Annotated in this window: 51 protein-coding genes and 1 pseudogene (1 of these 52 running past the window's edge); 23 read left to right on the top strand and 29 right to left on the bottom strand. The window is 55.5% G+C overall.

Annotation, left to right across the window (positions count from 1 at the left end; genetic code table 11):
• Nucleotides 1–402 (top strand): hypothetical protein (locus tag DSM3645_RS04800; RefSeq protein ID WP_002650913.1); only part of this gene is annotated, 402 nt, incomplete at its 5' end.
• Between the two features lie 507 nt (nucleotides 403–909).
• Here the strand turns inward: DSM3645_RS04800 and DSM3645_RS04795 are convergent.
• The 5 genes and pseudogenes from DSM3645_RS04795 to DSM3645_RS04775 all read right to left on the bottom strand — a co-directional run.
• Nucleotides 910–1404: pseudogene (locus tag DSM3645_RS04795) on the bottom strand (IS256 family transposase); the annotation flags it as partial.
• A gap of 1005 nt (nucleotides 1405–2409) precedes the next feature.
• Nucleotides 2410–2634 carry a hypothetical protein gene (locus DSM3645_RS04790; RefSeq protein WP_002650911.1) on the bottom strand — a complete coding sequence of 75 codons (225 nt, stop codon included), beginning with the start codon at nucleotides 2632–2634 and terminating at the stop codon, nucleotides 2410–2412.
• Between the two features lie 102 nt (nucleotides 2635–2736).
• Nucleotides 2737–2982 carry a hypothetical protein gene (locus DSM3645_RS04785; RefSeq protein WP_040352126.1) on the bottom strand — a complete coding sequence of 82 codons (246 nt, stop codon included), beginning with the start codon at nucleotides 2980–2982 and terminating at the stop codon, nucleotides 2737–2739.
• 12 nt (nucleotides 2983–2994) lie between these two features.
• Nucleotides 2995–3939 (bottom strand): hypothetical protein, encoded by a 945-nt coding sequence (locus DSM3645_RS04780; protein ID WP_002650909.1) that lies wholly within the window; start codon nucleotides 3937–3939, stop codon nucleotides 2995–2997.
• A 139-nt stretch (nucleotides 3940–4078) separates the two neighbouring features.
• The gene (locus DSM3645_RS04775) at nucleotides 4079–5110 is read right to left on the bottom strand and encodes a hypothetical protein (RefSeq protein ID WP_002650908.1); all 1032 of its coding nucleotides are present in this window, start codon (nucleotides 5108–5110) and stop codon (nucleotides 4079–4081) included.
• 117 nt (nucleotides 5111–5227) lie between these two features.
• Here DSM3645_RS04775 and DSM3645_RS04770 point away from each other — a divergent pair, with 117 nt between their 5' ends.
• Nucleotides 5228–5449, top strand: a complete 222-nt coding sequence (locus tag DSM3645_RS04770) for a helix-turn-helix domain-containing protein (RefSeq protein ID WP_002650907.1) — start codon at nucleotides 5228–5230, stop codon at nucleotides 5447–5449.
• 19 nt (nucleotides 5450–5468) lie between these two features.
• Here DSM3645_RS04770 and DSM3645_RS04765 read toward each other — a convergent pair whose 3' ends face one another.
• The 9 genes from DSM3645_RS04765 to DSM3645_RS04730 all read right to left on the bottom strand — a co-directional run bounded on the left by DSM3645_RS04765 (nucleotide 5469) and on the right by DSM3645_RS04730 (nucleotide 12563).
• Nucleotides 5469–5771: a hypothetical protein gene (locus DSM3645_RS04765; protein ID WP_002650906.1), complete on the bottom strand. Its 303-nt coding sequence runs from the start codon at nucleotides 5769–5771 to the stop codon at nucleotides 5469–5471.
• A gap of 37 nt (nucleotides 5772–5808) precedes the next feature.
• Entirely contained in the window at nucleotides 5809–7308 is a 1500-nt protein-coding gene (locus DSM3645_RS04760; protein ID WP_002650905.1) for an AAA family ATPase, read from the bottom strand.
• A gap of 27 nt (nucleotides 7309–7335) precedes the next feature.
• Complete coding sequence (locus DSM3645_RS04755; protein WP_002650904.1) at nucleotides 7336–7995, bottom strand: hypothetical protein; 660 nt, start codon at nucleotides 7993–7995, stop codon at nucleotides 7336–7338.
• The gene (locus DSM3645_RS04750) at nucleotides 7992–8186 is read right to left on the bottom strand and encodes a DUF2997 domain-containing protein (protein WP_002650903.1); all 195 of its coding nucleotides are present in this window, start codon (nucleotides 8184–8186) and stop codon (nucleotides 7992–7994) included. The genes DSM3645_RS04755 and DSM3645_RS04750 overlap by 4 nt, the downstream gene beginning before the upstream one ends.
• A complete protein-coding gene (locus tag DSM3645_RS04745) occupies nucleotides 8183–8551 on the bottom strand; it encodes a hypothetical protein (RefSeq protein ID WP_040351612.1) in 369 nt (122 codons plus the stop codon). Before DSM3645_RS04745 ends, DSM3645_RS04750 begins: the two co-directional genes overlap by 4 nt.
• Before the next feature lie 29 nt (nucleotides 8552–8580).
• Nucleotides 8581–9081: a hypothetical protein gene (locus tag DSM3645_RS04740; protein WP_002650901.1), complete on the bottom strand. Its 501-nt coding sequence runs from the start codon at nucleotides 9079–9081 to the stop codon at nucleotides 8581–8583.
• Between the two features lie 212 nt (nucleotides 9082–9293).
• Complete coding sequence (locus DSM3645_RS30165; protein WP_131282223.1) at nucleotides 9294–9548, bottom strand: hypothetical protein; 255 nt, start codon at nucleotides 9546–9548, stop codon at nucleotides 9294–9296.
• 13 nt (nucleotides 9549–9561) lie between these two features.
• A complete protein-coding gene (locus tag DSM3645_RS04735; protein ID WP_002650899.1) occupies nucleotides 9562–11613 on the bottom strand; it encodes a recombinase family protein in 2052 nt (683 codons plus the stop codon).
• A gap of 272 nt (nucleotides 11614–11885) precedes the next feature.
• Nucleotides 11886–12563 carry a hypothetical protein gene (locus tag DSM3645_RS04730; protein WP_002650898.1) on the bottom strand — a complete coding sequence of 226 codons (678 nt, stop codon included), beginning with the start codon at nucleotides 12561–12563 and terminating at the stop codon, nucleotides 11886–11888.
• Nucleotides 12564–12792: 229 nt separating this feature from the next.
• On the opposite strand from DSM3645_RS04730, the gene DSM3645_RS29250 reads away from it, so the two are divergent.
• Nucleotides 12793–13104: a hypothetical protein gene (locus DSM3645_RS29250; protein ID WP_002650897.1), complete on the top strand. Its 312-nt coding sequence runs from the start codon at nucleotides 12793–12795 to the stop codon at nucleotides 13102–13104.
• Between the two features lie 316 nt (nucleotides 13105–13420).
• Here DSM3645_RS29250 and DSM3645_RS04725 read toward each other — a convergent pair whose 3' ends face one another.
• Nucleotides 13421–14569, bottom strand: coding sequence for a tyrosine-type recombinase/integrase (locus tag DSM3645_RS04725; protein ID WP_040351611.1), 1149 nt, complete (start codon nucleotides 14567–14569; stop codon nucleotides 13421–13423).
• A 335-nt stretch (nucleotides 14570–14904) separates the two neighbouring features.
• On the opposite strand from DSM3645_RS04725, the gene DSM3645_RS04720 reads away from it, so the two are divergent.
• Nucleotides 14905–16221, top strand: coding sequence for a sulfatase-like hydrolase/transferase (locus DSM3645_RS04720; protein WP_002650895.1), 1317 nt, complete (start codon nucleotides 14905–14907; stop codon nucleotides 16219–16221).
• A 118-nt stretch (nucleotides 16222–16339) separates the two neighbouring features.
• On the top strand, nucleotides 16340–17080 hold the full coding sequence (locus DSM3645_RS04715; RefSeq protein ID WP_002650894.1) for a peroxiredoxin-like family protein: 741 nt from the start codon (nucleotides 16340–16342) through the stop codon (nucleotides 17078–17080).
• A gap of 102 nt (nucleotides 17081–17182) precedes the next feature.
• On the opposite strand, the gene DSM3645_RS04710 is transcribed toward DSM3645_RS04715, so the two are convergent.
• From DSM3645_RS04710 to DSM3645_RS04690, 5 genes are all read right to left on the bottom strand, one after another.
• Nucleotides 17183–18049: a GntR family transcriptional regulator gene (locus DSM3645_RS04710; RefSeq protein WP_002650893.1), complete on the bottom strand. Its 867-nt coding sequence runs from the start codon at nucleotides 18047–18049 to the stop codon at nucleotides 17183–17185.
• Between the two features lie 21 nt (nucleotides 18050–18070).
• Nucleotides 18071–18487 (bottom strand): hypothetical protein, encoded by a 417-nt coding sequence (locus DSM3645_RS27705; protein WP_002650892.1) that lies wholly within the window; start codon nucleotides 18485–18487, stop codon nucleotides 18071–18073.
• Between the two features lie 44 nt (nucleotides 18488–18531).
• Nucleotides 18532–19494, bottom strand: coding sequence for a DUF1559 domain-containing protein (locus tag DSM3645_RS04700; protein ID WP_040351610.1), 963 nt, complete (start codon nucleotides 19492–19494; stop codon nucleotides 18532–18534).
• A 204-nt stretch (nucleotides 19495–19698) separates the two neighbouring features.
• Nucleotides 19699–20142, bottom strand: a complete 444-nt coding sequence (locus DSM3645_RS27700) for a hypothetical protein (protein ID WP_050769303.1) — start codon at nucleotides 20140–20142, stop codon at nucleotides 19699–19701.
• 176 nt (nucleotides 20143–20318) lie between these two features.
• Nucleotides 20319–21308, bottom strand: coding sequence for a DUF1559 domain-containing protein (locus DSM3645_RS04690; RefSeq protein ID WP_002650887.1), 990 nt, complete (start codon nucleotides 21306–21308; stop codon nucleotides 20319–20321).
• 264 nt (nucleotides 21309–21572) lie between these two features.
• On the opposite strand from DSM3645_RS04690, the gene DSM3645_RS04685 reads away from it, so the two are divergent.
• The 5 genes from DSM3645_RS04685 (at nucleotide 21573) to DSM3645_RS04665 (ending at nucleotide 28325) form a co-directional block, all read left to right on the top strand.
• Nucleotides 21573–22835 carry a Gfo/Idh/MocA family protein gene (locus DSM3645_RS04685; RefSeq protein WP_116344450.1) on the top strand — a complete coding sequence of 421 codons (1263 nt, stop codon included), beginning with the start codon at nucleotides 21573–21575 and terminating at the stop codon, nucleotides 22833–22835.
• A gap of 130 nt (nucleotides 22836–22965) precedes the next feature.
• Nucleotides 22966–24690 (top strand): SLC5 family protein, encoded by a 1725-nt coding sequence (locus DSM3645_RS04680; RefSeq protein WP_002650885.1) that lies wholly within the window; start codon nucleotides 22966–22968, stop codon nucleotides 24688–24690.
• A gap of 5 nt (nucleotides 24691–24695) precedes the next feature.
• Entirely contained in the window at nucleotides 24696–25874 is a 1179-nt protein-coding gene (gene dgoD, locus DSM3645_RS04675; RefSeq protein WP_002650884.1) for a galactonate dehydratase, read from the top strand.
• A 36-nt stretch (nucleotides 25875–25910) separates the two neighbouring features.
• A complete protein-coding gene (locus DSM3645_RS04670) occupies nucleotides 25911–27338 on the top strand; it encodes a hypothetical protein (protein ID WP_002650883.1) in 1428 nt (475 codons plus the stop codon).
• 57 nt (nucleotides 27339–27395) lie between these two features.
• Nucleotides 27396–28325 carry a dihydrodipicolinate synthase family protein gene (locus DSM3645_RS04665; protein WP_002650882.1) on the top strand — a complete coding sequence of 310 codons (930 nt, stop codon included), beginning with the start codon at nucleotides 27396–27398 and terminating at the stop codon, nucleotides 28323–28325.
• 81 nt (nucleotides 28326–28406) lie between these two features.
• On the opposite strand, the gene DSM3645_RS04660 is transcribed toward DSM3645_RS04665, so the two are convergent.
• The 6 genes from DSM3645_RS04660 to DSM3645_RS04640 form a co-directional block, all read right to left on the bottom strand.
• Entirely contained in the window at nucleotides 28407–30305 is a 1899-nt protein-coding gene (locus tag DSM3645_RS04660) for a potassium transporter Kup (protein ID WP_002650881.1), read from the bottom strand.
• Between the two features lie 228 nt (nucleotides 30306–30533).
• Nucleotides 30534–32756 carry a serine/threonine protein kinase gene (locus tag DSM3645_RS27695; RefSeq protein WP_131282220.1) on the bottom strand — a complete coding sequence of 741 codons (2223 nt, stop codon included), beginning with the start codon at nucleotides 32754–32756 and terminating at the stop codon, nucleotides 30534–30536.
• 45 nt (nucleotides 32757–32801) lie between these two features.
• Nucleotides 32802–37388 (bottom strand): protein kinase domain-containing protein, encoded by a 4587-nt coding sequence (locus tag DSM3645_RS27690; RefSeq protein WP_131282217.1) that lies wholly within the window; start codon nucleotides 37386–37388, stop codon nucleotides 32802–32804.
• Nucleotides 37328–37933 (bottom strand): hypothetical protein, encoded by a 606-nt coding sequence (locus DSM3645_RS27685; protein ID WP_002650878.1) that lies wholly within the window; start codon nucleotides 37931–37933, stop codon nucleotides 37328–37330. The genes DSM3645_RS27690 and DSM3645_RS27685 overlap by 61 nt, the downstream gene beginning before the upstream one ends.
• A 9-nt stretch (nucleotides 37934–37942) precedes the next feature.
• Nucleotides 37943–38545 (bottom strand): RNA polymerase sigma factor, encoded by a 603-nt coding sequence (locus tag DSM3645_RS04645; protein ID WP_116344449.1) that lies wholly within the window; start codon nucleotides 38543–38545, stop codon nucleotides 37943–37945.
• A 159-nt stretch (nucleotides 38546–38704) separates the two neighbouring features.
• Nucleotides 38705–39406, bottom strand: coding sequence for an RNA polymerase sigma factor (locus DSM3645_RS04640; protein ID WP_040351609.1), 702 nt, complete (start codon nucleotides 39404–39406; stop codon nucleotides 38705–38707).
• A 180-nt stretch (nucleotides 39407–39586) separates the two neighbouring features.
• Between DSM3645_RS04640 and DSM3645_RS27680 the strand changes: the two genes are divergently transcribed.
• The 7 genes from DSM3645_RS27680 to DSM3645_RS04605 all read left to right on the top strand — a co-directional run bounded on the left by DSM3645_RS27680 (nucleotide 39587) and on the right by DSM3645_RS04605 (nucleotide 48484).
• Nucleotides 39587–41299, top strand: a complete 1713-nt coding sequence (locus tag DSM3645_RS27680; RefSeq protein ID WP_002650875.1) for an FHA domain-containing serine/threonine-protein kinase — start codon at nucleotides 39587–39589, stop codon at nucleotides 41297–41299.
• The gene (locus DSM3645_RS04630) at nucleotides 41296–42963 is read left to right on the top strand and encodes an FHA domain-containing protein (protein WP_002650874.1); all 1668 of its coding nucleotides are present in this window, start codon (nucleotides 41296–41298) and stop codon (nucleotides 42961–42963) included. The genes DSM3645_RS27680 and DSM3645_RS04630 overlap by 4 nt, the downstream gene beginning before the upstream one ends.
• The gene (locus tag DSM3645_RS04625; RefSeq protein ID WP_002650873.1) at nucleotides 42960–44048 is read left to right on the top strand and encodes a hypothetical protein; all 1089 of its coding nucleotides are present in this window, start codon (nucleotides 42960–42962) and stop codon (nucleotides 44046–44048) included. Before DSM3645_RS04630 ends, DSM3645_RS04625 begins: the two co-directional genes overlap by 4 nt.
• A 410-nt stretch (nucleotides 44049–44458) precedes the next feature.
• Nucleotides 44459–45502 (top strand): DUF1559 domain-containing protein, encoded by a 1044-nt coding sequence (locus DSM3645_RS04620; RefSeq protein WP_040351608.1) that lies wholly within the window; start codon nucleotides 44459–44461, stop codon nucleotides 45500–45502.
• 231 nt (nucleotides 45503–45733) lie between these two features.
• The gene (locus tag DSM3645_RS27675; RefSeq protein WP_002650871.1) at nucleotides 45734–46168 is read left to right on the top strand and encodes a carboxypeptidase-like regulatory domain-containing protein; all 435 of its coding nucleotides are present in this window, start codon (nucleotides 45734–45736) and stop codon (nucleotides 46166–46168) included.
• A 127-nt stretch (nucleotides 46169–46295) separates the two neighbouring features.
• Complete coding sequence (locus tag DSM3645_RS04610; RefSeq protein ID WP_002650870.1) at nucleotides 46296–46814, top strand: sigma-70 family RNA polymerase sigma factor; 519 nt, start codon at nucleotides 46296–46298, stop codon at nucleotides 46812–46814.
• On the top strand, nucleotides 46811–48484 hold the full coding sequence (locus DSM3645_RS04605; RefSeq protein WP_002650869.1) for a LamG-like jellyroll fold domain-containing protein: 1674 nt from the start codon (nucleotides 46811–46813) through the stop codon (nucleotides 48482–48484). Before DSM3645_RS04610 ends, DSM3645_RS04605 begins: the two co-directional genes overlap by 4 nt.
• 134 nt (nucleotides 48485–48618) lie before the next feature.
• Here DSM3645_RS04605 and DSM3645_RS04600 read toward each other — a convergent pair whose 3' ends face one another.
• Together DSM3645_RS04600 and DSM3645_RS04595 are read right to left on the bottom strand one after the other, a co-directional pair.
• A complete protein-coding gene (locus DSM3645_RS04600) occupies nucleotides 48619–49008 on the bottom strand; it encodes a hypothetical protein (RefSeq protein ID WP_040351607.1) in 390 nt (129 codons plus the stop codon).
• Between the two features lie 136 nt (nucleotides 49009–49144).
• Nucleotides 49145–50107, bottom strand: a complete 963-nt coding sequence (locus tag DSM3645_RS04595) for a DUF1559 family PulG-like putative transporter (RefSeq protein WP_002650867.1) — start codon at nucleotides 50105–50107, stop codon at nucleotides 49145–49147.
• 364 nt (nucleotides 50108–50471) lie between these two features.
• Between DSM3645_RS04595 and DSM3645_RS04590 the strand changes: the two genes are divergently transcribed.
• Entirely contained in the window at nucleotides 50472–51404 is a 933-nt protein-coding gene (locus tag DSM3645_RS04590) for an AraC family transcriptional regulator (protein WP_002650866.1), read from the top strand.
• A 40-nt stretch (nucleotides 51405–51444) separates the two neighbouring features.
• Here DSM3645_RS04590 and DSM3645_RS04585 read toward each other — a convergent pair whose 3' ends face one another.
• On the bottom strand, nucleotides 51445–53055 hold the full coding sequence (locus DSM3645_RS04585; protein WP_002650865.1) for a sigma-54-dependent Fis family transcriptional regulator: 1611 nt from the start codon (nucleotides 53053–53055) through the stop codon (nucleotides 51445–51447).
• A 224-nt stretch (nucleotides 53056–53279) separates the two neighbouring features.
• Between DSM3645_RS04585 and DSM3645_RS04580 the strand changes: the two genes are divergently transcribed.
• From DSM3645_RS04580 to DSM3645_RS04560, 5 genes are all read left to right on the top strand, one after another.
• Nucleotides 53280–53825, top strand: a complete 546-nt coding sequence (locus DSM3645_RS04580; protein WP_002650864.1) for a carboxymuconolactone decarboxylase family protein — start codon at nucleotides 53280–53282, stop codon at nucleotides 53823–53825.
• 93 nt (nucleotides 53826–53918) lie between these two features.
• Entirely contained in the window at nucleotides 53919–54545 is a 627-nt protein-coding gene (locus DSM3645_RS04575; RefSeq protein ID WP_002650863.1) for a DUF417 family protein, read from the top strand.
• A gap of 41 nt (nucleotides 54546–54586) precedes the next feature.
• Complete coding sequence (locus DSM3645_RS04570) at nucleotides 54587–55075, top strand: nuclear transport factor 2 family protein (RefSeq protein WP_002650862.1); 489 nt, start codon at nucleotides 54587–54589, stop codon at nucleotides 55073–55075.
• Nucleotides 55076–55188: 113 nt separating this feature from the next.
• A complete protein-coding gene (locus DSM3645_RS04565; protein ID WP_002650861.1) occupies nucleotides 55189–56154 on the top strand; it encodes an alpha/beta fold hydrolase in 966 nt (321 codons plus the stop codon).
• A gap of 79 nt (nucleotides 56155–56233) precedes the next feature.
• A protein-coding gene (locus DSM3645_RS04560; RefSeq protein WP_050769301.1) for a pyridoxamine 5'-phosphate oxidase family protein crosses the window boundary here: on the top strand, nucleotides 56234–56622 show its 5' portion. The gene runs 262 nt beyond the window's last position; 389 of the gene's 651 nt are visible here — the first part of the coding sequence; it begins with the start codon at nucleotides 56234–56236; its stop codon lies off the right edge, out of view.

The raw sequence follows: 56622 nt of genomic DNA, 5'->3' as shown, positions 1-56622 counted from the left end.
CAAATGAGGTCCACTTCATCGAGCGACTTAGTAATGACAGACATGTTAGATGTTGAATCCCGTAAGCTTCGCCTTCAAGAGCAAGAATTAGAACTTCGGCGTGGCGAACTTGCCATTGAATTTGCGAAATACGGTTTCTACGGCACACTGTCAGCTGGTATTTGCGGCATGTTGATGGTTCTTTCGCTGTCAATTATTGACGCAGTCTCTTCTGATTTTACGTTTGGCTTCTATGGCGTGATTGGGACCACATTATCCATCTCAATACCTTGCGTTGCATTTGGTGCGTTCTCGCTTTTCCATTCTGTTCGCATCCTGGGGCATTTTGGGAAGATCAAGATCGGCGTTGATACTTCCAGCGAGAAACGCTCGGGAGATTTTGATCAAAAATCGAATTCCTGAAGTGATGATCTAATTGTATCAGTTGAGATTTGTTGTTTTCCTTCGACCTGAAAAAGGCATTTTAAACGCCTTTCCTACGGCGGCGGCAGCTTGGGCTAGATACGAACTTTGGCTGCTCTTTCCTGCTTTCCAATCGCACCACTGATTGACGAGATGTCCTAATTGAGAATTGCTTGCGATTGCCAGCGTCACATAGTCCGATAACGTCCCCCCACAAATCCCCCCACTAAATGCTGAAATCCAACTTTCGCCAAAGCAAAGTCGAAGGATGGGAAAAAGGAAGCCCCTGAAAAACAGGGGCTTTCTCGAGCATCAGGAAAGTGAAAGGAAAGGTCTTAAGGTTTCCTAAACCGCATTTCGTTGGTTCGATTCCATCAGAGAGCACTTAGGATGACCATGAAAACGATTTGCATCTCATGCCTCGGTAGTGTCCGTCAAGTTGCACACATTTGATTTTCAGCTTGGCTCTGGAAAATTGTTTTTGCCGCGCGCGACAAAAACAATTTTTTAAACTTTGCCGTCCTCTCTCTCCTCCGGTTCGTGCAGGCGGTCCATGTCGAGGTAGCGCCTAGTGCCCCAGTGCGTGCCGGCGATATGGCGTAGCCGGGCCGCGACCAGCATCAGGGCGCTTTGACCATCCGGGAACGCTCCCACGACGCGGGTGCGCCGTCGGATCTCTTTCATGATCCGCTCCAGCATGTTGTTGCTCCGCAGCCGCGTCCAGTGTTCGCGGGGGAACGCCATGTACGCCAGCGTTTCCTGGTAGCCGTCGCGGAAGCATTTCGCCGCCGCGCCCAGCCGCAGCGAGATCAGCTTCTCGATCACCAGTTCCGCCTTCGCCTGGGCCGCCGCGCGATCCTCTTGAGCGTGAACCGCCTTCAGCATCGCCGCCACGTCGCCTGACTTGCTCCGCGGCACGTCTTTCAGCACGTTGCGATAAAAGTGGACGATGCACCGTTGCCAGGCTGCGTCGGGGAAGAATTCTCCCAGCGCATCGACTAGTGCACGAACTCAGGTTCGCCTGTGCATGAACTTTTGCCCGTAATCGTGGACGCTTTCGAGGCGCCTAGATCAGGGTTTGTGGTATCGGCCGACGCCATAGGCGAAAAGGAGTGCTCCGGTTCGCGGATCGTTTCGACATTCTAGGGAATCTACCCAGCGGCTGATTCCTGGATAATAGGGGACGCCTATCGAACGTCTCTTTTGAGTCGAGACAGCACCTGATCGCTACCATATCGCTCCGGTTTGACGCTGAACGCAACCTCCAATCATTTTTTTTGGGGCGAAGTGAGAATAAAGCTGGTTGCTGGGCCGCAACTGGCTGATGTCCGTATGTTGCGGCAGGCGGAGTGGATTCGCTGGGAAGCTTTTTGGCGATCTGCATGCTGTCTTATTTGCGTCGGGGAAAAGATATGCGCACCTATCTGAAGCTCCTGAAAAAGAGCAGATCAAGCAGTGATGCATTCCAGGGCGATTTAACCGGCTGATAGTTAAAAAAAGGGCTCAGATTGCCGCCCATTACGGCGGCATTTTTAAAAGGAAGAAATCTTTCGTAGTAGTGTCACAATTGGAGGGGCGAGACTTTCCATATTCCGAAAATGGAGGTCATTCGGCAGTTCAGCCAAAGTCGGCGAAGTGGAGCTCTTCGGAATTTGAAGGTGAGCGACGCAACCGCGTTCATTCGAATTCCATCGAGCTCGATGTCGCCCGGCCCCCAACTGGACCGGGCGACTGGACTCCCTTACAACTGTCTTCAGCACCGCCGCTTTTTGCAGCTCCTTCGTCGCCGCCGAGTTTTCACTTGAAGTGGCCTCTTCGGCGATTCTCCCGTTCCAATGTTGAGAGCGATCGCGGTGATCACCCAAACGACAAGCAAGCCCGGGCCTGCGTATGTGCTGCCAATGATGCAAGCGACGCCCAGAAAAGTCAGATATCTTTTGATGGAACTGCGATACGATCCCACGAGAGAATTCCCCCTTGATCTAGGTTTGCCCCGAGGCAGTTGTTTCATCGTGAAAATGCGCCCACAAGTCGAGGCAGATCCGTCGCCACCGGCGTGGCCCACTCACCTTCAACACAATCCCAGTCGAGGACTTGTGGTAAGTATTCGACGGATTCTTCGTTCAGATCATCTTGATCCGGACTGATCAACGTAAATCCGAGACGTTGAATATCGCGCAGGTTTTCGCCTAGCGTTTCCGCCACCAAACGGTCAATTTGATTCTGCGTCATTAGCGTTAGCTCCAAACAGAGAGAGAGAAAACGCCGCCCCATGATCAGGGCGACGTGAGAAACACATCGCCCCAGTAAGGGCTTTTGAAGAATTGATCCGCCCTACGTATCGACCGACAGCCAGTTGGCCTCCAGCCAAATCCGTTCCGCCGTCAGTGCCTCACTGCGCTGCGAAAATGGGCCAAGGTGTGGCCCGTTCACAGGAGCGAGATCGACGACCCAACTACTGTCGGCCTCAGGCTCAACATGGCTGCCCCGGGCAATAGCGAGTCTTCCGAGTGCACGGAGATCGATAACCTCGTCATAGAGGCATCGCACTGTACCGTTCGGTTTAATGATGATTTGCATGTCTCTCTCCATTCACCGTGGGCGTCGCAAGATGTTGCGGCGTGGGCGATCGATCAGCAGCCCATCGAGCGACGCCTGAACTGCACCGAGCTGGGCTGATATCTGCTGCCGAACATTCGTGCTGTCGCGAAGCTGTTGCGGCGAGACGCCGACGACGATCTCTTGAGCTCGCTGGACCAATTCGTCCAACTGCGGACTGGATCGAATGTTCAACAATCGAAATCTCTCGAAGAATTCCGTGAGATTGGTGACTGCCGTATCACGGAAGACTTTGGGCTTGCCGTCGGACTGACCGCTCAAGCGATCGGTCAGGTGATCGACCAAATGCGTCAGTTCGCTGAAGAACGCCTGCTCGGCAAGTTGTACGGCATCATCAAAGCGAGCCTGCATTCGCTGGCACTCGTGTTCGTATAGCTCTGGGCAAAGTTGTCGAAGATAGTGAGGTGGCTCAACGCTCGGATAGTCGTGATCGATCTCGAACATTCCTACCACTGTCGGCGGGTAATCCTCGGCGCTATAGAGTTCACCGAGGCGTTCGCGCGCCGCCTGACGCAACTCATCGTAGCGCCCTTCGAGTTCGACGACGGCGTCACCTAAGTCCTCTTGGAACTGCGCGATCCGCTCGTCGAAATGGGTAATCGCGTCTTGCCGAATGAGTCTCACGCCAGGTTCTGGAAAAGGCAAGCTCATTCCTTTCCAAAAGTGGATCGCTTGGCCGCGGATCGCCGTTACCGCCCTGAAAGCGGGATGCGAGGTATCGAGCAGCTTCTTTCCTGCCGACAGGAATTTGCCTTCGGCTCCAAATGAATCGGCGGCTTGATCACGCTGACGCGTCGACAATGATTTGCGTACGCCGAACCAAGTGAAGCTCAGTCGCGCCGCAGCCATGGTTGCTTGTAGTCGTCGAGCCGGCGTCGAAATAGACTCCGCCTGATCGTTTTCGAGAAGTGTGCTCATCGATTTGGGTTCTCCCTTGAAATGTTAGAACAAGAACGAAAAAAGCCGTAGCTCATTCCGTGATGGAGCGAGGCTACGGCGTAAGAATTTGGACTGCAGACGAATTACAATCAGGGTGTTGACGCGGGATCCGCGAGCACTATTTATCAGTGATTTCGAGGTTCACCTCTGGCAAAATAAATCCTTTCGTTTGATAGCGTTCTCGGAGTGTCGCCTGCATCAGTTCAATTTCTCTGAACTGGTCCTGCTTTCCATTCATAAATTCAACGGCTTCGTTTCGCATATTTCGAAACTCCGCCGGAAGCTGTTCGCGTTGTTCATCGGTCAGATCCTCGAACACCTCCCAACTTGCTAATTGTGCTTCCACGGACAGAACTTCTTGAGGAAGATTCATTTCGCTCGCGAAATTCTGAAATTGATGCACGAGTTGTAACTCTCGCTCATCTATTTCAAGCAGACGCCGCGACAAATCCACCAGATCGGCATCAACGTCCGCAAAATTTTGTGAAGCAATCTTCGCACGGTCGACCGACCCCCGCATTTCCGAGTGCAATTGCGCAAGGGTTTGCTGGTGCATCGGATCGTGCGGCATGAGGGCAAACCGATCCAGATGCCGCGCGGCGATTGTGGCTTGCCAGAGTTTCTCAGCACGTTTGTACTGCGTGGAAGAAGTTTTTGGTTCCGCTAACTGGCGAGGCACATAGTGGTTTGCTGGACGCCGAACACCGGGTATGGGCGGAAATTGGTTTTCACGTGGTCTCGAAACTAGGATTGCTGCCGCGACAATCAAGGCAATAGGAATCCCCAACCATTGCTCCCAGTCGAACTTCCTGTCAACGGATGGCGTCGAGCTGGAGACGTCGGCGACACTGTCCGACGCTTTGGGAAAACGAAATCCATATCGCCAAATGCCCCTTATCGACACAATCAGACTATCGACGAACAAAAAGCCGAATAGTGGAATTAATCCGGCCAGCAGAATGACACTCCAAGCCATGGCATGACTGAGTAAATTGACCAGCAGTCCGGCCATCGCCAGCAGAATCATGACGCCGAGGTTGTAGAAAAAATATTTGCGGATAAGCGATCGCTTGGCGGTGAATTGGCGATCTTTCTGTTCCGCTTGGACGGCCTCATCGGTTGGTGACGAGGCGATCTCTGGCTCCGACATGTTCGCTCCTTTGTTGGGAAAACGCCAAGATGCCGCCCCTCATGGTGGGGCGGGGCCTTCTGTAATGATACTCATAGTCCGTGGAACGATGGTAGTCATTGTCGCCAAATTGGCGAGATGGTGAAAAAAGCAGATATCCTGGTTCGGTTCGGTGCTCGCGTCCGTGAGCTCCGTTTGCAGCAAGACTATTCGCAGGAAGCATTTGCGCATGCCTGCGAACTCGACCGGACCTACATTGGCGGGATCGAACGGGGCGAAAGAAATCTCGCTCTGCGGAATATCGAGCGGATCGCGGAAGCTTTGGGCGTGACGCTAGCCGAACTGATGAAGGGGTTGTAAGCCCTCTAAGCGAATTCGCTTAAGCACCTCGAGGGAATAGAATGACCGCGATTTTGGCCGTTCGCTCGAAGCTCGAAATTTGCACCTGCTGCCTGTAGATGCAGTCACTGAGTACCTTCTGATTTATACCGTCGACTGCTACGTAGCCGATTTTCAACGTTTTCAGTTCATCGATTAGCGCAGTGATTTCTGTTGCATTGAGGGGGCTTTCCTCATCCGACTCAAAATATGGAGATGCTGCTTGGCCGTCGTGAGGCGTCATCTCCTCGCTCCAGTATCGAAGCGCCGCCCGGATCATTGCCAGGTGTTGTTGCTCCAACATTCTTACTGGTTCCTTGGATGGATAGTTGGGGCTCCATTTAGTTCACAGAAGGATCTCGAGGGATTTTGCGACGTGACCCTTTGTCGCCAGACCTCAGTTGGTGATGATATATACCCGGCTGACTGGCCGACAAGCATCGCCCGCTCGCCCATTGCCGTAGCCGGTCGACGGATTCGGAAGCCGTTACCGCAACGGGGACGACGTTCTGACCCGCTTGCGATATGGGAATATCGAGCAAGGCGGCGAGACGGCAACATGCTCGGATTTCCGCACCGGTCCATTTTTCGTCTTCGGGACGTTTTTGCGCGGCGTCGAGTTGAAACAAACCGATGTATTGATTCCAGATGCGGTCTTTCTGCTCGCGCTGCGGGAGATCCAGAAAGACAATTCCATCGAATCGCTCGGCGCGCGATAGTTCCGGCGGCATTCGTGTGATGTCATTGCAGGTTGCAATCAAGTAGACGTTTGAGGTGTGGTCGTTCATCCAGCTGAGCAGTGTGCCCAGCATTCGCGACGACACGCCCGAATCATTCTGGCCCGAACCGGCGGAGCCGCTGAGTGCTTTCTCGATTTCGTCGATGAACAGAATGCAGGGTTCCATCGCATCGGCGATTTGCAGGGCACGCCGAACATTTTGTTCGGTTTGCCCGACTAGGCTTCCCATCAATGCGCCGACATCTAGGATCAAAGTCGGTCGCCCGGTTTCCTTGCCGAGAGCTTTCGCGAACGCCGATTTTCCAGTGCCGGGAACCCCCAACAGCAAAACGCCCCGCGGACGTTTGAGCGGATTGTCACGTCCATGCTGCAGTAGCGAACGCTTACAAAATGCCTTCAGGCTTTCGAGGCCGCCCAAGGAGGTAAAGTCGTCGTTGCTCTTGTAGAGTTGCAACAAGCCAGACTTCTTGAGCATGCTGGCTTTCAACTCCCAAACCGATTCGTGATGAATCACAGAGCTACGCACTAGGCTCAGTCCAAAGGCATTTTCCGCCTCCAGGCGGGTAAGGCCCATCGCGGCGTCGAGCACCGCATCGAGCTGGTCTGCATCTGGCAGTTCGCCTTCCTCGGTCGCAACCCCTTCGGCAATTTCTAGGAGCTGCTCGCGTGAGGGCAACGGATGGTCGACCACGATGAACAGTTTTTCGAGCTCCGTGGGGATTTGCACGACCGGGGCCAAAATGACAAAAATCGTTCGGTTCGCTTTGCCGTCCACAATCTGGCGCGATAGCGATTGCACTACCTCTGCCGAACCGAGGAAGCGGTGGAAGTTGGTCAAAACGATGATGGATGCGGTCTCGTCGGCTCCAAGCGACTTCATCGCCCGAATGGCGGACAGCGGGTCGCTCGCTGCATCATTGTCGAACGTAGAGACGCCCCGCACATGCAGACCTTGGTCGATGTCCCAGGTCGCGAGTCGCCACTGTCGCTCATGGCAAAGCGACGAAATCTCACGCAAGGCATCGTCATGCTCGTGGCTTTCAATCCAAATGCCGGTGAAACAGGCTCGCACCAGTTCCTCGAAGCGATCGGATAGTTTCATATTGGTTTCTTTCGTGGTGAGTTGAGATTAGGTGCTCAGCAATTCCTTCATTGCCGATAGCCAAGAAATAACTTCTCCGTCCGGGTCTCGCTCTTGGAGCATGGCGACGGTCATTTGCTCGACCGCCTTGGTGTTGAGCCAGCGCTTCGCACGATTCGCCATACGGCTTTGCGAGCGGCGGGGCTGCAACTGCCAAGCGATTTCGCCAGGGCGTTGTTGATAGAGTTGGCGAGCCGTAAGCTCGGCGACGCAATCGAAGTCGTCGAAGTGGGGCCGAATACCGCCAGCGGCAAACAGGGCGTCCGGATGCAAGTAGTTTTCCAAGGACCGCTTGCTGGTGAGAACGGCCTGGCAACGAGGACGCTGATTGAGGATCAGAGCGGCTTGCTGTCGAAGTTCCGTTTCTGGCGGCAGCTCGTGGTCGTAGAGGTGAAATTCAGGCCGGGCCAGCGGAGCAAGTCGTTCCGCCCAGGCCCGAACATGTCCCCCGCCAAACGGAATAAAGATTAATTCGCCCCGTTGTTCCATTTCGGCAAGATTGGGGAGGCTGCTGTCATTGGTGTGCAGCATCCTAGAAATACGGGTCAAGAACTCGATGTCATTCAGGCCTTCGACGACCAGCAGCAGGCGAACGTTATCCTTCGTGTGACAGGAAAGTAAATTTCCTTGGTTGGATGTGTCGATCATTCCTCCTGTTGGGTTTGGCTTTGCATCTGCGTTTGGTTAGCGTAAAACTCGCCGGTGAGTTTTTCGGAACGTCTCGTGCCGAGTGCGGACTCCAGGAAACGACTTGCCGCTTGGCATTCCCTTCCTGAAAAGCCTTTGGTCTGGACTCTCGTTTCGCCGTTGGTGGCGACGATAATTTCAATCGTTTTCAATGGACGCCTCCCACCTGAACAGTGAGCTTGATCGAGCCATCGGCCAACGATTGCTCCGTGACAGAGTGCCCCAGCTTTCGAGCTTCCGAAGTAGATTTTTCGACCGCATATCGTTGAACTAGTCGGTCAAGGTGAACCTGTTCGCCCCAACGGCCTTCATAGTTGTCGTACTGAACCGTTCCCGCGTCGGTGTTACAGACGACCGGGTAACGCCAGCGAGGCAGATGCACGCAGTAGCCAGTGGCTTCGGCGCTGAACAACTGGACGGTTTGCATCACCGGTTCCTCGAGCCCGAGACGACGGCATGACATCCGCAGTGCTGCGGGATCACGAATCTCCGTGGTGATTGTGACTATGTGTGACAATTCTTGCTCCTTTGCATTTCAGTTGTTAACTAGGTTGACTTTTCTGAGCAATTTTCATTCTCAGTCAACCGTCGTGGTGAAGGCTTATTGTTGGAGTTCGCCAACGATGGCCTTGTCGCGGTAAGATCATTCAGGAGGATCTCCGCAATCGCTGGCTCATCGCCAGACTCCGGTGAACGAAGCAGCAGTAAGCAAGCCAAGACAAGCGGCGCCAGGCAGGCGAGCAGTAGGCCGACATTCGCGATCGCAGTGGAGGTGAGAGAATCCCACCGACGCTCGGACGCAACGATCCGCCGTTCGCTTTCCAGGGCGTCGCGTTGACGTCCGATTTCGGCGATGTTCGTTTGAACTTGGCGCTGGAGGCCGATGACCTCCAAGTGTAATTCCGCCGCTTGGCGACTCTGTTCCGCTTGCCGCTGTTCATGCCGTTCAGACATCGCGGCAAGCCGTTGATTCTCATTCTCCTGGCAGCCGCTCATCGCCAGGATCACGATCAGCGCAAGCGGAGTGAACAGGGTGTCTATTCGCATCAGACCTCCAACGATCAATAAGACGTTTTAAAATGGTTTGCAGCGCAAGTCGCAATTGCCGCTCTCGGACCAGTACGACCACCATCAGCAGCAGGGCGACTGATAGAAAAGCCAGCGTGATGTGCACCAAATGCGTGCCTCCGATAGATTTGGGATTTGTGGGAGAAGGCTAAGACGCTCCCCAAGTTTTATGACACGTTTTAGCCCCGAATTTAGCTGTTGGAATCAGCAGCCACTTTTGTCGACTTGGCGACTTTACTCCGGTCGCGCCGATGAGCTTGAACAACCAGAAACGCCAGATTTGCGGCTACTTGCTCGAGCTGCGCTTCGAGCCCGACATTTCGACTGGCGTTCGTTTCAGCAGTTGGTTGCATTTGTCCTCCGTGTTTGGGGATTTTTCTTTGGGAAAGGCGTGCGTATAAAAAAACGCCTCGTCGAATCGACGAGGCGTAGATCAAGTATTTCAAACGTGCGATCCTGTTAGGCGGAACGCCGCTTCTTGCCGTTGTTATAGGGAACTTTGGGAGGCTCCATGCCCTGCATCTCATACCAGCGACGATAGCTGTACCAAACGTTGCCGGAGTTGACGTTGTGCCCTTCGCGTTGCAGTTGCTTGGCCGTCTCGCGGTGGCTCATGCTTTGGATGTCAATCAACTCATGAGCCCGTTCGGCGATCGCATCCACTCGCGGCGGCGATCGCAACCAAACTGTTGCTAGGTTGGTATCGGGCATATCTGTCCTCAAGATCGGTTCACCAAATCCTCGTAGCAACTGTGGACGGAAAGTTCCCCGCACATTCGTCCGTTTACGCCCAACACGTTGCTCAACCTGCACCCAAATCTGGCCGCCGGTCAGCGCACGAAAGACAGCCAGCGTCTTATAGATCGCATCCTCGCCGAGATCCCCTTCAGCAGCGCTAGAGAGCAGATCGGACATCTCAGACAGCCGCTCACGAATTTGCTTCACGGTCATTGTGCTGGTCGTTCCGTCCACAGCACGCTGCAAGCGGTTGGCCTCGCTCTGGACGGCATTGCGCTCCGACTGGGCCGCCCGCAGACGACCTTTCGTCTCCTTGCGATCGGCCTCCGTTCCCTCGCCCGACATCTCGAACAGGTCATTGATCCGGTTGCTGAGCAGTGACAACTGCTTGCGAGCCCGTGCGAGTTGCTCGTCCAACCCATGGTCGGCTTGCGCGTCCAGCGATTGGCTCTCCAATACGATCATTTCGATCAATTCGGCGTCGCGCAAAATCAGCTGGCTAAGATTGACACAGATCGCTCGGACCGCATCCCGGCGGTTAACAGCCGACTTACATGTGCACTGATCCCCGTTTTTGCACTGCATCGCTTGACCTTGCGCGCCAGCCTGGTAGAACCGAACCGGCGTCTCAGGCGTGCTGCAACTTTCACAGAAGAAGAACTCGGTCGTCAGATCCCACAACTGCAGCTTCTTGATCTTGCGCGGTCCGCGCGGCCCGGTCTTCTTGGCGGCGAACATCACCTGCAAGGCATCGAACGTCGCGTCATCCAAAATTCTCAATTCTTCGCACAGGATCGTGGTGACCTCGTCATCGGGCCGTTCGACTTGTTTGACATTGTCGAGCTTGCTGGAAAACTCATTGCGGCGGCGACCAAACTCCCAGGTTCCCTTCAAACGAGGGTTGGAAAACAGCTTGCGGTAGCATTCGTACCTGAGCTTGTTGCCGGATGCGCGGGGATCTACAGGCCCGTTGTCTGCATTCCAGCGCCGCACGCCTTCACTAACAGGCATGCCATTGAGCAACAGTTGAGCATGTTCGCGGATCAGTTCAGCCGCTTCAGGATCGACCGCCGGCATCGTGCGGGGCCGTCCGCGATTAGTCAACGGCGCTCCGGGAATCTCCTTGCGGCGATATCCGATCCCGATCGCGCCTGTCGTCCATTTGTTCAGAAATTTTCCGGTCAATGCGGAGCGAACATGATCAGCAATCGCATCGAGCAACATATCATCCATGATTCCGTGGATCTGCAATTGCAGCTTCCATGTTTTGCGGTCATTGGTGTCAATGCCCTGAGAGACAATGACAGCCCGCAGTCCTTCTTCGACCACTTCTTCGTTGATGAACTGGTAGCCCTTGCCTGCTTGCCGAAACAGGCGGCTTGCTTTGTAGACCAGCAGGACTTTGGCCAAACGCTGGCGGAGGATCGCTTTCGTCCGATCGAGGCCATCACGCTGGACTTTCTTCCCCTTGACTCCTTCGTCGATCGAGATGAATTCCGGCGGAACGTAGATGCGGTATTTCGCCGCCCATTGAATGCACTCGCGAACCTGGTCATCGGTCGAATGCTGCAGCTTCGTGCTGAATCGAGAATAAATCGTGCCGATCTCGTAGCCCTTAGAAATCGCCAAGTCGACACGCGTCTCCATTGGCGTTTCTGGATCGAACCACGTCAGGTCAAAATCGAAAATAGCCGCCTGCTCGGACCAGCACTTCACCGCATAGCGGCTAAGCTGGACGCTGGCAGCGCCCTCGCTAGGAATATCTTGGTTCATCTTGAACCTCCTCTGAGAATGATCCCGCGGTAGCGACAGGGCGACGTGCCCAAATCACCGCGAGATCATGGAAAAGGTTTAAGCTAGAAAAAGACGTTCCGCTGATATTCCGGCCAGCGGAATTCCGTTGAAGTGGCTGGAGACGGAGGGAGCGCAAAAGAAAACGCTCCTTGAAAACGGAGCGTTAATTCCATCGAATCGCAACTTAGAGCTGCGTCCGATGGATAGGATATCCCTCAAGTAATATGACGCGTTTTCGGCCTAGATTTAGATCAAGGCGTCCATTCGCGAATTTCACCACCGACGTGGTGCTCAAAAAGCCGAATCTGCGCGGCCGGGATTGCGAGTTTCTGAGTCCCCATTCCGGAAGGTTTAATCAAGGCCGCTAGATCCTTCGGAAAACCATTCTGACACTTGAGTTCTGACTTTGTTTTGGACACATAATCGGAAGCCTTGTTATTCCCGAAGGTCATCCTGTCGATCGGTTGATTCGCCTTAGCGTGTCGAGCAAGCTCCCAAATAAACGCCCATTTAGCTTCATGCGACCAGTCGAGTTCAATCGGTTTGCTCTTCCAGTAGATCTCGCGCGAAACGGAATTGAGCACGAGATCATTGTGGATGATTGCATCCTCAAATGCGGCCTCGGCATCCAGTAGTTCCCCTGTTTCCTTAAGCAACCATTGATGGTGAGTCGAGGATAAGAAGTTAACCGCGAAGGCAATGTCGATCACAGCCCGGTCGTCAGTACAACCATGCAATTGTTGCCACATTTTTACCGCACCACCCTTCGCGCAAGCGGCGTAAAAGTCTCCCCCGAGACGCGCACGCTCTTTGGATGAAAAGACTTTCTCCCAAAGTTCAAATGCCGTAGTGGGTGCGCGAACCCACCGTTTGATGTCTTGGAGCTTCTCATCAGCTCGAGTTACGGTTGGGCGCGCTTCAGTATTCATCTTTCAAGTTCCCGAGATACCATCATTGCCGAATTCCTGCAACGAATAGGTTTCGGCCATACCAATCAAATTATCACGGCACAAATTCGAAGGAAAAGTTGTTGAAGGTCCTTTTTGAATGAGGAAATGGGCCAAACGGCGAGAATTCTGCTCAGCGGAACGCCAGCGGAATGAAATTCTGGAAACTGGTGGTCATGTTTCTGATCGTACCACTTGACTGCTGAATTTCATGTCATGCTCGACCACATTTCTGTCTTCCACCGATGCCGCCGAGCGACTGGGGATTGCGGTGTTGACGCTCTATGAATGGCTGAGTCAGTCGGATGCGGGTGAATTCCAGATCCGCGGTCGACAAGTTTCGATCGACTATTACCAGGGTGGTCGTCGTGGTCAGGGACGAATCAGACTTGCGGAAAAGGAAGTAGAGCGACTTCAGGGGCTGATGCGCGTCTCCCCGGGCTGCAAGCAATACCAACGATCCCCGACTCGTAAGCCAAAGATGCAACACATTACTGCGTCGCTCGGTCGTCCTGACACTTGAATTTGAGATCCCCAACGAACCTCCTTGGCGGCATGGCCCCCGGACGGCAATCCCGAGGTCAACAAAAATCCCGGCTCAGAATTTCTGAGCCGGGATTTTGACTTTGTGATCTTAAAACTTTCAACTGCAAGCCGGTACAAGTATGTAAAATGGTCGCGACAACACTTCGCAGCCCGTACAGCACATTTTTAATTCACAATTTTCTGGATGAACGGACAGTTGGGGAGCTAACTGGGATGCTTCATATTATATGACGCAAAAATGATCTGAATTTAGGTGGTACAGGACGCGTTAGGGCATCAGTCCGTGATCTTGACTAGCCAGCCGCTCGCTTCGCTTTTGTCTTGCCGAGCGCTGCCCAGAGCGGATCGTTATAGTCGTCCGCCCACTGGGCATAATGATCCCAGCAGACTTTCGGCGTATTCCCCATCAAACCGGCGAGGACTTCGATCGTCACCGGCTTTCCGGTGTAATAGCCCGACAGCGTTCGCTTGGCGAACGTGTGCCGACAGGTATAGGTCACGCGATCATCCGGAAGTTCGAGCTTCGCTTTAACGTTACAAAACAGCTGGACGCCGTTGCAGCGTTTCCACGGCTTGCAGTGCTTCGTTCGCAACAACGGAATGCCCGATCCTATCGGCGCAGTCAACATTAACCGGCGGGTAATCTCCTCCATCTCCTCGCAGAGCATGATCCGCCGATCCTTGCCCGTCTTCTTCGCCGCTTTGTGCCCATGCCCGCCGTTGGCCGTGCGCGCCTTCAACAAGTAGAACAGGCCATGCGGCGTTTCCACAACATGGTCCGCCGTCACGATCGCCATTTCGGAGTACGGTCGCGCCCCGGTTAAGATGCAGCATTTCAGAAACAAGGCATGCGCCTCATTCGTCGCTGCGTAAATCTTCGTTTCCTCTTCGGGACTGAAAGAAGTCACCCGCGCGGTTGCCGCCGGTTTCTGATAGCTAGCGACTGGGTTCATGTCGAGGTCATCGAACTTGCAGCAGAAATTGAAAGCGGCCTTGATGCAGGCGATCACATTTCGCTGGGTGTTGTTGTTCCAGACCTTGTGCTTCTGAAGCCACGTGCGGAGGTGCTTCTTTTTCAATTCCTGGACCGTCAGCGCCCCGCAGTACCCACAGAAATCGTTCAGCCAATATTTGCACATCTTCACCCATTCCTGGGTCGCCGAGTTCGTCAAGTCGGCCAGATAGATCTCACAAACTTGAGCAACGGTCCAATCTTTCGACGGAGCCGACGCCACCGGAGTTAGTTCGTCCGTCAGTTTGATCCGGGCAAGCGCCAACTGAGCGGTCTCCTTGTTGTCCTTGCCGCGAATCCGCTCCCCGTTCTCGTCGAAGAGAGCTTCCCGTTTTTTCGTCCCTGGCTCCGTGAAGTACCAGCAGTCGGTTTGCTTCCAGTGCCAAGCAGAACCATGCTGCTGGCGACGCGATTTACGATTCCTTGCCATTTTCAAATTGTCCTTTTTGTTGCCCTGGTTGCCGCCAGGAATTGACTGGGGAAAGCGGAGAGAAGAAACTATATGTGGGAACCGAGTTCGGTTCCTTGCCGCCAAGGGATCGACATACGGTTTGCCGACCGTGGTCCCTTGGTTTTTTTATGCGCGAACAGAACCACAGACGTGGCCAGTCGCGGGGTCGAAACGAGTGCAGCGCACCCGTCATCCGAAGAAGGGGATTCAACATGATTCAATTCCTTGCCAATTCGACGCGTACTTCTGGAACATCCGGTTGCCGCCGAATATTCCCGCGTCATTTACTACACAGAATAACTACACTCACGATTTTGACGAGTGCAGCACTCTTCGCACAACTTCTTTATACAACGCAACTTAAAGCCGAGTCAAGCGATCGCCCCAACGTCATTTTGATACTTACCGATGATATCGGCTATGAATGCTTTGGCTGTTACGGTTCGCAGCAGTATCAGACGCCCAATATTGACCGGATGGCCGCTCGAGGGATGCGGTTTACCCATTGCTATTCGCAGCCCCTCTGCACGCCGAGTCGGGTCAAAATGATGACCGGGCTCTCGAATGCGCGAAACTATTCGGCGTTTTCGATCCTCAATCGCGATCAGCGCACGTTCGGGCATCTGCTGCAGGAGACCGGCTACCGCACGATGATCGCCGGCAAGTGGCAACTCTATGGCGCCAACAATTATCCGCAGCGTTTTCGCGCCAAAGGGATGGCCCCAAGCGATGCAGGTTTCGACCAATGGTGCTTGTGGCAAGTCGATCAGTTGGGAGAGCGATACGACGCGCCGCTGTTAAACATCAACGGCGAGACCCGGCAGTTTTCAGCCAAGCAATATGGTCCCGATATCGCCGTCGAACAGATCTTGAAATTCATCGATCAAAAATCGGACCAACCCTACTTTGTTTACTATCCCATGATCTTGGTTCATAACCCGTTCGTGCCGACGCCTGACAGCAAGCTGCGCGACACCAAACGGAAGCAAAAGAACTTTGAGGAGATGGTCGCCTACATGGACATACAGGTAGGTAAGATCGTTGACCATGTCCAACAAACGGGTCAGGCCGAAAACACGCTGATCCTGTTTACTGGAGACAATGGAACCAACACGAAGATCCGCTCGCAGCTCAACGACCAGGTGATCCAAGGCGGCAAAGGAAAGATGACTGACGCAGGGACGCGCGTTCCGCTGGTCGGCTACTGGCCAGGCGTGATTCCACCCGATACAACTTGCGCGGATCTGATCGACTTTTCCGATTTTCTGCCGACCCTCGCCGATTTCGCTGGCGCGACGACGCCAGCAAAGATCGATGGTCGCAGTTTTCAACCGCAGCTATTAGGAAAGCCCGGCACGCCGCGCGACTGGATCTACTGCTACTACAACCCCAGGCCAGAAAAGACCAAGCCGGTTCGTTTCGCTCGGGACCAGCGCTGGAAACTGCATGGCGATGGGCGTTTCATCGATGTCGAAAATGACGTGCTCGAAAAACACCCGCTGACTGACCTGTCGGCCACCCCCGACGCCGCCGCAGCGCACGCCAAACTGACTGCCGCATTAAACTCGCAGCCGGCCGAAGGCGTAGCGTTGCTAAAGTTCCCGCTTGGCCCTAACAATCAAGCCAAGTAATGAATTCGCGATAAACTTTGCTAGAGTTGTAGCGCAGCGTACCGTTGACGATTCACGCAACGCCTACAGTTTCTTCCAGTTGGCCCCCATTCAATCATTTGGACGAAAGTTATGAGTCATGCGCAAACTCGCACTATTTGGATGCTTGATGATCGCGGCGACATTTGTACCTACGGCGATGGGCGAAGAGAGCCAACCGCAAACGTTAAAAGAACAATTGAAACAGAAGTCCGACGAAGCTAGCAAACGTTACCCCCCTGAGATGCTGCAAGTGATGCGCGATGCGGTCGAAACGGTTCGCGCTTCCGGAGTTGAAAAATCGGCGAAACACGTGGGCGACGCCGCGATCGACGCCAAACTGACCGGCTGGAACGGCAAGACGGTTCGCCTGAGCGAAATGTGGAGCGAAGGCCCTGTCGTGCTGATGTGGTATCGCGGCGGCTGGTGCCCTTATTGCAATTTGCAATTGCGCGCGATGCAGAAAGAACTGAAAGCGATCGAAGGCGCCGGCGCCAAGCTGATTGTGCTAACTCCCGAACTGCCGGAAAAGGCGAAGGAAACGGCGGAAGCGAACGACCTCGACTTTGTCGCGCTGCATGACAAGGATAGTGCGACCGCACGAAAGTATGGTCTGGTCTTTGAATTGCCCGAGTCGATCCTTCCCCTGTACCGTGATCGTTTGAAGCTGGGTGAGGTCAATGGCAACGACGAGATGGAATTGCCGCTTTCGGCGACCTACGTGATCGATACCCAGGGGAAGATTCGCTACGCTTTTTTGAACGCCGACTACACCGTCCGCGCCGAACCAGCCGAAGTGGTCGCGGCGGTCAAGAAAATCGCCGCCGACAAAGCGAAGTAGTCGCTTGGCGGTATTGCGTACCGTATGAATTCGAATCAAACGAGGGAAGCCGCGCCAGTCGCCGCTTCCTTTTTTTGTCGCCGTAGCGCGGATCGGTGCGATCTACGCATCGGCAGGAGGACGAATCTTGCTGAGCACCGGGTGATTGTTCTGGATATGGAACGAGAGCGCCTTGCGTGCGACGGACCAATTCTTCTCGAGCAGCGCGTGAAGTATCGCTTGATGCTGCTCGACTGTTTCGATCGCGGCCTGACGGTCCATTTCTTCCCAATCGAACAGGATGCCGTAGTATTTTCCTTGCCGCTGGAAGAAGTCTTGGATATAGATGTTGTCCGCTTTTTCGATGATGTAGGCGTGCAGTGAATTATCGATTTGCGGATGTTCTTTTTTGGAAGCAGGCAAAATGTTTCCGGCCAGGATCGCTTGCAAGTCTGCGTCGACGAGATGCGACTTGGCCAAGTCAAGCGCCTTCAGCTCTAACAGTTCGCGAACTTCCAAAAACGCTTGCATATCTTTCTGCAAAAAAGGGCGCAAGCGCCAACCGCGACGCGGAATATGCTCGATCAGTCCGGCGCCGGCGAGTCGATTGAAGATGATCCGCAGCGCCGACCGACTGATCCCGTATTGCTTGGCGGTCGCTTCTTCGCGCAAGTCGATCGCGTTTCCCTCCAAACTGAGCCGGACGAAATCGTTGGCGATCAATTCGTACATGTCTTGCGGAGGCGCAGGCAACGCTTGATCGTGCTCCTTCGTTTGCGAACGTTTGCGAGTCGCTTTGGGGGTCAGACGTCTGTCATCCCCCTTCTCAATCAAACCTTGTTTAATCAGCCGATTCACGGCCGAACGAACCGGCGAAAAGCTGACCTCATAAAAATCGGCGAGCGATTCGAGCGTCAGCTGAACCGGCAATTCCTGACTGGAAGAGAGTCTGGCTTTGAGATCTTCGTAAATGTAAGTCGTGATCGACATCGGAATAGAGCGGATTTATCGCTACTTGGGGATTTCCACATCATGCGTCGCATCGCCACGCGGCAAATCGTCGCTAGTCGAAAAAGGAGCGAAGAGCGGCTTCGGTTGGGAAGCTGTTCCCGCCATCACGGCGGCATTGTCCGGCACGCCGGTATAGCCGGTGACGGTGATCACATGCGGACCACCGATCAACCCTTTCTCTCCTGTCACATGGTACGCACCTTCGAGAATGGTGGCCACCGCCCCGGGGCCAGAATTCCCTTTTGCGGTATCCGGTGCAAACGAGATTTCCCCATACGGAATCGGCTTGCCGTCATAGGTGACGGCGCCTGACAGTTCGTACCGCTCCAGACTGTCATTGCCAAAATTGCAACCGTTCGCCGCGAACAGCAGCATGCAGCCGAGGATTCCAAATACGTTTCGATGTCGTTGGCGCATGTTGAATTTGCCCCCAAATAGAGCAGAAAGGGAAAGGAAAAGACTTAGAAGCTAAAACCACTGACCGGCAGGCCATCAGCCCGTTTGGCGAGCGTGCGATAAATCGTCAAATCGACCGTCTCGGGAATGAAATGAACCGAAGCGTCGGCCATGGCAAATTGACAACCGCCGGGATGAAAACTGCCGAATGTACGCGACTGAACGTCCCAGGTAGGTCCTCCGCCGGCCTTGGGCGGATTCGCCGAATTGATCGGCAATACCGCCGAAGCAACTTGCATCGGCATCCCCACGCTACGCGGCCAGTCACTCGAAGCCCATGCTGCATACTGCGCGATGCTATTTGATTCAAGAGTCGACTGATAGTCGGTCTCGCCAACCAAAAACACGTTGGTCGTCCCGTCGACGGCGTCGCGGAATTTAACATGCGAATTGTGATAAATCATGCCATCTTTATTCCAAACGCGGACACCGGCGCTGTTGGAGCAGAAAGCGACTTCTCCTCCTTGTACGCCCATATAGTTATTGGTGTGCGTCTCCTCGTTGCTGTTTGGATCAGACGAACATTGATACTTCGCATTATTTCGCAGCCACTCGGTCCGATTGGCGGCATCGGCATTGCCAAATGCAGCGTCATCTTGGATCGAAATAAACCCGGCGCCAAAGTTGAAATTGTCGTACCGCGCCCCTTCTTCCATGAACGGCAAGATCAACACGGTCCAAGGAGCCTGGGAATAAGAGATGCCGCCGGAACCTGGGGCCATCGAGCAAAAGCTGGCGCTGTCGGTCGAGATGTTAGAAATTCCGCCGGCCGGAAACGAGCCGAACGTATCATGGTAGTTGTGCAGCGCCAGACCGATCTGCTTCATGTTATTGCTGCAAGACATGCGCCGCGCCGCTTCGCGCGCCTGTTGGACAGCCGGCAACAACAATGCGATCAGAACGCCGATGATCGCGATCACGACCAAGAGCTCGACGAGGGTAAATCCGGAACGATTGCGAGAGTTCATCATCAGCACTCCGATTGAGATAAATAAGAATCAATGAATAGATCAATATCGTCGAGAAAACATTCCTTCGCGCGAGCCTGATGCTCGCCGACTTGCTGGCGACGCTTTCCCATTGCTGATCGCAATGAGGTCGCAACTAAGATTCCCAAAATAAATTGCCCCATTCCGCCGTGACAGGGAGTCACGCTCCCAAGAAACGACGACTCATTTGCGCTGAGGCGAGGGCGCCAACTGAACGTCGAACGTGTTTTCGCCTTCCTTCACGTCGATCGTTAGTCCGCTTGTGCCGACATCACGATACTTCGAGGGAATCTTCACGACATTTACTTTCGTCTCGGATGACTTTGGCGCGAATGGATCCGGCGGAGGGGGGGGAGCAATCGCGATGTGATAGGAGCCCGGCGAACAACGTAGCGAATAACCGCCGTCTGGTTCTAAGGCGGACGTCGCCAACTTCCCCGCCTGATCAATCAATACGATCGATCCCTGGGGGACCGGCTGATCGTCGAGCGTCACCTTGCCGACGACCGACGATTTAAACGCCTGCCCTTGTGAGCATCCCGCGAGCGCATACATCCCGAGCAAACATATTGCGACGAAAAAGCTGCGGCATTTCAGCAGCTCGAAACTAATAGCACTAAATTGCATCGAATTTCATCCTGTATCTGATTCGAGTAGGGGATGCTAAGCCGTCGTCGTCACTTTACGGCGACAGACTCCAGCGCGTAGCGCAGGAAATCCGCTCAACGGCAGAGTTCCTTCGCGATCCATTTTGATTCTCTACCCTTCGATCATCGCGAAATATGGTCTGTTCGAGCATCTGTTTACAGCGGCGTGGAAATCACGTTTCCATCGTCACGAATGCAAAGGTTTCGCAAGGCCGCTATATCCATCGTTTCAGCGGCGAAGGCGACGCTGCCATCTCCACGTAAGACAAGCGCGCCGCCAGGATGCTCCGAATGCAGGGCGCTATTGGATCCGTCGGTATGGTTTCCGCTTCCCTCGGTAAGCGTACCGATCGGGAAACGAATCGTGGTGGTATTGCGAGACCACGGCGTTGTAGCCCAGGTATAAGAGTCGCCGCTCGCTCCGGCTTGCGGCGGCGGAACCGTCGCGCCTACTCCGCCCCAACATCCCCACTCGTAGCTCGAACGAATGTCGGCCAATCCCCCGGTGCTGTTCTTACCCATCGCGGACTGCTCCGCCACGATGACTGTATTCGTCAGGCCGTCGGTCGTGTCGCGCATTCTGGTCACCATGTTGGCGACCATCATCCCGTTCGCGCAAGCATAGCCTTGCGTGCCGGAACCGCAGCGTCCTGCTCCCGTTGGGTCTGTCGAATCCGTCGCACTGGCCGTCGCTCCCGAAATGCCGACATAGGAAGTTGTCGAAAACCGATTTCCATAGTCGTCCCGCTTATTCAGCCGGTTGGCGGGACTCGACGGACACCAATTAAAGTCAGGCGTCCAGTTATGAAGCAGCGCACCGTTCACGCCGTTGGGATAGCCGGAGAAATCTCCATATTCCAACTGATCGAACACCGACGACTGTTCGACTTGCGGCAAAATTGAGAGCATCCATGAACTCTCGAAGAGATGCCGCGAGCCAAACGGGAACGCCAGATGCGTGTCATGATAGTTGTGCAGCGCCAGACCAAGCTGTTTCATATTGTTGCTGCAAGACATTCGTCGCGCCGCTTCGCGCGCCTGTTGCACGGCCGGCAGCAACAATGCGATCAGCACGCCGATGATCGCAATCACGACCAAAAGCTCGACCAGCGTAAATCCATGGTGAGAACGACGATAGACATTCATATGCGATACTCCGTAAGAAAAGAAGAAATGCATGAATTTAGAAACGCAACATGATGAGGAGTGAAAGACGTTTCAATCGTTCAGTCGAAAAGAATCGTCAAAGAAGCTGGCTTGCGACGACCTTCAAGTGAACTTACTTGACATTGGCACCAACCGCAACTAATATTTTGACATTGGCGCCAAAAACCGTCTATTGACACTCGCCGGCGACTTTGGGCTCGGCGATCCCAGCTCACCCACAATCACTGCCAAGGAGTCATGCTGATGATTACCGCCGATTCTGTTGCTAGCTCATCCGCTAGTGATCCACCCCCGGTCACGCGTCGCTCATTTCTGCAATCTACCGGCGGATTAGCCGCCAGCGCCAGTTTGGTGTTGCCGGCAACTCTGCACGCCGCCGAATCAGCCCCTAAACAAGTTCGCGTCGGCATCGTCGGCGGTCGATTTGGCCTCGGCTTTCAGTTTCATGAGCATCCCCTGTGCGAAGTGACCGGTGTCGCCGAATTGAGGCCAGAGCGCCTTGAGGCGTTAAGCAAGACCTACAAGTGCAAAACGAAGTACGACTCGCTCGAAGCGATGCTCGCCCAAGCGAAAGACATGGACGCGGTGGCGATCTTTACCGAAGCCCCCAATCACGTGCGGCATAGCGTCGCCGCGCTCAACGCCGGCAAGCATGTCCTCTGCGCCGTCCCCGCCGCGATGAATCTGGAAGAATGCGAAGAGCTGATCGAGACGGTCAAGCGGACCGGGCTAAGCTTTATGATGGCCGAAACCAGCTATTGGCAGCAAAGCACGATCTCGGCTCGCCAGATGTATCAGGAAGGGAAGTTCGGCAACTTGATCTACTGCGAATCAGAGTATCAACACGACGGTCTCGATTCGTTGTTCCATGAGAACGGCAAACGTACCTGGCGTTATGGCTTTCCGCCGATGAATTATCCCACGCACTGCACCGCTCACTACGTGGGCGTGACCGGTGAACGCCTGACCGAAGTGATGTGCCAAGGCTGGGGAGACGACTCCCCTTCGCTCAAAGACAACGCCTACAACAACCCGTTTTGGAACGAATCGGCGATGTTCAAGACCGAATCGGGACTGGCTTTCAACGTCCGGGTTTGGTGGAAAGGCGCCCATCGCGGCGGCGAACGAGCCGAATGGATCGGCGACAAAATGAGCTTCTACGGGCACACTCCGAACGGGCAAGGTCCAGTGGTCATCCGCCGCGGACAGCAAACCGAAAAAGATGACGCCGGTTTCGTTCGCAACTTGCCTGCCTTTGAACAATACCAGGTTCCTGAGTTCTGGAAGACGGATATGCTGCCGGCCCCACTACGACATGGAAGCGGCCACGACGGCTCGCATTCGTTTATCACGAACGAGTTTATTGACGCCGTAGCCAATAATCGTCGTCCGGCGGTTGACGTCTACGAAGCGGTCGCCTTCACGGCGCCGGGGATCGTCGCCCATCAATCGGCGCTCAAGGGCGGCGAGCAACTGAAGGTGCCCAACTTCGGTCGCGCCAGCTAACGCTTCGATACGCGGTTGTCCTTCAGATCGTAATAATAACTCGCTCAGGCGGCGAAGTCGCCGCCTGAGCAGTCCGCCCAGCGATTGCTCGATCGTTCGCTCTTTCCGTTATCTTCGAGACCCCTGGTTCATGCCTTCGTTTTCGCTCGACTTCTGGGATTACGTTGTCTTCGCCGGCTTCTTTCTGGCGCTGGGAATGATCGGCTTCTGGGCAGGAAGAGGAGAACAAGCGAGTAGCCAAGACTATTTTTTGGCAGGCAGAAAACTCCCTTGGTATGTCGTCGGCGGATCGTTTATCGCGTCCAATATCAGCAGCGAACACTTCATCGGGATGATCGGTTCGGCAGTCGTGTTCGGCGTCTGCGTCTCGCTGATGGAGTGGGCGAATGTCGTCACCTTCTCGCTATTGATCTGGTTCTTTATTCCCTTTTTGTTGGCGACCAAGGTATTTACGATACCCGAGTTTCTTGAGAAGCGATTTAGTCTTTCGATCCGGCAAATGTTCGCCTTTGTCACGGTGCTGAGCAACGTGGTCGCCTTTCTAGCGACGGTCTTGTATGGCGGCGGACTGGCGCTGCAAAGCTTGTTTGGTTGGAGTCTTTGGTTTTCGATTATTACGCTGGGGATCGTCGCCGGCGTCTGGGCGATTTACGGCGGACTGTCGAGCGTCGCGTGGACCGATCTCTTTACGGTCGTCATCATGATCCTGGGCGGAGTGCTTGTCAGCGTCCTGGGTCTGCAAGCGCTGTCCGGCGACGAAGGATCGCTCTGGGATGGTTTCACCTTGATGCTGGAGCGAAATCAAGAGAAAGAAGGCCAATGGGCGGAAGCCGTGAATCGACATCTGGCGCATCTCACCAACGACGACTCGTACAATCGGCTTTCCCTCTACCAAGGCGTCACCCATCCGATCACGCCGACGATCAGCTTGATTCCGCTGCTCCTCTCGGTCGGCGTTTGGTACAACGTGCTGAATCAGTTCATGATCCAGCGCGTGCTGGGCGCCAAGGATGAATACCATGCGCGGATGGGAATCGTGTTGGCCGGCTGGGTGAAAGTCTTCTTCCCGCTGATTTCGGTCTTGCCTGGCATGGTGCTCTTTGCGCTCCACCCCGAAATCATGCTTCGCCCCTGGGACGAAGTGAAGCCTGCGGCCGATCAAGGCTATGTCAACCTGATCCAAACGTTGATTCCCGCCGGACTGCGGGGGCTGCTTTTGGCGGCGCTGTTTGGCGCGATACAATCGACAATCAACTCGGTGCTCAACTCGACGTCGACCATCCTGACGCTCGATATCTACAAACGGCTGTTGGCGCCGGAGGCCAGCGACAAGCAACTGGTCCGCGTCGGCGTAATTAGTTCGGTCGTCGTGCTGGCGATCGCGATTATTTTGGGCGGATTTGTCGGAGAGATCGGGGGAAGTCTATTTGAGTATGCGCAGTCGCTCTACGCTTTTTTCGCTCCCCCATTCGCCGCCGTATTCTTACTCGGCATTCTCTGGCGACGCATCAATTCGGCCGGAGCGTTGGCGGCGATCTGCGTCGGCTTCGCCTCGGGGATCTTGATGAAGCTGTACTTGCACTTCGATCCTAGTGCGCCGGCCTGGCTCAGCCCTTACTGGAATCAAGCAGCGATCAATTGGTTGCTGTGCGTCGCCGTTTGCATCGGCGTCAGCCTGACGACATCGCCGCCGCGCGCAGACCAAATCACCGACCAGCTGACCTTCAATTGGTCTCGCTTAAATCTGTTCAACAACCTCGGAGATCACTGGTACACGAGCGTCGTCACCTGGTGGGGACTGTTTGTCGTTGTCATGGCCGCGTTGTTTATTACATTCTCAGGAGTGGTGTTCTAAATCGCATGAAAATTACCCGCGTCGAAACTCTGGTTTGCCACGCTCGGATGCGCAATTGGGTCTTCGTCAAAATCACGACCGACCAGCCGGGTTTGATCGGTTGGGGTGAAGCGACCCTCGAGTGGCATACCCGCAGCGTCGTCGGCGCCATTGAAGACTTGGCGCAACTGCTGATCGGCGAAGACCCGACGCGCATCGAATATCTGTGGCAAATGATGTGGCGACAACACTTCTGGCACGGCACAGGCATCGTCCGCGCGACGGCGCTGGCCGGCGTCGATCTTGCGTTGTGGGATATTCTCGGCAAAGTGCACAACGTCCCTTGTCACCGATTATGGGGAGGTCCGGTCCGCGACTCGATTCGACTTTATTCGCATCTGGGGGGCGGTCGCATGGAGGATTTTTACGAAACGCCGGTCGACAACGCCAAGCAGTTCGCTGATCTCGCGATCGAAGCGGTCGAACATGGCTACTCGGCGTTCAAGTCGATGGCCGTTCCTCCGACGATGCCGATTGAAGGAAACAAACCGGTACGCGCCGCGGTCGCCTGCGTCGAAGCGATGCGTGACGCCGTTGGTCCCGATATCGACATCATGGTCGACTGTCACGCGCGACCTTCACCGGCGATGGGGATGAGGTTCGCCAAAGCGCTTGAGCCGTATGAGCTCTATTTCTTTGAAGAGCCTTGCTGGCCCGAATCGATCGAGGGGCTAGCGAAAATCAACGCCGCCGTCGCAACGCCGATTGCGACCGGCGAACGGCTGAATCATCTCGCTGCATTTCGCGATCTGTTCGCCGCCCAAGCCTGCGAAATCTGCCAACTGGACATCACGCATTGCGGCGGACTGAGCGAAGCGCGACGAATCGCGGCGCTGGCCGAAGCGTATCGAATCGCGCTCGCGCCCCACAATCCGCAAGGGCCGGTCAGCACCGCCGCGTCGCTGGAGTTCGGCTTTTCGCAACCGAGTTATATCATCTGTGAGTCGGTGCAAAACGACGTTCCTTGGCGCTATGAAGTGGTCGACGAAGGATTTCAAATCGATCCGAAGACGCGAACCGTTAAGCCTAATCAGCGGCCCGGACTGGGAATCAACATTAATGAAGAAGAAATCAAGCGGCATCCTTTTCAGCAAGAGTTGCTGCAGCGCGTCTTCTACGCAGACGGCAGCGTCGGAGATTGGTAACGAGCGGCTGCGACCGTTTTTCAGAAAGCAAGCGACATGAGCAACTCCGCGACAGAACATCCCTCGTTCTCCCACGCCGCCTGGGCTGGCTACGCAGGAATCGCGTCGGCCGATATTACTCCGCCGATCGGCGTCTACTCACGCTGCTGGGGCGCCGCCGAACATGACGTCGCCGAGTCAATCCATCGCCCGCTCACCATCACTGCGCTGACGCTGCGAGCGGACCACGATTCTTCGCCGCTGGTCTATATCGACGCGGATCTCGGTTGGTGGCAAACGCTGGAAACGTTCCAGGAGTTTCAAGCCAATGTCTTAAATGAGTTTTCGCTGGCGCCCGAAGATTTCCTGTTTGGTCTCACCCACACCCATGCGTCGCCGCCGCTGGCGAAATTGGATCCCGGCTTGCCTGGGCAAGCGGTTCAACAGCGATGGTTAGAACGAATCCTGTTCGAGACGATCGAAGTGATTCGCGCGGCGCTCGACCTTTCGTTCGCCGCGACCCTCGACTGGCGAATCGGTCAATGCAATTTGGCGACCAATCGCGATCTGACCGATCCGAGCGCCAATACCGATCGAATTTTGTGCGGATTCAATCCGCAGGGAAATGCCGATAACACGCTGCTCGTCGGCCGGCTGACCGATATCGCCGGAACCATCCGCGGCGTGATCGTTAACTATGCTTGTCACCCGACCACCTTAGCGTGGGAGAATCGGGCGATTTCTCCCGACTATATCGGCGCGATGCGCGAAACCATCACGCAGCAGACCGGCGCAGCAGCCCTCTTTATGCAAGGCGCGTCGGGCGATCTTGCGCCGCGCTATCAGTATGTCGCCGATACCGAAACGGTGGATCGACACGGTCGCCAATTGGCTTACGCCGCTTTAGCGACGTTAGAAAACATGGAGCCAGCCGGCGTGAGCTTGGACTATCAAAGAGTAGTTGAATCGGGCGCCCCCTTGGCCGTCTGGCGTCACGCACCGAAATCTCCGAACACGCAGTTGCGTGCATTGCAGGCGAGCGTCGAAGTACCGCTGAAAGACTGGCCGTCCGCCGCCGAGTTAGAACGTCAGCGGATCGCATGTCCCGATCGTGCGATCGCAGAGCGATTGCGCCGCAAACGCGATATCCGGCTTGCTTTGGGAGATGACGAAACTTACACGTTGCCGATTTGGGCCTGGAAGCTGGGGGATGCGATTTTGATCGGCAGCATGGCCGAGTCGTATTCGGACATGCAAGTCGAGCTCCGCCGACGCTTTCCGGCTGAGACGATCATCTGCATGAATCTGGTGAACGGATCGATTGGCTATTTGACGCCGGCCCCCCTCTACCACCACGACATCTATCCGGTGATGCAATCGCCGTTTGATCTCGGCGCGCTCGAACTGACCATCGAAGCGATGTCGCAACTGGTGCAACGCTTGGCTTCACCCACCGAATCGAGCCCTCTGCTGCAAAACGTCTAGCTCCCGCTCTTCCGCTCGCCGACCGCTTCCTAAAACTCTCACGACATAGAAAGTTTGATGACCAGTTCCATCCAAGGAGTGCTCCCGGTCCTGCACACGCCGCTATGTGACGATGAGTCGATCGACGTCGACATCTTGCAACAAGAGATCGACTGGATCTACGCGGTTGGCGCCGATGGCGTTTGCTCGGCGATGGTCTCCGAAGTCTTACGGCTCTCGCCGACCGAGCGTTGCGAGTTGGCCGAGATGATGGTCTCGATGACCGCAGGTCGCGGCACGGTCATCGCCAGCGTCGGCGCCGAAACAACTCGCCAAGCGATCCAATATGGCGAACATGCCAAACGCTGCGGGTGCAGCGCCATCATGGCGATACCGCCGATCAGCGTCGCTCTGCCGGAAGCAGCGATGTGGGACTATTTTTCGCAACTAGCGCGGCGCGTCGACTTGCCGCTGATCGTGCAAGACGCGTCGTCTTATGTAGGACGCGCAATCTCGACTTCGTTCTTTGCACGGCTCGTGGCCGAGTTTGGAGCCGCGAAAATCTTATTCAAACCGGAAGCGTCTCCGATCGGGCCGAATCTCTCAGACTTACGCGATCAAACCGGCGGCAAAGCGCAGATCTTTGACGGCTCTGGCGGCATCTTGCTGATTGACTGCTATCGGCGCGGAATACAAGGGACCATGCCTGGCGTCGATCTGCTCGACGGAATTGTCGCGTTGTGGAGAGCACTGCAACAAGGAGATGACGCGCTCGCGTATCGGATCTATTTCCCCATTTGCGCCATTGTCGCCCTACAACTGCAAGCGGGTCTCGATGGATTTTTGGCGATCGAAAAATATATCCTACAAAAACGAGGCGTCTTCCCGTCGGTTCGCCGCCGCACGCCTTACGCGTGGGAACTAGATCGCGAGACGGCCCAGGAGATCGATCGCTTGCTGGTTCATTTGGAGGACGCGCTGAAAGGGCAGCCTGCGTTGAAGCTCTAGTAGAGAAGCAGGGAACACGGTCGAGTGACGAACGAACACATCAACGTGGCGCAACGGCCAGTTGGAAATTCTATCCCGCGTTCAGAGCTCTACCTGCGAGCCGATCTCTACAACTTGCTCAGGCGGAAGATAAAAATAGGCGGTCGCGGGTTGAGCGTTGCGTGACATCCACGCGAACAGCTTTTCGCGCCACAAGGCCATGCCGGGACGATGGGTCGCTAACAGACGTTCGGTCCCTAGAAAATAGGTAACGTCTTCCCCTTGCAGATTGAGCGGAGCGTTGGTCAATGTCGCCAGCGTCAGAGGAATATGCGGCGTATCCATAAATCCATAGTTGATCAGAATGCGAAAGAACCCTTCGCCAATTTCTTCAAACTCGACTCGTTTCGCCAGACGCACATGCGGCACGTTGGCGGTTACCACCGTCAGCAAGACGATTTGCTCATGCAGCACTTTATTGTGTCGCACGTTGTGCCGCAGCGCCGGCGGAGTTCCGACCGGATTGCCGGTCAAATAAACCGAAACGCCAGAGACGCGCACCGGAGGCTCGTTCATCAAATCGGCGATGTAAAGCTCGATAGAGAGCGCCCGCTCCCGTAGCCGCTTCGCCAACAGTCGCTGGCCCGCCATCCAAGTCGACATCAACGTGTAGGCGCCGCCGGCTACTAGCAAAGGGAACCAACCTCCATTCGATATTTTGAACAGGTTCGCTCCCAAGAATGCCAAATCGACCGCTAGAAATATTCCGCAAAGGCCTAGCGCCGCCGGCAGCGACCATTTCCAGCGCATCCGCGTCAGCAGAAAAAAGAGGACCGTCGTGATCACCATCGTAATCGTCACCGCAACGCCGTACGCCGCCGCGAGATTGTCAGAAGAACGGAAGCCGAGCACCAACCCGATGCAGGCGAACATCAGCGCCCAATTGACCAATGGGATGTAGATCTGTCCCATTTGTTCGGCCGACGTATGCCGAATGGTCATGCGCGGACTGTAGCCCAACTGCACCGCTTGCAACGTTAACGAAAAGGCGCCGGTGATGACAGCCTGCGACGCGATGACCGTAGCCATCGTCGATAAAATCACCAGCGGATAGAGAGCCCAGTCGGGCGCCATCAGATAGAACGGATTTCTCGCGCCTTCGGGATGCTCTAACAGAAAAGCACCCTGGCCAAAATAGTTGAGCAACAGCGCCGGCAGCACGACGTAATACCAACTAATCCGGATCGGCTGTTTGCCAAAATGCCCCATGTCAGCGTACAGCGCTTCGCCGCCGGTGACGACCAAAAACACTGAGCCCAAAACCAGATAGCCGCTCAGTCCATTTTCCAACAGCAGACGAATCGCATAGAGCGGATTGATCGCGAGGAAAACTTGCGGCGATTGCACGATATGTTGAATTCCCATGCATGCCAACGTCGCAAACCAAACCAACATGATCGGACCAAACACCGTACCGACTCGCGCGGTTCCGCGCGATTGAAACAAGAACAAACCGACGAGGATCGCGATGGTGATCGGCTCGATATAGGGATCGAGCGCAGGAGCGGCCACTTCGAGCCCTTCGACCGCGCTAAGCACCGAAATTGCCGGCGTGATCATGCCATCGGCATAGAGCAATGATCCCCCGAGCAATCCGAGCGTGAAAATCGCCCAGCGGCGATAACTCGCGTTCGATTCGTCCGAAGAGACAAGCGCCGCGAGCGCCAGGATCCCCCCTTCTCCCTCGTTGTCCGCTTGCAGAATGAAAATCAGGTATTTTGTCGAGATAACAATCGCCAGCGCCCAGAAGATCAGGGAAAGGACTCCCAACACATGATCGTGCGAAGCCGCGACTGCGTGTTCGGCGCGAAAGCATTCACGCACCGCGTAGAGTGGACTCGTGCCGATATCGCCGTAGACGACTCCCAGCGCAACCAAGGACAACTTGGCCCAAGAGCCAAGGCGCTGGTCTCCTTCCGGCGTCGCCTGATCAACCGACATTCACGTACTTTCCGCTACATCCGTTAGATCCGTCCTAGAACGGCGTCATCAACTCTAGCACGCAATTGGCCGACAGGGCAGTCAGTCAGGATACGATCGGAAGCAAGCAATGCGGCGCCGAGGGATTTGCCGAAGTCTCTTGCCCCTGATCCAGTCAGTCCTGTTTCTGTTCAAAGCCGCCGGAAGGTCCGTGACCAGGACAAACGAATGTCCCTAAACTTCCTCCTGTTATTCTCCCACACCGCTTTCTAATGGCGACCACTGCAGAGAATGAATTTCGTAGGTCGATTCAAAAACTAGGAGGCCGAGCGCCTGCTCGGAGGGGAATGGCCATAGTGACGAGCACGATAAACTTTTCGACGACCCTTGCCAATCAAGAATCGTGCGATCCCCCAACTTTGCGGTTATCTTCACTTGATGCGAAGCGCCAACGTTGATTCGCACATCTAAGACGTTTCGCACGCCGACGTCCAAGGTGATGTCTTTAGCGATTGCGGGATGGGATGGGGGATACTCGATGATGTTCGCCGCATCGATCATCCGTAATCCACTACCGAGAGGATCTCCACCCCAGCCTGAAAGAATCAACTCGCATGACGATTCGTCGACCGGCAAATGCAATCCGATGAGGTCATTCCCGTTCAAGCGGGTGAATTCCATTTGGATTCGATAGCTCCCTTGCGGCGAATAGGGAAGCATTAGACGGGAACGTCGCGCGTCGGCTCCCACGATTCCAGTCCCCCTTTTTTCCCATTTTCCTGCAACCGCGTGATCGGGCAATTTCAGGCGTGAAAGCAAGTCGATCTGAGAATGATTCGAGAGGTCGCGCATGACGGCGGCATCCGACGGTTCTGAGAGCGGCGTTTGCGGCGGAGAAGCTGAAGCGGACGTTCCCGCCGCGATTGGCGGCGTCTTTATTTCCAGCGGGCCTGGCTCGTTCGGCGCGCCGAAGAAAGAAAAGCCGATCCAACCAACTAGGGCCAAAGCCGCGCCCATCAGTCCCCCGTACAAGAGTCGCCGTTTTCGCTCTGGATTGGCGCCAATCGGTTCGCGAACCCAATCAGATCCGAGTCGCGGCAAAGTCTCTAACAGGCCGGTTGGGGTCGTATCGATTTCCGCGTCTGAAGCAGGAAGCGGCGGGACCCTGGCCTCTCTTATCAAACCATCGATGCAAGGCTCTATCCGCTGGAGATCTATGATCAGATCTTTGGCGGTGAGATAGCGATCCAGCGGCGATTTCGCCAGGCACTTTTGATAAATCTGCTCGAGTTCAGGCGGAACATCAGCGCGCAACGCCGATAACTTTGGGGGCGTTTGTTCTCGATGCGCTAACAGTTTTACCATCAGCGTATCGCCGCCGAAGGGAGGTCGTCCCGTCAGGAGGTAATAGAGCGTGCAGCCAAGACTGTAGAGATCGGCTTGAGGAGTGACCGACTTGGAACTGATCGCTTGCTCTGGCGCCATGAAATCGACCGTTCCCATCACCGTTCCGTCTTGCGTAAGGCTCGCCTCAAACTTCCCTGGTTGCCGTAGCCGAGCAATCCCCATATCCAGGATCTTGACCACCCCATTCTGATCGCGCAACAAATTCGCCGGCTTGATGTCGCGATGCACTAAGCCTACGCCGTGTGCATATTCCAAGCCATGCGCTGTCTGCAATACGCAGTCGACCGCTTGCTCGATCGGCAGTGGACCATCGGATCGCACGACAGAATTCAAGTCGCATCCTTCGACATATTCCATCACAAAAAAATGGAGTCCTTCCGCCTCGTCCGCGTCATACGCGCGCACAATATTTTTGTGATGCAACTGCGCTGCGACCTGCACCTCTTGCTCGAAACGATCCATCGCTTGATGCTGCGTCATCACGTCGCGCGGCAACACTTTCAATGCGACGACGCGAGCCATCCTGCGATGATGAGCTTTGAAGACTTGCCCCATCCCCCCTTCCCCGATTTTATCGAGGATGACGTAGCGTCCTAGGTTCAGGCCGCGAATCGTCCCATGCGCGATCGCCCGTAATTGAAATCGTGTCAGTAAACCCGATTCCACTAGATAGCTGCAGAGCTGCAAATCGCTTTTGGCATGCGAACTTTGAAACAGATCGGCGAGAATATCGGCGTCAATCAGTTCCGATCGTTCGAGATTTTCGCGCAGGACGTCAAGTCCCAGATCTTCCGGCAACAGCATGACGCTTCTCAGCGTCGCGGGGTTCGGCAAATCCAGCTTCGCATCAACTTGCTCTTCCTGGTTCAGCCACGCGACTTTTTCGAGGTCGCTAATATGTCGCTGCAGTTGCAGCGCCAGATGCGCATCACCCGCCGCTAGACGATCAATATCGATCGTACGTCCGCTGGCCGCCGCCGCTTCCCACTGGATGATCAAATCCAAGATGCGTTGGTCAATCGTCACGGTCTTGGGCGACTCCTGGTGGGATGAAGCAGTAATCATGAAAACTACATCTTGGCCCAAACCACTTGGGCGGCGAACGTTCGCCTATCGGGACGGCAGTTGCCTTTCGATGATCTCTAGCTTCTTGATGGTCAGGCTCCCTTTTTTCAGCAAAACGCCGATCGCTCCACTGGCGCTTGGGCCCCAGGAAACTCCGGAACTCACCTCGCCATTCACATCGATCCAACGTCCTTCAGATCGGTTACGAAACCGAATTTCAAAGGTTTGACCATACGGGATGCTTCGCCTTCCTTTGCCGGATTCTCGCTCTCCAAAGCTCAAACCTTGATGCCCGACTTGAATTGCGCCTTGGTTATCGCGCAGTGAGGAGGTGATTGCAGAACCCTCTTTCTTTTCAAAAACCAAAAAAGCTTCCGTCCCTTGGGACGCGGCGAGCACGATGCGAACGTCAGCAGCCTGCCAATCCTGTTTCTTCGTGAGCATCCGCGTTTCTGGTTCGCTCATCTGCAAGTAGCCGTCCCGATTGCGCTTTACCCCCGAGCGCGGCGTCACCTCCCATGCATCCAATTGCGCAAGCATGTTCCCTTGCTGCGGGTCTAGATCGGCGACACTGAATGCCGGCGAGTAAGTTCTCGGTGTCTGGGCAAAAGGATACTCCTCTCCCCATTCAATCACAACGCTTAACGCTGGCTGAGGAGGAAGCGTCAACCTTTTCAAGCGTATAAGCCGGGAAGTCTCATCCAGGGTCGTGCGGAGCGCCAAAAACTGCTCCTCGGGTCGATAATCATAGCCGCCCTCTGTTTCCCACGACCCCATATATGGTATCCGGCGGTTGCGCTCGTCGTACCATTGATTCTCGACATTCCGCCGCCAACCGGCGGTCCACAAGGCGATGTTGTTTGGCAGCTTCTGACGAATCCATTCATCCTCCTCGGCAGACGATACGGTCAACAATCGCCCTTGCATATCGGCAGCCAGGCGTTGCGCGCCCGCCAAAGACATCTTCTCTGGCGAAAGATAATAGTGATGATCGTTCCAAACGTAACACTGCTTCACGATCGAATCTGGCGGCAGCTCCGCGACCTCGAAAAAGGGATCGCGCCATTTGCCTTTCAAGATCTTTCCCTCGCCCGAGCCAAGATGACGCAGCTTCAGCGAATGAAACTCGGTCGTCGTTTCGTTGAGGAACAAGCCGAGCGCACTAGTCACCGGAAAAGTGATCGCCGTGGTCTGAGCGAGCCGTCGCGTATCCCCCATCCATTCGATGATCGGCTGATCATCCAACTTGGCGGAAAGATAAACCTGGTCGGAAGATTTCAGTTGCACGGACAGTACTAACTTGTATCTTTTCCCATTTGTCAGATCGACATCGTGCTGCGTAGGAAACATCGCGGGATCAAGATTGGCGATCACTTTCCCGTCGATCAACTGAAATCCACGCAATCGCCCATTGGAAGAAGACAAGACGAAATCACAAGCCGCCGAGTTGATCGGCAAGTGAATCGCAATCGCCTTGTCCCCTTCTAAACGGGTGATTTCCGTTTCGATTTCATAGCTGCCGGTGACGACGTAAGGAAGCATCAAGTGGGCGCGGCCGCCGCCGATTCCTAAGAGGCCGCCTCCTGTTTGCCGCCAGGTTCCGCTCAGCTCGTGATCGGGAATCTGCACCATCGACAGTAGGTCCATCCAGGGCCCATTCGGCTTCTGCGTGACGCTCGGCTGTTTGGATGCGGCGGGATCATTGCTTAAATTTCGTATACGTAAATTGCGAAATTTGCCGCTTCCTTTATATCGCTGAAGACCGATATGCCCGGTCGGGTATTGTCCACCTAATTCGTGCTGCGTCACCATAATATTGTTGATGTAGACCGTCACCGAATTACCGTCAAATCGTACCCGCATTTTGCGCCAAGGAGTTTTCTGGGAGTCCACCAAAGCGGACGCTGCGGCGACTCCATACACGCTGCCGGTACGCCGTTCTGCAGGAATGTCGTCGTACGTTCCCATTTGATCATCGAGTAACTGAATTTGGAGCCACTGTGCTTCTAGCGCCGACTCACCAAATCCTGCGTTTAGAAACAGCCCGCTATCGGCGTCGGCTTCCAATGCGTATTCAAACTCCAACTCATACGCATCGTACAATTTGTCAAGCAGCAAACTGCCGCGTTCTCGATCCGGCGAAACTTCGCTGACGATCTGTTGGTTCTCGACGCGCCAACCCGGAGCGCCTCGCTCGCTCCAACCGGTGAGGTCGTGGCCATTAAAGATCGACTCCCACTGCTTTTCGGCGGCCGGATCATTTCTAGCGATCGAGGAATCCGCAGCGATTGGATTGTCGCTGAGATACTCTTCTCCCCATTCAATCACAGCGAAGCATTTGGCGTCCGGCGCAAAATCATTCCAACCAAAAGAATCAGGATGAGTGAAGATTCCGAGAAAAATTTCTGGACTAGCGCCATTGTTATCGGGCTGGTTCCTCCCCCATTTGCTGAAGAACGTCAACTTTCGATTTCGCTCGTCGCGCCACTCCTTCACTTTCAAATTGCACCATGCCGACATCCAAGTGTTCTGCCGACCAGTAAGCTCAAGAATAAACTGTTGCTCTTGCTCGGAAGAGATTGTCAACAACCGCCCTTGATAGGATTTCGCCAGACGCTGCGCGTCGTTTAAGGCCAGCTTTTCCACCGACTTATAGTAGGAGCGTCCTTCCAGTTGAGCACATCGCCCCGCGAGATAAGCTGGCGGCGAATCGGCCACAGGGAAAAAGGGATGCCCCCAATCGTCTCCCAAACGCCGCCCCTTTCCGTTTTCCAGGTGCTGCAAGCGCAGCGCGTGAATCTGGCCGGCTGAACCATGCAAATCCACGCCGGGCGCTTGGACCAGCGGCATCGTACCGTCGACGTCGCTGGAAAGTCTTTGATTGTCACCAGTCCAATCTAAAAACGGACGCCCATCCAAAGAGGCGCGAACGTTGGTCTCTTGCGATGCGCCGGTCGTGACTTGGACGGCCACTTTGTGGCGTTTTCCATTCACGATGAATGCACCGTGCTGGACAGCATTTTCTGCGATGGGCAAACGATCCAGGTTGAGCCCATCGATCGTTCGCAAACCGTTAATCGTGCCTCCATAGTCCGAGAAGACCACGTCACAAGACGTATTTGCAACCGGCAGATGCAGGCTGATCGCATCACTGCCGGATTGTCGCGTAAACTCCGCTTCCAGCACATAGTCTCCCTGCAGTGCGTACGGAACCATCACACGGCGGTGCAATCCATCCTTTCCGGCCAGCGACGTTCCGCTCCATTCCCAATCGCCGGCGATCCCATGATCCGGAAGTTTGATCATCGACAGCAGATCGATCCACGGGCCGCTGGGAACGTCAATCGGCGTAGTCGTTGCATACGACGATGGAGAACTCGCGTTCGTCGCCCCTTGGTCGTTGGTCGGGGAAGTCGCTGCAGCGACAGACGCCTCCGTCGGCTCCCAATAGACGCGCACGTGAGAATCCGCACCGCTGTGGATCGTCAGTTCGCTGACGTCGGTCTGCACTCCCGAACTCGGCTCCAGTGCAAACCGGTACTCGCCCGGCGCAAGCCGAGTGGTTAGCTCGGCGGCGCTTAGCCGAATCCTCGTGGGATCGTTCGTCTTGATGTTGACCAACGTCAACTCTTGATCGTGCAGGCCGGCGCCAAAATCCTTTTCCTCGACCGACACCACCAAATTGCCGCCAGGCGTCTGCCTTGGGAAGAGAAAACCAATGCTGAAATAGCCTCCGACCAACAACAACGCCAAGCCGATCATTCCGCCGTACATCCCACCCAGTCGTTCAAGCAGTCGGCGCCGACCGTTTGATCGCGTCGCCAACGCTCGCGGTGGAGCGACGATCAGATTTGAGCCGAGAAATGGCAGCGTTTCTAGCACGCCGGTCGGCGACGTATCCATTTCCATCTCTGGAAGCCGCACGTCGGTCGATTGCGGGCTCAGTTTTTCGAGGTCCGCGATCAGTTCGGTCGCGGTTGCGTAACGATGCTCGGGGATCTTCGCCATGCACTTCTGATAGATCAACTCGAGGCCGTCGGGGACATCCGGTCGTAGCCCTTGCAGCTTGGGCGGGAGCACCTCACGATGCCCTAATAGCTTGACCATGAGCGTCTCTCCGTCAAACGGCGGACGACGTGTCAGCAAGTAATAAAGCGTGCACCCCAAACTGTAGAGATCGGCCCGGCCGTCGACGGACTTGGAGTCAACGGCCTGCTCTGGGGCCATAAAGTCGACCGTCCCCATCACGGCGCCGATTTGGGTGATGTTCGCCTGCTTGCCGGCTTCGCCCCCGTCCATCCGGGCGATTCCCATATCAAGGATCTTTACAATTCCGCTAGATTCAAGCAACAAGTTGGCCGGTTTAATGTCGCGATGAATAAGACCTACGGCGTGCGCGTACTCCAAACCGCGCGCGGTTTGCGTGATGTAGTCGATCGCCTGAGCGACCGATAGCGGACTTTCGCTGCGGACGATCGAGTTCAAGTCGCGTCCGTCGACATGCTCCATCACCAAGAAATGAAGCCCTTGCGCTTCGTCCGCGTCGAACGCGGTGACAATGTTCGGATGGCTCAACCGCGAAGCGACTTGCACTTCTTGATTGAAGCGGGCCACGCCGTGTTCTTTGGACATCGCTTCGCGCGGCAGCACTTCAATGCGACCTCGCGATCCATGCGACTGTGCCAGGCCCGATAGACTTGTCCCATGCCGCCGGCGCCGATTTTGTCGAGAATCACGTACCGGCCCAGCTTTAGCCCACGCGTTTTTCCATACGCGATCGCACGCAATTGAAATTTGGTCAACAGCTTCGCGTCCAGCAATTGGCTGCTTAACTGAAAAGCGGTCTTCGCCGGATTCGACGCCAGCAGCAAATCCAACTTCTTCGGATCAATAATTTCCGCTTTGACGACGCTCGCTTGCAACTGCGCTAGATCGATTCCTTCCGGCAACAGCAGCGCGTTGTCCAGTTGCTGAGCTGACGGCAGATCGGGCCCTTCGTTCACGGGTAAATCCAATTGGAGCCAAGCCAACTTCTGCAATCCATCGATATGCCGCTGCAAACGGACCGCCAACTGCGAATCTCCCGCCGCCAAAAAGGTGACGTCAAGCGGAACGCCTGACGCGGTCGCTTCCTCCCATTGAATCAGGAGATCCAAGACTTGCTGGTCGATGTTCATCCTTCTTACCTAAGTCGACGGCGAAACCTCAGGCATCATGTCGGCCAGCAGTAACCGTGCGTGTAAGAAACGTCGCTGAATGGTCTTGGTGGAAACGCCCAACAATTGGGCGGCGTCTCCGTGGGACATCCCTGCATACCAAATCAAGGAAAAAGTCTCGCGAGGATCTTCCGGCAACTTGTCGATCGCCTCGTGAAATTCAGCCCACTGCAACAGCGACAACGGACCTTCGTCCGCTCCCTGTCGGGGAAGCTCGGCCAACGCGAAGTGGGACTCATGATTCGCGGCCTCGGCCAGGGGGCCAAGATGGTGACGCGCCAGGTCGATTAACGTGCGGCGTATTTGCAGCGTCGCCAAGTTGAAGAAATGGCGTGCGGATTGCGGCTTGACCTTCTTCAGGCTCCGATAAAGCCGAATCACCGCTTCCTGAAAAACGTCATCCGTTTGCTCCCAGCGGCACAAACGCGGATAGGATCGCATCATCGTTTTTGTCTGTCGCTGGAGACGTTCCAGCGCACGCTCCAGGATCAGATCGTATGCGGCGGCTGGGCGTTGTCGCTCGGCAGCGAGAATGACCTCGATCTGTTGCGTTGTGCCTGCAATGGATTCCAAAATCTCGCTCCCTTTCGCCGACTTCGTCAATTCGCAATAGAGCTGATTTTAGCCTGCCCATAGGGGGGAGTCACTCGTCTACAAGAAAGAAAGCGGAAGCCAGGCAGACAACTGGACAATTATTTTTGAAGAGAACGCAATTCCAGCTCTTCCTTGCGGTTACAGCAATCTCCGCAGGGACCTGATCTCGTCATCGACCTCGTTTTCGCTTTCTACTTGCTCCAGCACGACCAGGCGCAACAGCTCAATAAACTTCTGCTCCGACTTTGTCTGGGCGTAGCGGACTTGGTCAATCGTCAGCCGCAACGATTGCGCAATCGCTTCTTTACGAGAAGCGGACGAGAGATCGGGCGGATTAAGCGCGTCAAACACCAAATACCAGTCAGGCCGCCCCTGAGCCTGGCACCACAGCCGGAGCTCGTTGCGCGTCGATTGAATGACGGAACGGGCCCACTGCCGCATGAATTCCTGTTCGGGAGAAGATTCTCCGCTGATTAGCTGGATGTCATGGGTCGCCGCCAGGCAGCTGATGGGGACCAGATCATTCTCAAAGCGCCGCTGGCGGGGCGCTCGCGAAGTCGTCCGGTCAGACACAAAACGCGTTAGGAGCGTCAGAATGTAGGTCCGAAATCGCCCCCGCTCCGCTTGATAGCTGCCGACCAGTTCTTTCTCGAACAAGTAGCAAAAGAAGTCTTGCGTCAGGTCCTCGGCGTTCGACTGCTGAAATCCACGGCGGCGCAGGTAGGCGAAAACGGCCGGCCAATACGACTGCACGAAACAATTACGAGAGTCCAGGCTCGCAAGTTGGCCCCCCTTCAAGGAATCGATTATATTCCAAGCGGTGGTCGGAAAATGGGCCATCGTCAACTCCCAGGACATTCATAACGGTTAGTGGTTTAGCCTGCATCCAGGCAAGCGAGAAATCACTTTCCCAAAAAATGGGAGAGCGGCGTCCCGGTTTTCTGACCAAGCTCACGTAGATAGGTAGCGCACGACTTCCATCCACCAAATGGCCACGAATCGCTCTCCAGATCGAAAACAATGACGCCAAACGTTCATATCAAGGTTACTCAAGGCCCCATGAAAGGGCGAACCTATTCGTTTGACGGCCATGACATCTTCCTCTTTGGAAGAAATCCCAACAACTGCCATGCGTTTATTGAAGACGACCCCTTTATATCGCGACACCATTTTATTCTGGAAATCAATCCTCCGTTTGCGCGTCTGCAAGATTTGGGAAGTCGCAATGGGACGTACGTCAATCAAAAGAAACATGGCGGACGAAAAGACGCGTTGGATTCGAGCCAGTTAGGAAAAGCGACCGGGCCAAGCGTTGATCTGTCTAGCGGCGACACCATTAAAGCAGGCAAAACCGTTTTCCTAATCACGGTAGAGCAGGAAGAGATCGTCGCGACGCAGTTCTTTGACTCGACCCCGCTCGAACTCGACTCGCTTCCCAACGATCTTCCCGAGACGCCGCAAGAACCTATCGCGGATCGAACGCCAGCACCGCCGCCGCAGCGTCAGACGATGCCAGAGATGGCTTCTCCCTTTGCCGAAGACCGACTGCCGGCGAAACCCCTTGATCGTTCGCCGTCTCAAGCCAAGCCGATTGCACGGCATACGATGCAGGAAATGGCGTCACCTTTCGCTAAAGATCGTACGCCGGCCGATCCGCTGGATAGTCCGTCTTCCCCAGCCGAGCCGATCGCACGGCGCACGATGCCGGAAATGGCGTCTCCCTTCGCTGCCCCGCAGCCATCGCCGGCCAGTCCGTTGCTCGGTGCGGCGCGGCATTGCGATTTGCCTGCGGCGGGTGATGGCGAACGCGGCGCCGCCCAAGAAAGCAATCTTGCCAGCAATCCGGTGCGCGGGCTGCTGGATCGAGCCGTAAACCCGCAAGCGGCCTTGCCCGTGATTCACGGCTATCAGTTGATTCGCGTCTTAGGTTCCGGCGGGATGGGGACCGTTTTTTTAGCGAAGCCTTCGGGTCAAGATACGCCGGTCGCGATCAAGCTGCTGAAATCGCAAATGAAAGTTTCGGTTCCAGCGCGCACCGCTTTCTTACGAGAAGTGGCCGTCACCAGTCGTGTGAAACACCCCAATATCATTCGCTGCATTGACGCCGGCTGCATCAATAACGACTTTTACTTTGTGATGGAGTACTGTACCGGCGGTCCGATTAGCCATGTCTTTCGGGAACGCAAAGAACTGCCGAAACCGAAATACATCGCTCGCCTGCTCTACCAATTGCTAGAGGGTTTGTCGTTCGCTCATGAAAAAGGGTTGGTGCACCGAGATCTCAAGCCGGCCAATATTTTGATGACGAAGCGAGGAACCAAATGGAGTCCCAAGTTGGCGGACTTCGGCCTGGCGAAAAACTTTGAACGGGCCGGTTTCTCGGGCATGACGGCCACCGGCGTTTATGGAGGGAGTTTTCCGTTCATGCCGCGCGAACAATTGACCAATTACAAATACGTCAATCCGTCCAGCGACGTCTTTAGTTTGGCCGCCAGTTTTTACCGCCTGATCACCAACAAATATCCGCGCGAAGCACAAAAGGGACTCGACCCGCTCAGCGTTATTTTGAACGGCAAGATCGTCCCGCTCCACTCCCACGTTCCGGACTATCATCCTGGGCTAGCAAGTTTTCTTGACCAGTCCCTAGCGGACGACTGTAATGAACGATTCGCAAATGGCCGCGAAATGCAGGCAGCTTTAAAAGCAGTCATGATGAAAGAAGGCTGGACATGAGCGACCACGATCGCAAGTGGATCATCGGCGCGAGTACAGATTGCGATCTCGTCGTCAGCGAGCCAATCGTCTCGGGGCGACATTGCAGTCTAGAGCTGCTCGCCGGCAAGTGGTTCATCGAAGACCTGGGATCGACCAACGGCGTTTACGTCAACGGAACCAAACTGACCCAGCGGCAGCAAATCGTCATCAGTGATCATGTAACGCTTGGACGAAGCGTTCCGCTCCCGTGGCCCGCTTCGGCGCATCACGATCCACCGCAGCGAGTCACGCCGCCGGAGCCGCCAGCCCTGAAACCGCCGCTTGCCGCGCCATCGGATTCGGCCGTCAAGATTTCGATCGGCCGAGCCGCCGCTAACGATGTTGTCATCCACCATCCCAGCGTGTCGTCCAGGCATGCGATCCTACTGATTGACGAGGGACAACTCACCCTGCGGGACCTCCAATCGAGCAACGGCACGTTTCTTGGTTCAGAGCGAAATCGGATCCAGCAGGCGGTCGTCGCCGCGAGCGATTCGGTCGTTTTAGGCGACTATGAAACGACCATAGCCAACCTGCTGCTCTCTTCCGACAAGACCATCGCCGGCGTCTCCTTGAATTTGCCGCCGCTGGAAACGGCGACGCCTACGACTGCAGATGCCGGCCGCCGCAACTTACTGCTTGGTCTGGCGGCGGGAGGATCGGTCGCTCTGCTATTGGTCGTGATGCTGTTGATCTGGAACAAGAATTCGGCAGACGAGCTCGGTTCGCTCCCCGCTGCCGACGCGACGCACTCAGCGATGCTTCAAAATCCTGTGGAACCGACCCTGGTTTCGATTCCCGAGAAAAAAGCGGCGGCGACCGACGCGCTGTATGCGTTAATCCTCGCCGATCCCGAGCGGAAAGAACATTACCGAATTGGCTCGGCGATTGCGATCGGTCCCCGGCATTTGCTGACTTCAGCGACATGCAAAGCGATCGCCAACCTTGCCCAACAGCGTTTTCCGAACGTCGTTCTGCAGGGAGCGACAACGCCGAACATCAAAAAGTTTGTCGCGCATCCCACCTATCTGAAACGGATTAGTGAGGGGGACGAAGCCGAGCGAAAATTCAAAGAGCTGATCGAGAAAGTCAAACAAACCGGCGCCGAGCAAGACGTCCAGTCGCAACTTCGCGACGCTTATCAGCACTACATGACCATCGCCGAGCTGCCGCATCATTTTGATGTCGCCGTCATCGAGGTCGACGCCGATTTGCCCGCGTGGTTGCCGATCGCACCGGCCGCCAAACTGCCGCCGCAAACCGGCGTCTCCGTATGGAGCTTCGCCTTTGATCGCGTTGCTCCCTACTGCGAGTTGCAATCGCCTGCCAAGTATCGAGCCGACAAAGGGCGCGTCCGCCAATCGACCGGAATGATCGGCGACCCCAAAAACCCGCGTCTGCTGGTCGCTCAGTTCTCGCAGATCGAGCCGGCGGATCACTTGGGCCTAAGCTTTACGGGCGCTGCTATTCTTGACGCCGAGCAACGTCTGATTGCGATTTATTCGCGGGTTACGCCAGAGCGCGAGCTAAATTCGCCGCCAACCGGGAAGCAATTTGACGCGACGGTGGTTGCGGATCTCTCCGATTTCTTTCAACCCTATTTTCGCGCCTCCACCGCACCTTTGACAGGGAACGCCCAATGATCACGCCTGATTCCGTTCGCTCAATCGGCCTGACCATTCTCTGCGCGATAAGTCTTGTCGCGATTCCCACCCTTTGCCGTGGGCAAGATTTCTATATCTATGAGCGCGCTCCGTACGCGTCGGCCGCTTTGATCTACGCCCAGTCCGACATGATTCGAGCACAAGCGGCCGCTTCGGTCGATTATCAGATTGCCCGTTCGATCGCCGCCGAAGCGTACTCCAAAGAACTCGACAACGCGCTGAAAACGGTGGAGATCTACTTCCAACGTCGCGCCGAACGTGATGCTCACGTGTTGAAAAATCACCTGGACGAAGCAGACAAACGAAAAGAGAAAGCGCTGCGGCGTATTGTGGATCACCCCGAACTCACCGGCGAAGGCATGTCGAACGGGCGCTCACTCAACACGCTGAAAGAGGCGCTGCGATCGACGGTCCTCTCGTTTCAATACCTTCAAGGGGATGATCCGGAAATTGAGAATCTCATCGCGCAATTCGATTTGCCTTTAGAAATGAAATCCAAGATACGCTTGCGGTTTACCAACGTCCGCGGAGAGACCGGCGTCTTCGCCGCCGATACGGGGCGATTGAATTCGTTTGATTGGTGGCCCTACCTTTTGCGTGATGACAAGTTCCAGAGTTCACGCGAAGAGATCCAAGCGTTGCTCATCGATATTCAGCAGAACGCTTCGACGCGCACAGAAATCGACAACCGCTCGATCGAAGCGCTCGAAAAAGCCTCGTTGAATCTGGCTGGCCAGTTCCTCAAAACCTACGACCGCACGGCGATGGCCAAAGCCGGAATCGACAAATTTCGGCTGTATCGCGCCTCAGAGATGCATCTGCAAAGCATGATGCTGGCCATCCAGCGACTGAAGAACGTGGGCGAAGCGGACGGAGCGTTAAATATGGGGACCTACAATCCCAATGTCGACGGCAAAAACTTGGCGACGCTCTTGGCCTATATGGTTCGACACGGCGTCGAGTTCGCTCCCCCCAAGCCCGGCGATGAAGACGCCTATCACCAGTTGTTTGAGATGTCCAAAAATCTCTATGTCGCCGCCAGCAGCGAGGAAGATTCGCTCTGAACGAGTCGTCCAACTATCGCGAATCGCTTTCCGGCAGCGCTTCTCGCGGGCTCCCGCTTCCACGTTGAAGGGTCTTCTCCCTGACCTTGGGGAGTCTCTATCGATCGACCGATCTGCCAAAGAATCGCAATCTCACGGCGAAAATTTTCCCTTGCGAACCCCGTAAACCACGTCTAGGAGTTCGTAATGTCTGTCTGCACGGCGTTGCCTTCTCTCTCATCACATTCTGCGAGTTTCCCTGCCCTCCTGCAGCGGATCGCCTTTTCGGCGATGAACTTTTCTTTTTCGAGTTTTTCTGGGTCAACCCCGTAACCCTAACTGAACGCCGGCTATATCCACATACTTCATTTTTTCCTTTTCCACGCTGGTTCAACCGTCGCGGTAGCCCCCATTCAGTGAAAGCCCCAACCATGCAACTATCAGAACAAAATCCAATTTCGAATCGCGCCGCGCTGAAGCGGCGCCCCGGTTTCACCCTCGTCGAACTGTTGGTCGTGATTGCGATCATCGGCGTCTTGATCGCACTGCTGTTGCCTGCGGTCCAGCAAGCGCGAGAAGCGGCGCGGCGGATGGAATGCACGAGCAATTTGAAGCAGATCGCGCTGGCGTCACACAACCATCACGACACGTTCGGCGGGTTTCCTGAATTGGTTCAATACATCAAGGGGGACTACAACGTCGATAGCCCTTGGTGCTGGGGAGCGTTGCTCTTGCCGTTCATCGAGCAGCAACCGTTGCACGATTTGCTCGGCGTGTCGAAAAAGAGCGCCAGAGACAGCTATAACGACGCAGCCGATCAGGCCGCCTACAAAAAGCTGCTTGCGACTTCGATCGACGGCTACACCTGCCCGAGCGACGTCGGCCCGACGCTGACTCCCGAAGTTTGTGCGACCGGCGGCTGGCAAGACACCTATGGAACCTACAAGGAATGGTATTGCCTTTGGGAACATGAAGACGTGATCGCCGCCAAAGCGAATTACGTGGCGAACTACGGACCTGGCTATCTGGACGATGACATCAACCATCCGCTTGAAACCAATACCTTCGAACCCACCGGAGCGATTGTCGGCTTTAAGAAACTGAACATGAGCAAAATCACCGACGGCACTTCCAACACGATTCTCTTCGGCGAGCGCCGCTACGACGAGAAAGCGAAGACTGCCGGCGGGTCGATCATGGTCATTCAGAAAATCCAGGGGAACACGCAAGGACGACAGTGCAGTTTTCAACCCGAATACGCGCCGAACCGAGTTCCGAACGGTTACTGGGCCGCGATGTGCGGAACCTCCAGCTATCATCCCGGCGGCGTCAACTTCGCGATGTGCGACGGTTCGGTTCGCTTGATCTCCGATACGATTTGGAGCAGCGGCAATGGCAATCCCGTGGATAACAATTCCGGGACCTATCAGCGATTGTGCGTGCGAAATGATGGCTTTGTCATCAATGAAGAATAAGCTGTTCGTTCAAGCCCAGCCGCAAATACGGCTGGGTTGATCTTGCCAAGGCTCTCTCCGCTGTCAGCATCGCGGGGAGAGCTTCTGGGATGAGCTGTCGCAATGTACGATTAGACGCACGCCGAGTGGATGACAAATTGCAAGTCGCACGGCCCTCTTTCGTATTCTACGGTTGGTCGATTTGTCTTTGAGAACATATCTGCTCTTTTCGCAGCAATTGGATGATTCAAAATGGAATGTAATCGAGTGATAGGTAGTCGGGCCGCCGTGCTCTTGCTGGCGTCAATCGCCTGCGTGACGCTCGCAGGCTGCAGTAGCGGCGACAACTCGCATGTATCTGGCGTCGTGACTTTTGACGGAAACCCCGCGCCAAAGAGCGTACTAACCTTCGTCTCCCTGGATCGAGGTCCCGGCGGCACCGCGATTACCGACGAAAATGGTCGCTACGAGGCCCAAATGTCGCTCAATAACGATTGGCTCGCACCAGGCAATTATCGGGTCGAAATCCAAGGCCGGGCCGACCACCTAAAGGCCGATGGCTTGATGTCAGAAATCAAACCTGGTGATTTAAGTTTCCCCAAAAAGTATCACGGCAAAAACTCCGAGCTGCGCTTGACCGCCGAGCCGGGAAGCACGACCGTCAACTTTGACTTGACCAGCAACTGACGTTGCTAAGTCCAGTGCCGATCCGCGGCTCGAAAAGCTGTCGGCGCATGCTCAAATAGACGATACGCTTCTGGACCATTTGGATTTCTCGTGGAAGCGACACGTTATTTTTCCGAAGGAATTCCTAATGAATGACGCCGGGGAATTCATCCAGCTTCTGACTTCCCATCAGAGCCGGCTTTACGCCTACGTATTGTCGCTGGTCTTCGACCGCAACGAAGCGGATGACGTCTTGCAGCAAACGAACATCGTCTTGTGGCGCAGTGCCGCCGATTTTGAAATCGGGACCAATTTTGTCGCCTGGTCGTTTCGAATCGCCTACTTTCAGGTGTTGGCGCACCGTAAACGAAAGCATCGTGAAAAACTGATCTTTGACGATGACATGCTGAGCGATCTGGCTCAAGTCGCTCACGATAATGACCAGACGTTCGTCGCGCGGCAGCGACTATTGCGCGAATGCATTCAAAAACTCAATGAGCGGCAGCGCAGCGCCATCGAACGCCGGTACCGTCGCGGCGCGACCTTGGAATCGATCGCTCACGAAACCGAGAGAACTGTCAACGCCGTAAAACAAACCTTGTTTCGCGCCCGGGAGAACCTGCTCCGCTGCGTTAACAAAGGCCAAACCGAGATGACGCATTCATGACTCCAGAAACGAGAAAAGAGCTGGGCGAGTTAATCAATTCGCAGCTTGACGACAGCCTCTCCGACGATGATCGGCGTCGTCTCGCCGATCTCTTACGAGGCGATCGCGTGGCGCAGCGCTACTACGTCGAGCATTGCCAAGTTCATTCGATGCTCGCCTGGGAGCATGGAGTCTTGTCGGAGACTCCCTTCGAGTCGGCGACTTCGGCGGCCACCCCCACCAGCAATCCGGGGAAATCCAAATCGTCGGTCCAACGCTGGCAGCTTTGCGCCTTGGCCGCGACCGTGCTGTTTCTCGCAACTTTTGTCTGGAGCGTCTATCAGGCTTCCGTCTCCAGAAAATCTCCCCCCCAGCCGCAACTCACGACGACAGCCCCGCTTTCAACCAGCATTCCCTGGAGTGAAAGAATAGTCTTTGGTTCGCTCTCCAAAGGTCGTGGAGCGCAACTATCGGTCCCGGACTTGCTGTTGAATCTCCATCAAGGAGATCCGCTGCGAAGCGGTCGATATCAGCTCTCCGCAGGATTCGCTGAAATCACGTTCGCGAACGACGTCGAAGTCGTGGTCGAATCGCCGGCGGATTTTGAGATCATCAGCGACATGAAAATGGTCATGCATCGCGGCCGCCTATCGGCCATCGTCTCTCCAGCAGGAGAAGGTTTTTCGGTCGAGACTCCTTCGATCGAACTGACCGATTTCGGAACGGAATTCGCTGTCGAGGTCACTCCCGATCGAGCGAGCGAAGTGCACGTCTTTAGCGGAGAAGTGAAAGTCACGCCGAAGCTCGCTTACGAAGGCATGGAGCGACTTCAACTGATCTCCAATCAGGCGACCCGCGTCCGCCAAACCAGCGGGATTCCCGAAGGGATCGATATCGATCTTGATCGTTTTTTGCGACGCTTGAATGAAACGCCTCGTCAGGATATCGGCTATGAGAAACTGATGAGTGAGCTGAAGCCGGCGATGTTTTTCCAAATGGCGCCAACCTTAGATGGCGTTTCTCTCACCGATCAAGGGAGCCGTAACGCTGCGGGAATCTTGTTGAAGGACCGGATGGAGCAAGCTCCCTTCAAACCGGGGCGCATCGGAAGCTCGCTCTATCTCGGCGGACCAGGGACCGGCGCCTACGCCAAAGTCCCCAACTATCAGCCGGTGACGAACGGAGCGATCACGGTCTGCGCGTGGGTCAAAGCCGAAAGTCGGCCCCACTGGGCGGCGATCGCCAAACAATGGGCCATCGAATTTGACGAGCAAGATCGTCCATCAGGTCTGGGTGGACAATTCCACTTTGGCCTACATGAGTTCGCCGGCGGACTGGAAGTCCAAGTACGCGACCGCGACAAAAACGTCGTCAAACTTCGCGAGCAGGAACCATTGCCGCTAGGACAATGGCAACACGTCGCATTTGTCGCCGATGGCCAGCAATTGCGACTCTATCGCAACGGCCAAGAGATCGCCGCGACCGAATGCGTCGGCCTGGCGACCGATGGCCCCCAATCGCTCGGAATCGGCGCCAAACTTTCCCCCGATTGCACGCAACCCGATCCGCAAAACCCCGGCTATTGGCATGGCAGAATCGACGAGTTGGCGATCTTCGATCGGGCGCTGTCCCTAGCAGAACTAACGCGACTTTATGAGAACGTGCCGCAATCGGCGATGGCCGTTAAGTGAGTTCTCCTCAAGCAAAATATTGAAGCCGCATCCTTCGTAACTCGCGGCAAGAACGCAACCGCCCGCTTGCGATGGGATCGCACAGCGGGCGGCGTTAATTTTTGATGGGGCGCGAATCGCGGAAGCGAATTCGCCTATTGCTTTACCAATTCGATCGGAATGTTATTCTCCTTCGCTTCGACATTGACCGTTTCGCTCGGAGCTTTAAATTTCCGCCATTTGACCAGCTTGCCGACAGGCCGTCCGCTTTCGTCTTCGCGCTGATTCGGCGGCGTGTAGATCACGCGGTATTCGCCCGGCGATAGGCCTTCATCCCCGGCTGTCTTCAAATCATAATTTCCATCGCTGCCGATGGCGCTAATCGCAGGCTTAGCGCCGGCCTCGATCGGCTGAAAGATAATATTGCCCCCGTCAACCGTTTCTCCGTTGGCGGTGATGATCCCGGTGACGCTTCCACTCACGCCGCAACCGACCAAGGTTGTCAGAGCGATGATCCCCCATAATCCAGCACTTGAAATTCTCATATCAATTCATCTGCTTTTAACGTGTGGCTTGAACTATTTTCCAGCGGCGATAGTCGCTGACTGCCGAAACCGCTCTCGATCCGGACCTAGGGGATTCGCATCCAATCCCCCTGCGGCCGCCTAATGACGTCGACTGCTATAAATCGCCGACGACATTGCCATCGTTGATTTGTCCCAGGTTGTCATACGTCCCCAGAGAAATCGTTTCGGGGAGGAAATGAACCGAACCATCCGCAAACAGGAACTGCGCCCCGCCGGGATGCAAGCTTCCAAAGCCCTTATCCCACGCATCCGGATCGCCCAGCGGACCGCCGCCGTTGGATAGGTTAATCGGCGTTCCGTGCCACGCTTCTCGCAGCGGGCCCCAGTGCGTTAAGGAAGTGCCCGATCCGCCCTTGGGGCTGCCTGCCCAAGCTGGATTGGTCGGGTTCTCTGCCGAGGGAGCCGAACCGTTTCGCCCTGCTCCGACTTCGCCGATCGCGATCGTGTTGGAAAGCCCGTCGGTGACGTCGGCAAATTTGGTGACCGAAGCGATGAATCGGTTGAAGAACCCGTTGCCGTAGTTGTGCCCCCAACCCATGCTGCCGGCGTAGTTCGACTTACCGCACTGAAACCCCATGTCGGTCGAATCACGCACTTCCGGCAAGACATCGGAAGGACACATGTAGATTTCGACGACGTTGTGCTCCGGGCCGGGAGTCGTCCAAACGTTGTACTCATGGCAGCCGCAGTAGATCGATCCCTTTTTACCAGTCGGATCAGGAGGATAGTTGCCCGACTCTTCTACGATTGCATCCCAAAGGTTCCCCTGCTCCGAAAACGGCAGGATGAAGGTTCCCCACGTGTATCCCCCATGCCCGTCTCGGCTTCCGCCGGGAGGCATATGGTTGTACGTGTCGTGGAAATTGTGCAGACCAAGACCGACCTGCTTCAAATTGTTTGCGCACTGCATGCGACGAGCCGCTTCTCGCGCCTGCTGCACCGCCGGCAAGAGCAATGCGATCAAGACACCGATGATGGCGATCACCACCAAAAGTTCGACCAGGGTAAATCCAAGCCGGTTGGATGACGATCGTCGACGAATAGAGACGCCGTACATGATGGATGACTCCAATACGATCCGAAGCGGATCAAGATGAGTAGAAGGATGAAGCAACCCGTTTGTTGCGAGGTTTATTTTAGCATTCCTAGAAAAAATCTAGTGGCATTTCAATCCTCGTTTTGCGACAATTTCCCCTGATCCATAAGTGATGACTGTTTTCTCTTAGGAGCATTTTCTCCTCGCAATTTGGCCTTGTACTGCACAATTCCGACATGAAACCGGTTCCAAACATAGTCGTCCGGCATTTCACGAATACGGACTCCCGTAGCAAGATCCTACATTTACGACATGCGGGTACTACGCATCTTGCCGCCTAACCGCGTGGAGATGTTCGGTCTGGGACCTAGCTGGAGAGACTTCCATGAATCGGGCGGAGAACTTTTTTCACTATCTGCCTATCACCGATCGCGACATGGAGTTTGGCTTCTATGTCACCGGCGGCGGTCGCGGCGTCGTCCCACCCAACTCGAACTATCCGCCGGAACAGCACCCCGGCGTCTACCAGTTCTCATGGACGGCTGGGCGTCAATTGCCGGAATTCCAGATTCAATTCATCAGTGAGGGGCGCGGCGCGTTTGAATCGACGCCTACCGGTCGCGTCAGCATCGAACCCGACACGCTCTTCCTCTTGTTTCCCGGCGTATGGCATCGGTATCAACCCGTTCGAACGGTCGGCTGGACCGAACGTTGGATTTCGCTGCACGGCGAGTTCATGCATCGCTTGCTCGAAAACAGCACCATCTCTCCACAAAGCGCCTTGGTGCGGTTAGAGATCGGACAACGCGCTCCGCTGATGCAGACGTTTGATCGCCTGCTCGATCGAATCCATCAAGATCCAACGCGACACGCGCCGGCCGTCTGCGCAAACGCGTTGGAGCTGCTCACGCTGGCGCTCGAACTGTTGCCGCAGCAAGCGGAGAACGTCGCGTTCCCCCGCAACGGGCGCGTTGGCCCTGTCGTGGATCCGATCGTGAACAAAGCGCTCGACATCATCTGGACGAAGAGCGACCGCCCGCTTTCGGTCAATCAGCTGGTCGATGCGCTCCCGACCACGCGACGCACCATGGAACGCAAGTTCATCAGCGCACTTGGACACACGGTGCTGGATGAAATCAATCACTGCCGCTTGCTCCGCGCGAAGCGCTTGCTGACCGAGACCAATCTCTCGGTCAAATCAGTCGCCTACCTGGCCGGCTTCGGCGGACAAGAGAGATTCCGGCGGCTGATGATCGCCAAAGAAGGTTGCCCGCCAGGCGAATACCGCGATCGAAATCGCTCCGGCGATTCTAAATAACGTGTGGAGTTTCTGATCACTTCCCATTCCCCCTGGTTTCTCAGGGCCAGCTTGGAAATTGAATCCCCAGTTTTTTGATCCGCGACGCTAATGTCGTCGGCTTTAGTCCCAATATCTCCGCCGCTCCGCCGGCGCCTGAAACTTTGCCTTGGGCGGCTTGCAGCGCGGCGACGATGTTGTCGACTTCGATCTGGCGGATCTGCGCATCGGTTCTTACCGCAACATCTTTGACGACCGGCGCAACAGTCGAGGCCGTGACAGATTTGTCGGGCAACTCGATATTCAAGCGGACGCCGGTTGATGTGATGACGGCTCGCTCGATAACGTGTTGAAGTTCCCGCACGTTGCCGGGCCAGTCGTATTGTTGCAGTCGCTGCGCCGCCGCCAACGTCAACGAGGATTTCAAGCGGCCGACTCGGCGTGCAGCCAATTCCAAAAAGTGATCGGCCAATAGCGGAATATCTTCTTTCCGTCGACGCAGCGCCGGAACCTCCACAGGAAACACGCTCAGTCGGTAGTAAAGATCTTGGCGAAATCTCGCCGCTTCCGACTCTGCTCGCAAGTCGCGATTGGTCGCCGCGATCAAACGCACGTTGACATGTCGCGTCTGCTCTTCGCCGACGCGCTCTAGATCTCCTTCCTGCAATACTCGCAGCAGCTTCGCTTGCAGTTCTAGCGGGATCTCGCCCACTTCGTCGAGAAACAGCGTTCCTCCTTCGGCCAACTCAAACCGACCGACGCGATCGCGCAGCGCACCGGTAAACGATCCCTTGGCATGCCCAAAGAACTCGCTCTCGTACAGTTCTCGTGGAATCGCCGCGCAATTGACTTTGATCAACGGACGATCGGCCCGTTTGCTGCGACGATGAATCTCTCGAGCAACCAACTCTTTGCCCGTTCCACTCTCTCCCAAAATCAAAACCGTCGCATCGGTCGGCGCGACTAAATCAATCTGTCGCGACACCGCTTCGAGGGCTGGACTTTGCCCGATCAGTTCGCCGAATGCGCCGGAGCCTTTCAGTTCTTCACGCAGGTACTCATTCTCCAACTCCAGCTTATTACGCAATGATTCGATCTCGGCAAATGCCCGCGCGGTGGCAATCGCGGCGGCGGCGTGATCCGCGATCATCCGCAACCACCCCATGCACTCGCTCGCGATCGACTGACGCGCAAAAACAGCCAACACGCCGAGGACCTTACCGCGATGGATTAATGGTTGCCCAGCAAAGCCCTGAATCCCTTCGGCTCGAACCCAGTCAGGGCGAGCAATCCAATCAGGCGGCGGATCCGAGAGCTGCGGTTCTTCCAGCGCAATCCCGCTCGAAGCGATCCGCCCTACTTTGCGTGCGCCAAACGGCATTCGGCGAAAGTCGCCGCTGACGCTTGTCCAATCGGTGCTCGGCGAAACGACGGAACGCCCGCCGCTGGCGACAAGCTCCAGACACTGCGTCTGTGACTGACACAGCTCGACTGTTCGACAATCCGTGCAGTGAGCTGTGGGCTGCGCCAGCCAGATCCGCGCCAAAGCAACCTGCTCTGAGCTGCTCAGCCGCTCGACGATTAGCTTCAACAACTCGGCGACCGAGTGCTGTAGCGCCAAGTCGAGCAGAAGCCGCTTGGGATCGTCCAGCAGAGGAAAAAGCGACTCCATGGCAGGGTGGCCTCTACGAAGTTTCGTGGATCAATTACGAATGTTCGTTAATTAACGATATCTCGTAAGCAACTAGCGAGCAACCTAATTCCCCTAAGTCGTTACATTACCACAACTTCGGAAAAATCCTGTCCCATGGCACGGGAAATGAATTAGCACTCCCTCCAGAAGCCGCCAGCAGGTGGCCTCACCCATGAATCACACAACGCAAGGGAGAACGAACCATGTCACGCCTAACAGCAATCGCGCCTGAGAACGCTGAGGGGAAATCGAAGGAGCTACTGGAGACCGTCGGCCGCAAGCTCGGCATGGTTCCCAACATGATGCGTACGATGGCGAACTCGCCTGCGGTTCTCGAGGGCTACTTGTCGCTGAGCGGCGCCTTGGGACATGGAAAACTCTCGGCCAAAGTTCGCGAACAAATCGCCCTGGCCGTCGCTCAGGCGAACGAATGCGATTACTGCCTGGCCGCCCACTCGGCAGTCGGCAAGATGGTCGGCCTGACCTCGGAACAGATCGTCGATAGTCGCAACGGAGGTTCGATTGATCCCGGAACCGACAGTTTGATTCGGTTCGCTCGCCAAATCGTCGAGACTCGCGGGCGAGTCAGCGACGCCGACGTGCAGGCGGTCCGCGACGCCGGTTTTGACGAGGGCGCTATCGCCGAAGTCATTGCCGCCGTCGCGCTCGACATCTTTACCAACTACTTCAACATCGTCGCGGATACCGAGGTCGATTTTCCCCGCGCGGCGTCCCTCCAGCAGGTTTAGTCTGCTCGCGAAGGAGTTATAGCCGCATCCCTTGCGGCTTACTCCGACGCGTCATGCACCTTCGCTTAGAAATCACTATCCAAGGAAATTCCGATGAACCGAGTTAATCAGCTTTTTGTTAAGGCCGCAAAGCTCGATCGGGTCGGCATGAATCTTACCCGGATCGGACTGGTGATCGTTCTGGTTTGGATCGGCGGCCTGAAAGCGTTCCGCTACGAAGGCGAAGGGATCGTCCCCTTTGTCGCAAACAGCCCGCTGATGAGTTTCTTCTATCAGCAGCCTGAAGGGGAATACCGCCAGCATCGAAATCGTGAAGGAGAAATTTCGCCCACCAATCAACAGTGGCATCAACAGAACGGCACCTATCTGTTCGCTTACGGCCTCGGCACTGTCATCGTTTCTTTGGGCTTGCTGATCGCAACTTACCCTTGGCTGCCGCGGGTTTCGGCGATCGGCAGCTTTCTCGTCTTTGGAATGTCGCTGGTGACGTTGTCCTTTTTGATCACGACGCCTGAGTGTTGGGTTCCGGCGCTGGGAAGTCCAGAGCATGGGTTTCCACTTTTGTCCGGCGCAGGCCGCCTGGTCGTCAAGGACGCAATCATGGCAGGCGCCGCGCTCGTCACGATGGCCGACGCAGCCAAGACCTATCTAAAAAAACAAGCGGATTCGATCCCCGTGAAAACAAGTTCCCTATCGCGACAACACGCGGTCCCTCAATGATCGCGTGACGCTGCCCCTTACTACCAATCAGGAGTTCGCAGATGACCACCAACCTTGCTTCGACTCGTCCCATCGTGATCGCGCCGCCGTTCACCTTGGAAACTGCCGTCCAAAAAGTCCGTCTGGCCGAAGACGGCTGGAACTCGCGTGATCCCCAGCGCGTCGCGTTAGCCTACACCGAAGACTCTGTCTGGCGAAACCGCAGCGAGTTTGTCACCGGACGGGATGCGATCGTCAAGTTCCTCACCGGCAAATGGGACCGCGAACTCGATTACCGTTTGACGAAATCGCTATGGGCGTTCACCGACAATCGCATCGCCGTCCGCTTTCAATACGAATGGCATGACGCCGCAGGCACATGGTTTTGTAGCTACGGCAACGAGTTATGGGAGTTTGACGAACTTGGATTGATGCGGCGCCGCGAAGCCAGCATCAATGACGTGCCGATCAACGCGTCGGATCGCAAGTTCTTCTGGCCGGCGCCCGGTCCGCGGCCTGCGGATCACTCTGGCATCCCGGATGTCAAATAGAAATCCGCGGTTTTACTTTTCCAAAATTGCATCCGCCGCTGCTTTCCAGTCTTCTCCAATCCAATCGAATGCTCAAACTACACTTTCCACCAACTTTCCAGGAGTCATGATTGATGTCACGCACAACGATATGGAATCTGGCGTCCGCTCTCGCGATTTTAACATCACTGGCCTTAGGCCTTCCCGGTTCTGCGCTCGCGCAGCAATCGTCCGTCGTCAAATACAAAACGGCTAAGGTCGAAGGTCTCGATATTTTTTACCGAGAAGCCGGCCCCCAGGATGCTCCTACGATCCTTTTGCTGCATGGTTTTCCGACCAGTTCGCAGATGTTTCGTAACTTAATTCCTGCGCTGTCTGACAAGTACCATCTGATTGCGCCCGACTATCCCGGCTATGGTCATAGTTCGATGCCGTCGCATGACAAGTTTTCGTACACCTTCGATCACTTGGCGCAAGTGATTGACAAATTTACGGAGCAAGTCGGTCTGACGAACTATGCGTTGTACGTGCAAGACTACGGCGCCCCGATCGGATTTCGCCTGGCGGCGCAACACCCAGAGCGAATCACGGCCATCGTCGTACAAAACGGCAACGCCTACGAGGAAGGTCTCGACAACGATTTCTGGCAGCCGGTCAAAGCGTACTGGAACCAGCCGACGAACCAAGAGAAGCGAGACGCGTTGCGTCAATTGCTTACGTACGACGCCACCAAGTGGCAGTACGTGCACGGTGTGAAAGACCCGGAACTCGTCAGTCCTGACGGACCAGCGGAAGATCAGTTTCTGTTGGATCGTCCCGGCAATAACGAGATCCAACTTGACATGTTTCTCAGCTACGGCAGCAACCCGCCGCTCTATCCAAAGTGGCAAGAATACTTCCGCAAGCACCAGCCGCCGATGTTGATCGCGTGGGGCAAGAATGACTTGATTTTCCCCGCCGCAGGAGCGGAGCCTTACAAGCGAGATCTGAAAACGTTAGAGTTCCACCTGCTCGACGCAGGGCATTTCGCTCTGGAATCGAACTGGCCCGAGATCGCCGCGCTGATGCGAGACTTCCTGGACAAGCACGCAACGAAGTAGCCGATCCAACTGCCGACTCCTCCTGGGTCCGACCAAGAGGAGTTCAGCAGTTCGCGTTTCCCGCGCAGGAAGAGTCATCATGTCTACGCCCACAAATTCACCGCAACGAGAACACCCCAGCGATATCGCATTTACGTCTGCGGTGAAAACGATACAAACGCAAAAAGGATCCCGCGCCAGCTACGCGAGGATGGAGCAAGGCGCCGGCTGGAAAACGAGCGTCACATCGGACTTGGCCCAATACATCGCCGATCTAGATATGTTTTATCTGGGCACGGCCAACGCCCAAGGACAACCCTATATCCAATATCGCGGCGGCTCGCCTGGCTTTTTGAAGGTGCTTGACGAACAGACGCTCGGGTTCGCCGACTTTGGGGGGAATCGTCAATACATATCGCTGGGAAATCTGTCGGAAAACCCCCAGGCTTTTCTCTTTCTGATGGACTATGCAAATAGTCGCCGCGTGAA

Source organism: Blastopirellula marina DSM 3645 (genome assembly GCF_000153105.1).
In the GTDB taxonomy this organism is placed as follows: Bacteria; Planctomycetota; Planctomycetia; order Pirellulales; family Pirellulaceae; genus Blastopirellula; species Blastopirellula marina.
Note: the sequence above shows the minus strand (reverse complement) of the source record. Positions and strands in the feature narration are given on the sequence as shown.

Bases quoted from the DNA above. Each gene is read 5' to 3' on its own strand.
- DSM3645_RS04740 (WP_002650901.1), bottom strand. From the start codon at position 9,081: ATGCGAATAGACACCCTGTTCACTCCGCTTGCGCTGATCGTGATCCTG.
- DSM3645_RS04685 (WP_116344450.1), top strand. From the start codon at position 21,573: ATGATTACCGCCGATTCTGTTGCTAGCTCATCCGCTAGTGATCCACCC.
- DSM3645_RS04580 (WP_002650864.1), top strand. From the start codon at position 53,280: ATGTCACGCCTAACAGCAATCGCGCCTGAGAACGCTGAGGGGAAATCG.
- DSM3645_RS04775 (WP_002650908.1), bottom strand. From the start codon at position 5,110: ATGTCGGAGCCAGAGATCGCCTCGTCACCAACCGATGAGGCCGTCCAA.
- DSM3645_RS27690 (WP_131282217.1), bottom strand. From the start codon at position 37,388: ATGTCCAAAGAACACGGCGTGGCCCGCTTCAATCAAGAAGTGCAAGTC.
- DSM3645_RS27675 (WP_002650871.1), top strand. From the start codon at position 45,734: ATGGAATGTAATCGAGTGATAGGTAGTCGGGCCGCCGTGCTCTTGCTG.
- DSM3645_RS04755 (WP_002650904.1), bottom strand. From the start codon at position 7,995: ATGATCGACACATCCAACCAAGGAAATTTACTTTCCTGTCACACGAAG.
- DSM3645_RS04665 (WP_002650882.1), top strand. From the start codon at position 27,396: ATGACCAGTTCCATCCAAGGAGTGCTCCCGGTCCTGCACACGCCGCTA.
- DSM3645_RS04715 (WP_002650894.1), top strand. From the start codon at position 16,340: ATGCGCAAACTCGCACTATTTGGATGCTTGATGATCGCGGCGACATTT.
- DSM3645_RS27695 (WP_131282220.1), bottom strand. From the start codon at position 32,756: ATGATTACTGCTTCATCCCACCAGGAGTCGCCCAAGACCGTGACGATT.
- DSM3645_RS04595 (WP_002650867.1), bottom strand. From the start codon at position 50,107: ATGTACGGCGTCTCTATTCGTCGACGATCGTCATCCAACCGGCTTGGA.
- DSM3645_RS04600 (WP_040351607.1), bottom strand. From the start codon at position 49,008: ATGAGAATTTCAAGTGCTGGATTATGGGGGATCATCGCTCTGACAACC.
- DSM3645_RS04760 (WP_002650905.1), bottom strand. From the start codon at position 7,308: ATGAAACTATCCGATCGCTTCGAGGAACTGGTGCGAGCCTGTTTCACC.
- DSM3645_RS04710 (WP_002650893.1), bottom strand. From the start codon at position 18,049: ATGTCGATCACGACTTACATTTACGAAGATCTCAAAGCCAGACTCTCT.
- DSM3645_RS04780 (WP_002650909.1), bottom strand. From the start codon at position 3,939: ATGAGCACACTTCTCGAAAACGATCAGGCGGAGTCTATTTCGACGCCG.
- DSM3645_RS04700 (WP_040351610.1), bottom strand. From the start codon at position 19,494: ATGAACTCTCGCAATCGTTCCGGATTTACCCTCGTCGAGCTCTTGGTC.
- DSM3645_RS27700 (WP_050769303.1), bottom strand. From the start codon at position 20,142: ATGCAATTTAGTGCTATTAGTTTCGAGCTGCTGAAATGCCGCAGCTTT.
- DSM3645_RS04690 (WP_002650887.1), bottom strand. From the start codon at position 21,308: ATGAATGTCTATCGTCGTTCTCACCATGGATTTACGCTGGTCGAGCTT.
- DSM3645_RS27685 (WP_002650878.1), bottom strand. From the start codon at position 37,933: ATGAACATCGACCAGCAAGTCTTGGATCTCCTGATTCAATGGGAGGAA.
- DSM3645_RS04640 (WP_040351609.1), bottom strand. From the start codon at position 39,406: ATGGCCCATTTTCCGACCACCGCTTGGAATATAATCGATTCCTTGAAG.
- DSM3645_RS04590 (WP_002650866.1), top strand. From the start codon at position 50,472: ATGAATCGGGCGGAGAACTTTTTTCACTATCTGCCTATCACCGATCGC.
- DSM3645_RS04660 (WP_002650881.1), bottom strand. From the start codon at position 30,305: ATGTCGGTTGATCAGGCGACGCCGGAAGGAGACCAGCGCCTTGGCTCT.
- DSM3645_RS04565 (WP_002650861.1), top strand. From the start codon at position 55,189: ATGTCACGCACAACGATATGGAATCTGGCGTCCGCTCTCGCGATTTTA.
- DSM3645_RS04765 (WP_002650906.1), bottom strand. From the start codon at position 5,771: ATGTTGGAGCAACAACACCTGGCAATGATCCGGGCGGCGCTTCGATAC.
- DSM3645_RS04610 (WP_002650870.1), top strand. From the start codon at position 46,296: ATGAATGACGCCGGGGAATTCATCCAGCTTCTGACTTCCCATCAGAGC.
- DSM3645_RS04725 (WP_040351611.1), bottom strand. From the start codon at position 14,569: ATGGCAAGGAATCGTAAATCGCGTCGCCAGCAGCATGGTTCTGCTTGG.
- DSM3645_RS04575 (WP_002650863.1), top strand. From the start codon at position 53,919: ATGAACCGAGTTAATCAGCTTTTTGTTAAGGCCGCAAAGCTCGATCGG.
- DSM3645_RS04630 (WP_002650874.1), top strand. From the start codon at position 41,296: ATGAGCGACCACGATCGCAAGTGGATCATCGGCGCGAGTACAGATTGC.
- DSM3645_RS04680 (WP_002650885.1), top strand. From the start codon at position 22,966: ATGCCTTCGTTTTCGCTCGACTTCTGGGATTACGTTGTCTTCGCCGGC.
- DSM3645_RS04625 (WP_002650873.1), top strand. From the start codon at position 42,960: ATGATCACGCCTGATTCCGTTCGCTCAATCGGCCTGACCATTCTCTGC.
- DSM3645_RS04670 (WP_002650883.1), top strand. From the start codon at position 25,911: ATGAGCAACTCCGCGACAGAACATCCCTCGTTCTCCCACGCCGCCTGG.
- DSM3645_RS27680 (WP_002650875.1), top strand. From the start codon at position 39,587: ATGACGCCAAACGTTCATATCAAGGTTACTCAAGGCCCCATGAAAGGG.
- DSM3645_RS04620 (WP_040351608.1), top strand. From the start codon at position 44,459: ATGCAACTATCAGAACAAAATCCAATTTCGAATCGCGCCGCGCTGAAG.
- DSM3645_RS04730 (WP_002650898.1), bottom strand. From the start codon at position 12,563: ATGAATACTGAAGCGCGCCCAACCGTAACTCGAGCTGATGAGAAGCTC.
- DSM3645_RS04790 (WP_002650911.1), bottom strand. From the start codon at position 2,634: ATGACGCAGAATCAAATTGACCGTTTGGTGGCGGAAACGCTAGGCGAA.
- DSM3645_RS04605 (WP_002650869.1), top strand. From the start codon at position 46,811: ATGACTCCAGAAACGAGAAAAGAGCTGGGCGAGTTAATCAATTCGCAG.
- DSM3645_RS04785 (WP_040352126.1), bottom strand. From the start codon at position 2,982: ATGCAAATCATCATTAAACCGAACGGTACAGTGCGATGCCTCTATGAC.
- DSM3645_RS04570 (WP_002650862.1), top strand. From the start codon at position 54,587: ATGACCACCAACCTTGCTTCGACTCGTCCCATCGTGATCGCGCCGCCG.
- DSM3645_RS27705 (WP_002650892.1), bottom strand. From the start codon at position 18,487: ATGCGCCAACGACATCGAAACGTATTTGGAATCCTCGGCTGCATGCTG.
- DSM3645_RS29250 (WP_002650897.1), top strand. From the start codon at position 12,793: ATGTCATGCTCGACCACATTTCTGTCTTCCACCGATGCCGCCGAGCGA.
- DSM3645_RS04735 (WP_002650899.1), bottom strand. From the start codon at position 11,613: ATGAACCAAGATATTCCTAGCGAGGGCGCTGCCAGCGTCCAGCTTAGC.
- DSM3645_RS04770 (WP_002650907.1), top strand. From the start codon at position 5,228: ATGGTGAAAAAAGCAGATATCCTGGTTCGGTTCGGTGCTCGCGTCCGT.
- DSM3645_RS04585 (WP_002650865.1), bottom strand. From the start codon at position 53,055: ATGGAGTCGCTTTTTCCTCTGCTGGACGATCCCAAGCGGCTTCTGCTC.
- dgoD (WP_002650884.1), top strand. From the start codon at position 24,696: ATGAAAATTACCCGCGTCGAAACTCTGGTTTGCCACGCTCGGATGCGC.